This is a genomic window from Streptococcus sp. 339, from assembly GCF_013277285.1.
Classification (GTDB): Bacteria; Bacillota; Bacilli; order Lactobacillales; family Streptococcaceae; genus Streptococcus; species Streptococcus pseudopneumoniae.
In genome coordinates this window covers 1-49,093 of the sequence record NZ_VMMR01000049.1, presented here as the reverse complement: position 1 = coordinate 49,093, position 49,093 = coordinate 1, and the positions used below count along the sequence as shown (strand labels likewise).

Sequence of the window (49,093 nt, the reverse complement as noted above, 5' to 3'; positions counted from 1 at the left end):
TACCTACGGCAAGGCGACGTTGGCGTGATTTGAAGAGATTTTCAAAGAGTATAAACAGAAAGGTAGAGCGCGTGTTCTAATTTGAACATGAGCGGAAAAACTTAGAAAGGAAGGGGAGTTCGGGTTTGAATTGAATCCGATCTACTCTTCTCAATATTATCAAAATTAAGAAAGGAATTGAACCCATCATAAAAGCAGTGGGAAAAGATAGTTGGTCTAGCGAGCATCGCTCACTGCGCCCCACTCCTATTTTCCCTTTGGCTTTTTAACGAGTTTGGTATCTTTCTCAATATAAAATATAAAAAAGAAAGGTAGAGCATGTGTTTTGATTTGAACACGAGCGGAAAACTTTTCTAAAAACTCAGAAGAGAAGGGGAGTTCGGGTTTGAATTGAATCCGGTCTAATCTTCTCAATATCATCAAAGTTAAGAAAGAAAGGAATTGACCCCACCCTAAAAGCAGTGGGAAAAAGATAGTTGGTCTAGCGAGCATCGCTCACTGCACTCAACTCCTATTTTCCCTTTGCTTTTTGACGGGTTTGGTATCTTTCTCAATATAAAATAAAGAAAGGTAGAGCGTGTGTTCTGATTTGAACACGAGCGGAAAACTTGGAAAATAGATAATCTGACTGAAAAATCAGGATTTCTCGTCAGATTCCTAATTTTCAGTCGTTTTCTTGTCGCTCTTTGTATCATAAATTATGTCTATCCATATTGCTGCTCAGCAGGGTGAAATTGCTGATAAAATTCTTCTTCCTGGGGATCCTCTTCGTGCTAAGTTTATTGCGGAGAATTTCCTTGAAGATGCTGTTTGTTTTAACGAAGTGCGTAACATGTTTGGTTACACTGGTACTTACAAGGGCCACCGTGTATCTGTTATGGGAACTGGGATGGGAATGCCATCTATTTCGATTTATGCGCGTGAGTTGATTGTTGACTACGGTGTGAAAAAATTGATCCGTGTGGGAACAGCAGGTTCTTTGAATGAAGATGTTCACGTCCGTGAATTGGTTTTGGCTCAGGCAGCTGCAACTAACTCAAACATCGTCCGTAATGACTGGCCACAGTATGATTTCCCACAAATCGCTAGCTTTGATTTGCTTGATAAGGCTTATCATATTGCCAAAAATCTCGGTATGACAACCCACGTTGGGAACGTTTTGTCATCTGATGTCTTTTATTCAAACTACTTTGAAAAGAACATTGAGCTTGGTAAATGGGGGGTCAAGGCTGTGGAAATGGAAGCAGCAGCTCTTTACTATCTGGCTGCTCAGCACCATGTTGATGCGCTAGCTATTATGACAATCTCTGATAGCTTGGTTAATCCAGATGAGGACACGACTGCAGAAGAACGTCAAAATACCTTCACCGATATGATGAAGGTTGGATTAGAAACCTTGATTGCTGAATAAAAGAGAACACAAAAGGAAGACTTTCTGGATGAAAATCTTCCTTTTTTAGTCATTCAGTCCATACTGTGACCTTAATGAAATGTTGCTCTACCGTCTATTTTTTAAGAGATTGCAAAAAACAATCAATCTCTGCTTGAGAATGGAGAATACGCATCTTTTCTGGGTAAGTATTGTTTAAATATTGGTATCTATCCTTAGCATTTTTTGTTCGACCATCCCAGAGAATCCAACGAATAAATTCCCAGTTGAATTGCTCGGGGCATCCCTTAGCCATGCTTTCTCTCACTTTTCCTCTGTATTTTAAATAGCGCTTAAAGGCTCTTAGCAAACAATTCCAAGCAGAGAAGTTTAAAAAGATGATCTGGTTAGCTTCCTGCATTCTTTCTTCGTAATAACACCAAGAATAATTACCATCGATGACCCAAGCTTCATGCTTGGTGAGAAAATTTTTCATCTCGGTTAACATCCAATCACGGTCACTGTCTTGCCAACCAGGTTGAAATTGGAGTGTGTCCATATGAAGTTTTGGGATGGAGTAGTAGAGAGATAACTTTTCAGCTAGCGTTGACTTACCAGCACCAGAATATCCGATAATTGCGATTTTCATTTTCTACCTTTTCCAATTTGGAGACAAAAAAACAGCCTCTATGGACTGTTTCTTATTTAGCAAGTTTAGCTGAAAGACGAGCTTTATCGCGGCTTGCTTTGTTTTTGTGAATCAAACCTTTAGTTTCTGCTTTATCGATAGCTGAGCTAGCAGCACGGAAAAGTTCTTCAGATGGGTTTGCTTCGAAAGCTTTGATAGCAGTACGCATAGCTGATTTTTGAGCTGAGTTCTTTTCGTTTTGTTTAACGTTCAATTCAGCGCGTTTGATAGCTGATTTAATGTTTGCCAATGTTCTTACCTCCATATTTACTAACTATACCATTATATCTGAAAACTTACGTTTTGACAAGGGAAAATTACTTTTTTAAGTAAATTTCATCGATTTCATGGTTCTTGCTTTTATGAAGAATCACTTCCGCACGATTTCTGGTTGGTTCAATATAATTTTGTAGATTTGTGAGATTGATACTGGTCCAGACCTGATGGGCAAAGGATTCCACTTCCCCAATCGGCATTTGTGTAAAACGATAATAGTAGCTATTAGGGTCGTTTTGGGCTAGGCTCAGCATTTTCAAGAAACGGTCCAGATACCAACTCTCAATATCATCCACTCCAGCATCTACATAGATGGAAAAGTCAAAGAAGTCAGTGATATAGAGACGATCGTTTTGTGGATTTTGAAAGACATTGATTCCTTCAACAATCACAAAATCAGCAGCTTTGACACTTTGTTTCTCTTCAGGTACGATGTCGTAGATTTCATGAGAATAGACAGGAATATCCACATCTTGTCCATTTTTGATGCAGTCCAAGAAGTTGAGAAGAGCTTCCATATCATAGCTTTCAGGAAATCCCTTACGATTTAAAATCCCTTGTTCAATCAAGGTCTGGTTGGGATAGAGAAAGCCGTCAGTTGTTACCAACTCAACCGTAGCATCTGTAAGTGTACGGGACAGTAGGATTTGAAGTAGGCGACTGGTTGTGGATTTTCCAACGGCAACACTCCCAGAAACCCCAATGATAAAAGGCTGGGATTTGCTTTCACGTTGAAGGAAAATCCCTTTTGAAAAGGCCAAATCATCCTTGGTACGCTTGTAAATCTGGATGAGATGGGCTAGGGGGAGATAGACATCGGTAACATCCTGCAAGCTAATCTGGTCATTAAAACTCTTGATGGATTCTAATTCCTCTTCTGTCAAAGGAGGTGTCGTCTTTCGATGTAAAGATTGCCAAGTCTGGCGACTGATTTTTTCAAAATGTAAAAATTCGTTGGTCATTTGTTTTCCCCTAGATATTTTGTCTATCATACCATAAAAAGTTAAAAAAATAAAGCGGTTTCTTGAATGTGGTAAGTCAATAGTATATAATATAAGTAGATAGAGGATGAACAATTTATTGATGAAGTAGGAGCTGCTTTCTACTGACTTATCAGCTATAAAGGGGGCTTTGGGGTTTATAACTTATAGGAGGTGTACTATGAAAATCTTGAAACGTTACCTATTGGAACTCTGTTTTATTTTAAGTTTTGCCTTACCTTTTATAAAAGGAGTCAATGCGGATAATGGTAGACGCTTTGTGGAAATCTATTACGGTTTTACTTTTTTGATGGAACATGCCATTGTAACAGCTGTCTTTATCTGTTCGCTTTTGATTGCTTTCTTCCTAAAAAAACGGTGGACGAAATGGCTTGCTGCTGGTAGTTATTTCTTTTTAGTTCTATGGATTGCGACAGAGGGTTATTTCGCTAGAAGATCGCTAGAAGATTTGATACGATTTTGGACAAGTTTGGAAATCCTGACACAAACTTATCAGTTGGGCTTTTATCTAAACATTTTGTTGGGAATTTTGTTGATGATTAAGCAATAGTAATCAAAATGCGTCTGATGATAGACAATAAATCTTGTGTTATGTGTTTTATCATGGCAATGATAGCTGTAGTCCTAGATGAAATACAAGTTGCTTATAAAAGTTGAAAGAGATTGAAGGGGAGCTATTGTAACGCACCTTCCTTCAATCTTTTTGTTTTATTCTGGATATGTAAACGATTTACAATTCGATCCAAAATATGATAGAATAGGGTTATGAATAAAATGTACTATGCAGAAAATCCTGACGCTGCTCACGACATTCATGAGTTGAGAGTGGACTTGTTGGGAGAAAAAATGACCTTTTTAACGGATGCGGGTGTTTTTAGCAAGAAAATGATTGACTTTGGAAGTCAACTATTGCTCAAGTGTCTTGAGGTCAATCAAGGAGAAACTGTCCTTGATGTAGGCTGTGGTTACGGACCTTTGGGCTTGTCTTTAGCAAAGGCTTATGGAGTTCAGGCGACCATGGTCGATATCAACAATCGTGCTTTGGATTTGGCACGACAAAATGCTGAACGAAATAAAGTAGAAGCGACGATTTTCCAGTCCAACATCTATGAACAAGTTAAAGGGAAATTTGACCATGTCATTTCAAATCCCCCTATCCGTGCGGGTAAGCAAGTGGTTCATGAAATCATTGAGAAAAGCAAAGATTTTTTGGAAACTGGTGGAGATTTAACAATCGTTATCCAGAAAAAACAAGGGGCCCCAAGTGCTAAGTCCAAGATGGAAGATGTCTTTGGCAACTGTGAAGTCGTCAAAAAAGATAAGGGATACTATATCCTTAGAAGTGTGAAAGAATGAGAGCAGTTGATTTAATCCAAAAAAAACGAGATGGTCAAGAACTGACTTCGAGTGAAATTGAATGGCTAGTTGAAGGCTATGTGTCAGGAACTGTTCCTGATTATCAGATGTCTGCCTTTGCTATGGCTGTTTATTTCAAAGGAATGACGACACGAGAAATCTCAGATTTGACTATGAAGATGGTTAAGACTGGTCAAGAGTTTGATTTATCAGCTATTGATGGGGTTAAGGTAGACAAGCATTCTACGGGTGGTGTTGGTGATAAGGTGACCTTGATTTTGGCTCCCCTTGTTGTTAGCTTCGGTGTACCTGTGGCAAAAATGAGTGGTCGTGGTCTCGGCCATACTGGTGGAACAATTGATAAATTGGAGTCCATTAAGGGCTATCAAGTAGAACGCAGTCAAGAGGATTTTATTCGTCAGGTTCAGGATATTGGAGTATCTGTCATTGGGCAATCAGACCAGCTGGTTAAAGCTGACAAGCTTCTCTACGCCCTTCGTGATGTGACCGCAACTGTTGACACGATTCCTTTGATTGCTAGTTCGGTGATGAGCAAGAAAATCGCGGCAGGAGCGGATGCTATTTTGCTAGACGTGACTGTCGGTGAGGGTGCCTTCATGAAGACGGTTGATGAGGCGCGTGAATTGGCTCAAACCATGGTGGAACTTGGTAAGGCAGTTGGTCGAAAGACGGTAGCAGTGATTACGGATATGAGTCAGCCCTTGGGACGAGCGATTGGAAATCGTCTGGAGATCCTTGAAGCACTGGAGATTTTACAAGGGCAAGGCCGTCAGGATATTACTCACTTCATATGTGAGTTGGCTCAAATTATGCTTGGTTTGGCAAATGTAAATAAAACAGTTGAAGAAGTTCGCCAACATCTTGAAAATGGTCAAGCACTGGCTAAGTTTGAGGAGATGGTCCAAGCCCAAGGTGGAGACTTGGAAGACCTCTATCGTCCTGTCAATGTTACCCATGTGGTGGAAATCCCTGCTCAGGAAACGGGTGTCATTTCAGCTCTTCCAGCAATGGAATTTGGGCTTTATGCCATGAGACTGGGGGCAGGCCGTGCAGTCAAGTCTGATGCCTTGGACTATGAAACAGGAATTGTTTTTGAAAAGAAGGTGGGAGATTCCGTTCAAAAGGGAGAAATTGTTGCAAAAGTATACACAAATGGAAAAATTTCTCCTCAGCTAGTTACAGATTTTCAAAAATATGTTAAAATAAATGATAGGGTGCAAAGTTTACGAGAAATTATAGAAATTATCTCATAAACCGCAGGAGAATCCGAATATGAAATTAAATAAATATATCGATCATACGCTTTTAAAGCAAGATGCAAAGGAAAAACAAATTGATAGTTTGTTGTCTGAGGCTAGAGAGTATGATTTTGCCAGTGTTTGCGTTAATCCGACCTGGGTTGAACATGCCAAAAAAGGGCTTGAAGGCACAGATGTCAAGGTCTGCACAGTAGTAGGTTTCCCTTTGGGGGCAACAACTTCAACTGTGAAAGCTTTTGAGACAAAAGAAGCTATCCAAAATGGTGCAGATGAGATTGATATGGTGATCAATGTTGGGGCTCTCAAATCAGGTAATTTAGCCTTGGTTGAATCGGACATCCGTGCTGTTGTAGAAGCAAGTGGTGACAAGTTAGTGAAAGTCATTATTGAAGCGTGCCTTCTGACAGACCAAGAAAAAGTTGTGGCTTGCCAATTAGCCCAAAAAGCTGGAGCTGACTTTGTCAAAACATCTACTGGCTTTTCAACTGGTGGTGCTACGATAGCAGATGTTCAACTAATGCGTGAAACAGTTGGAACTGAGATGGGTGTCAAGGCTGCTGGTGGAGCTCGTTCTTATGCAGATGCTCTAGCCTTTGTAGAAGCAGGGGCGACCCGTATCGGAACGTCAGCTGGGGTAGCCATTCTAAAAGGAGAATTGGCAGATGGCGACTACTGAGTTGATTGAACTGGCAATTGAAACCAGCAAACATGCCTATGTCCCCTATTCTCACTTTCCTATCGGAGCAGTTTTAGTAGCCAAAGACGGAAGTGTTTACACGGGAGTGAATATCGAAAATGCTAGCTATCCTTTGACCAATTGCGGTGAGAGAACAGCCATTTTTAAGGCTGTATCTGAAGGGCAAAGAGAATTTTCAGAGCTGATTGTTTATGGTCAAACTGAAAAACCGATTTCACCATGTGGTGCTTGTCGCCAAGTAATGGTCGAATTTTTTGAACAAGATCTAAAAGTGACCTTAGTCGCAAAAGATAAATCGACGGTCGAGATGACGGTCGGGGAATTACTTCCATACTCTTTTACAGACTTAAATTAGTCTGAGTCGCTCTCTGAGTGGCACGGTCCTTGCGGCCAACCAATCCATACTTGCAACATCGTTGCACATCTTATTTAGGAGGTTCAGTAATGAACAAGAAACAATGGCTAGGTCTTGGCCTAGTAGCAGTGGCAGCAGTTGGACTTGCTGCATGTGGTAACCGCTCTTCTCGTAAGGCAGATTCATCTTCTGATGTGAAGACAAAAGCAGCAATCGTCACTGATACTGGTGGTGTTGATGACAAATCATTCAACCAATCAGCTTGGGAAGGTTTGCAGGCTTGGGGTAAAGAACACAATCTTTCAAAAGATAACGGTTTCACTTACTTCCAATCAACAAGTGAAGCTGACTACGCTAACAACTTGCAACAAGCGGCTGGAAGTTACAACCTAATCTTCGGTGTTGGTTTTGCCCTTCACAATGCGGTTGAAGAAGCAGCTAAAGAACATTCTGACTTGAACTATGTCTTGATTGATGATGTGATTAAAGATCAAAAGAATGTTGCGAGCGTAACTTTCGCTGATAATGAGTCAGGTTACCTTGCAGGTGTAGCTGCAGCAAAAACAACTAAAACAAAACAAGTTGGTTTTGTAGGTGGGCAGGAGTCAGAAGTTATCTCTCGTTTTGAAGCAGGATTCAAGGCTGGTGTTGCGTCAGTAGACCCATCTATCAAAGTACAAGTTGACTACGCTGGTTCATTTGGTGATGCTGCTAAAGGTAAAACAATTGCAGCCGCACAATACGCAGCCGGTGCAGATATTGTTTACCAAGTAGCTGGTGGTACAGGTGCTGGTGTCTTTGCAGAAGCAAAATCACTTAACGAAAGCCGTCCTGAAAATGAAAAAGTTTGGGTTATCGGTGTTGACCGTGACCAAGAAGCAGAAGGTAAATACACTTCTAAAGATGGTAAAGAATCAAACTTTGTTCTTGTATCTACTTTGAAACAAGTTGGTACAACTGTAAAAGATATTTCTAACAAAGCAGAAAAAGGTGAATTCCCTGGTGGTCAAGTAATCGTTTACTCATTGAAGGATAAAGGGGTTGACTTGGTAGTAACAAACCTTTCAGAAGAAGGTAAAAAAGCTGTCGAAGATGCTAAAGCTAAAATCCTTGATGGAAGCGTAAAAGTTCCTGCAAAATAATGGATGGAAGTCATTTCTTAGGAAGCGGCCCTCGGTCGCTTTTTTAAGAGTTGAGACAAAGTCATTTTGTCTCAGTAAAGCTTGCTACTAGACAAACTAGCAAGTTTTATTGAAATAAAATAAGACTCTGAAAGGAAGAGCACATGGCACACGAAAATGTCATAGAGATGCGTGATATTACCAAGGTGTTTGGCGAATTTGTTGCCAACGACAACATCAACCTGCACCTACGAAAGGGTGAAATTCATGCACTTTTAGGAGAAAATGGGGCTGGAAAGTCCACGCTCATGAACATGTTAGCAGGACTTCTTGAACCAACTAGTGGTGAAATCGCGGTCAACGGTCAAGTTGTCAACCTCGACTCCCCATCTAAAGCAGCTGGCTTGGGAATCGGAATGGTTCACCAGCACTTTATGTTGGTAGAAGCTTTCACGGTGGCTGAAAACATCATTTTAGGAAGTGAATTGACTAAAAATGGTGTACTAGATATTGCTGGAGCTAGCAAAGAAATCAAGGCTCTTTCTGAACGTTATGGCTTAGCTGTGGACCCTTCTGCCAAGGTGGCAGACATCTCAGTTGGAGCTCAACAACGTGTAGAAATTTTAAAAACCCTTTATCGGGGAGCTGATATTCTTATTTTTGACGAACCAACGGCTGTTTTGACTCCATCAGAAATTGATGAATTGATGGCTATTATGAAAAATCTTGTCAAAGAAGGAAAATCAATTATCTTGATTACCCACAAGTTGGACGAGATTCGCGCAGTTTCTGACCGCGTTACAGTTATCCGTCGTGGGAAATCAATTGAAACCGTCAAAATTGCAGGGGCTACTAATGCTGATTTGGCGGAAATGATGGTAGGACGTTCTGTTTCCTTTAAAACAGGGAAACAAGCATCTCAACCAAAAGAAGTGGTCTTGTCTATTAAAGACTTGGTGGTTAATGAAAACCGCGGTGTCCCGGCTGTGAAAAATCTATCCTTGGATGTTCGTGCTGGAGAGATTGTTGGGATTGCGGGGATTGATGGAAATGGTCAGTCTGAACTGATTCAAGCCATCACAGGTCTTCGCAAGGTTGAATCTGGGAGCATCGAGCTAAAAGGAAATTCAACTGTAGGCTTGCACTCACGACAAATTACAGAGTTGAGTGTTGGGCATGTTCCAGAAGACCGTCACCGTGATGGTTTGATTTTGGAAATGATGATTTCTGAAAATATTGCCCTTCAAACCTACTATAAAGAACCACATAGTAAAAATGGAATTTTGAACTATTCAAATATTACTTCTTATGCTAAAAAGCTAATGGAAGAGTTTGATGTTCGTGCTGCCAGTGAATTTGTTCCTGCAGCTGCACTCTCAGGAGGAAATCAACAAAAAGCAATTATTGCTCGTGAAATTGATCGAGATCCTGATCTCCTTATCGTCAGCCAGCCAACTCGTGGTTTGGATGTCGGTGCCATTGAATATATCCACAAACGCTTGATTGAAGAGCGTGATAATGGGAAGGCTGTCCTTGTTGTCAGCTTTGAATTGGATGAGATTTTAAACGTCTCAGACCGTATTGCCGTTATCCACGATGGTAAGATTCAAGGTATTGTATCACCAGAAACAACCAATAAACAAGAACTTGGTGTCTTGATGGCTGGTGGAAACTTGGGAAAGGAGAAGAGTGATGTCTAAAAAATTACAACAAATTTCGGTTCCCTTGATTTCTGTATTCCTAGGAATTTTACTTGGAGCCATTGTCATGTGGATCTTCGGTTATGATGCTATTTGGGGCTACGAAGAATTGTTCTACACAGCCTTTGGTAGCCTCCGTGGGATTGGGGAAATCTTCCGTGCAATGGGGCCTTTGGTCTTGATTGGTCTTGGTTTTGCCGTTGCCAGTCGTGCAGGTTTCTTTAACGTCGGACTTCCTGGTCAGGCTTTGGCAGGTTGGATTCTAAGCGGTTGGTTTGCCTTGTCGCATCCAGATATGCCCCGTCCCTTGATGATTCTGGCAACTATTGTGATTGCCTTGATTGCTGGTGGGATTGTCGGAGCGATTCCGGGTATTCTGAGAGCTTATCTAGGGACGTCAGAGGTTATCGTCACCATCATGATGAACTACATTGTCTTGTATGTAGGGAATGCCTTTATCCATGCCTTTCCTAAAGAATTCATGCAAAGTACAGATTCGACCATTCGTGTCGGGGCTAATGCAACCTATCAGACACCTTGGTTATCTGAATTGACTGGTAACTCACGGATGAATATTGGTATTTTCTTTGCTCTCATTGCCGTTGCAGTCATTTGGTTTATGCTCAAGAAAACAACCCTTGGTTTTGAAATTCGTGCGGTTGGTCTTAATCCACATGCTTCAGAATATGCTGGTATTTCTGCAAAAAGAACGATTATCCTCTCAATGATTATTTCAGGTGCCTTGGCTGGTCTTGGTGGAGCTGTTGAAGGACTTGGAACCTTCCAGAATGTCTATGTTCAGGGGGCGTCATTGGCTGTTGGATTTAACGGGATGGCGGTTAGTCTGCTTGCGGCCAACTCACCAATTGGTATTCTCTTTGCAGCCTTTCTGTTTGGTGTTCTCCAAGTTGGAGCTCCTGGTATGAATGCGGCGCAGGTACCGTCTGAGCTTGTTAGCATTGTAACAGCGTCTATTATCTTCTTTGTCAGTGTTCATTACCTTATCGAACGCTTTGTCAAACCGAAAAAACAAGTTAAAGGAGGTAAGTAAAGATGTCTATTACAACCTTGCTCACCCTCTTGGTGTCTTCTATGCTGATTTATTCAGCACCCCTCATCTTTACAAGTATTGGTGGTGTTTTCTCTGAACGTGGTGGTGTGGTAAACGTCGGTCTTGAAGGAATTATGGTTATGGGTGCCTTTTCTGGAGTTGTCTTTAACCTTGAATTTGCAGAACAATTTGGAGCAGCAACCCCATGGCTATCCTTGCTTGTAGCAGGATTGGTAGGGGGAATCTTTTCTATCATCCACGCAGCAGCAACGGTTCATTTCCGTGCAGACCATGTTGTCAGCGGTACTGTCTTGAACTTGATGGCGCCTGCCTTGGCTGTTTTCTTGGTGAAAGTTCTTTATAACAAAGGACAAACCGACAACCTAAGTCAGACTTTTGGACGCTTTGATTTCCCAGTCTTGGCAAATATCCCAGTGATTGGTGATATCTTCTTCAAGTCAACTAGTCTTCTTGGTTATCTGGCCATTGCCTTCTCATTCCTTGCTTGGTTTATCCTCTTCAAGACTCGATTTGGTCTTCGTCTCCGCTCTGTCGGTGAACATCCTCAAGCATCGGATACCTTGGGAATCAATGTCTACAAGATGAGATATTTTGGAGTTATTATTTCAGGTTTCCTAGGTGGAATTGGCGGAGCGATTTATGCTCAATCAATCTCAGTTAACTTTTCAGTGACAACTATTGTTGGACCTGGATTTATCGCTCTTGCTGCGATGATTTTCGGAAAATGGAATCCAATCGGAGCCATGCTATCTAGTCTCTTCTTTGGGCTTTCACAAAGTTTGGCTGTTATCGGTTCTCAATTGCCGTTCCTACAAGGAGTTCCTGCGGTTTACCTTCAAATCGCACCTTATGTTTTGACAATTCTAGTCTTGGCAGCTTTCTTTGGAAAAGCAGTCGCACCAAAAGCAGATGGTATCAACTATATCAAATCAAAATAAGCATACAAAAAACGTCAGTACATACAGAACTGGCGTTTTATTTTTTAGGATGTTGGTGGGTCAAGTTCAATCCCCAAGGGACCAAATTTTCAGTTTTATTTTTGATGCGTGTGATATTGTCCTTATGGCGAATGATAATCAAGCTAGCAAGAGCCAGGATAATAGCGATGAAGAGAGGGTCATAATTGCTCAGGATAAAACCAAAAAGTGGAAAGAGTAGAACTCCGATGACAGCCGCGATAGATGCTGTGACACTAGATAGCGAAATCATACTACCAAGATAGAGGGTTCCAAAGAAAATAACTGCAAGGTAGAGACAGAAGACAGGCGCAAATCCGAAAATCACTCCAGCGCTAGTTGCGACAGCCTTGCCACCCTTAAATCCTGCAAAGATAGGGAAGGTATGGCCAATAACAGCCAAAAGTCCAAAGATGAGAGGCGAAACACCTTGAAGATGAAACATAATTGGAAGAAGTGTTGCTAGGGTTCCTTTGAAAAAGTCAATCACAAAGGTCGCCATACCTGCTTTCTTACCTAAAATGCGGAAAGTATTGGTTGTTCCAGTATTTCCAGAACCATGCTCGCGCAGATTGATTTGAAAGAATACTTGTCCAATCCAGAGACCAGACGGAATCGAACCCAGCAGATAAGCTAGGATTAATAAAACTATTGTCATCATACTCCTATTATATCATGAAATGGAAAAGAAAGGCAGAGAATCACTTCTGAAATTGTCACATCGGAGAAAGAAAAATTTTGCAAAATCCTTGGAAAACCTGTAGAATAGTAAAGATGAACGAATAGGAGGTTCCTTGTGTCAAAAAAGGAAATCAATATTAACAATTATAATGATGATGCCATTCAGGTGCTAGAAGGGTTGGATGCAGTTCGAAAACGTCCAGGGATGTATATCGGATCGACCGATGGTGCTGGTCTCCACCACCTAGTCTGGGAAATTGTCGATAATGCAGTCGATGAAGCCCTGTCTGGGTTTGGCGATCGTATTGATGTGACCATCAATAAAGATGGGAGTTTAACGGTTCAAGACCATGGTCGTGGGATGCCGACGGGTATGCACGCTATGGGAATTCCAACTGTTGAGGTTATCTTTACCATCCTTCATGCCGGAGGAAAATTTGGTCAAGGTGGTTATAAGACATCAGGTGGACTTCACGGGGTGGGTTCTTCCGTTGTTAATGCCCTTTCTAGCTGGTTAGAAGTTGAAATTACTCGTGATGGCGCAGTTTACAAGCAACGTTTTGAAAATGGTGGAAAACCTGTCACGACCTTGAAGAAAATTGGTACAGCACCCAAGTCTAAAACAGGTACCAAGGTTACCTTCATGCCGGATGCGACTATCTTTTCTACGACAGACTTCAAGTACAATACCATTTCAGAACGTCTCAATGAATCAGCCTTTCTCTTGAAAAATGTGACCTTGTCTCTGACAGATAAGCGAACAGATGAAGCGATTGAGTTCCATTATGAAAATGGGGTGCAGGACTTTGTTTCTTATCTGAACGAAGATAAGGAAACCTTGACGCCAGTTCTTTACTTTGAAGGGGAAGACAATGGTTTTCAAGTGGAAGTTGCGCTTCAGTATAATGACGGATTTTCAGATAATATTTTGTCCTTTGTCAATAACGTTCGCACCAAGGACGGTGGAACGCACGAGACAGGACTCAAGTCCGCTATTACCAAGGTCATGAATGACTATGCGCGTAAGACGGGGCTTCTCAAGGAAAAAGATAAAAACCTTGAAGGTTCAGACTACCGTGAGGGACTTGCTGCCGTTCTTTCTATCTTGGTTCCTGAAGAACATTTGCAGTTTGAGGGACAGACCAAGGACAAGCTAGGAAGTCCTCTTGCTCGTCCCGTTGTGGATGGCATTGTGGCGGATAAGTTGACCTTCTTCCTTATGGAAAATGGGGAATTGGCTTCTAATCTCATTCGCAAGGCTATCAAGGCCCGTGATGCTCGTGAGGCAGCACGTAAGGCGCGTGATGAGAGCCGAAATGGGAAGAAAAATAAAAAAGACAAGGGTTTGTTGTCTGGGAAATTGACCCCAGCCCAGTCTAAGAATCCTGCTAAGAATGAACTCTATCTGGTTGAGGGTGACTCTGCCGGTGGCTCTGCCAAGCAAGGTCGTGACCGCAAGTTCCAGGCTATCTTGCCCCTTCGAGGTAAAGTTATCAATACAGCTAAGGCTAAGATGGCGGATATTCTCAAAAATGAGGAAATTAACACCATGATTTATACTATTGGTGCGGGTGTTGGGGCAGACTTCTCTATTGAAGATGCCAACTATGACAAGATCATTATCATGACCGATGCCGATACTGATGGAGCCCATATCCAGACCTTGCTCTTGACATTTTTCTACCGCTACATGCGTCCGCTAGTTGAGGCAGGACATGTTTATATCGCCCTCCCGCCTCTTTACAAGATGTCAAAAGGAAAAGGCAAGAAAGAAGAAGTGGCCTATGCTTGGACGGACGGAGAGCTAGAAGAACTCCGCAATCAGTTTGGCAAAGGCGCAACCCTCCAACGCTACAAGGGACTTGGTGAGATGAATGCGGATCAACTCTGGGAAACAACTATGAATCCAGAAACCCGTACACTCATCCGTGTCACCATTGAAGACCTAGCTCGCGCCGAACGCCGCGTCAATGTCCTCATGGGAGATAAAGTCGAACCACGCCGTAAATGGATTGAGGATAATGTCAAGTTTACGTTGGAAGAAGCGACAGTGTTTTAATGAAAGAAAATAATATGTTAGTAAACTGGAAATTAGAGTCGGATGTGAATGACTATGTGAAAAAGCAGTTTGAAAATCTTGGTTTGAAAAAATTGCAGGATTATAATGAAGAATCTGCTATGAGTGCTTATCTCAAAGAGGCGCTTAAGGGAGCGGCTAAGACGCAAACTAAGACTAATTTTGGAAAACCAGATTTTCATATTGAAAAATACAAACAAGTTCCTATCTTGATTGAAAACAAACTCAAATTATCTAAGCTAGTTGCTCAAACAAAGGACGGTATTAAGTTTGATGATAAATCAATTAGTGATTTTGCGGTGAATGGGGTTTTGCATTATGCGAGGGCAGTTATTGATAGTGGTAAATATCATGAAGCCGTCGCAGTTGGTGTTGCAGGTGATAACGAAGAAAATGTGACTATCAAAGTTTATTATGTCTTTGGTTCTGCTCCTAATGCCTATAAAGAGCTATCAAAGGTAACGACTTTTGATTTTTTGGAAAATGAGTCCACCTTTGAGATATTCTACAAAGATGCTGTTTTGAGCGAAGAAGAAAAACACCAAATTCTGATTGATAGTCAAGCGACCTTGCAAGGCTATGCTAAAAAGCTCAATAAATTGATGCACAACCATAATATCACAGCTCCTCAACGGGTGCTTTATGTGTCTGGTATGCTATTATCTATGCAGGATATCGTAGATTGTAAGGGCAAAAAGGTTGATGAGGGCTTAATACCTGACGATTTAAAAGGTGTGCAGTCTGAAACCAAGCGTGATGGTAAGAAAGTTGTTGATCAAATCAAGGCTTTCCTAGATGAACGTGAAATCAATGAAGATAAGAAAACTCTCATGTTGGCTTCTTTTGGAGAAATTTCCAAAGATAGCCAGCGTGACGAGTTGATTACCAATGACAAAGAAGTAGCACAACTTCTCCCTCAAAAGGAAAATTCTGTTACCAAGCAAATCTTCACTTTTATCTATGAGAATATTTTCAAGTCCATTGATGGTTTGGGTGGACATATCGATATTATGGGGGAGATGTACTCCGAATTTCTAAAGTATGCTTTGGGAGATGGAAAAGAAATTGGTATTGTTCTGACCCCTCCTTATGTTACCAAAATGATGGCGCAAATTCTGGGGATAACAAGTGAGAGCAAGGTTATGGATTTGGCGACTGGTTCAGCTGGTTTCCTCATTTCAGCGATGGAGTTGATGATAGATCATGCAAATATCAGTTTTGGGAAGGGGACTTCTCGAGCCAACGAGGAGATTGCGAAGCTCAAGAAAGATAACCTGCTAGGAATAGAACTTAATGCAGAGATGTATACCTTAGCGACAACCAATATGATTCTTCGTGGAGATGGATCTAGTCGAATTGAAAAAGGTTCTGCATTCAATCGTCCTGAGAGTCTGTTTACGGATTTTAAAGCTAATCGTGTCTTGCTGAATCCCCCTTTCTCTTATGAAGAAAATGGTCTTCCTTTTATAGCCTATGGTTTGGATAAGATGGAGCGTGGTGGCCTAGGTGCCATTATCATTCAAGATAGTGCTGGTTCTGGTAAGGCAACAAAGACAGCTAAAGCTATTTTGAAAAAGCATACCCTACTTGCTTCTATCAAAATGCCTGTTGACCTTTTTGTTCCCATGGCAGGAGTCCAGACTTCTATCTACATTTTTAAGGCTCATGAGGCACACGATTACGACCAGACGGTTAAATTTATTGACTTTAGAAATGACGGTTTTAAACGTGCTAAGCGAGGTATTTCAGAGGTTGATAATCCTATCCAGCGTTACCAAGATGTGATTAAAATTTATAAGGCTGGAAAGAGAGCGGAAGTGAGTAAAGAACTTTGGGATTTAGATGCTATCTTTATTGAGGACTTTATCACTGACAAGGGTAATGATTGGAATTTCGAACAGCACTAGATCATTGATACAAAACCAACCTTGGATGATTTTAAAAAGACTGTTACTGACTACTTAGCTTGGGAAGTGGAACAACTCCTGAAAAACAAGGGGGAAGATAGCTCAAAAAAAGCCTAAGCCCTCGCCTTCAAAAATTGGAAGAGGAATTTGAAGCAAGTGGGGGCGAGTGGAGAGAGTATCGGATAGGAGATTTATTTGGTAATATTGTTCAGGGTTCCCGTCTAACGAAAGCAGATCAGATAGATGGCCTTTTACCATTTGTGATGGCAGGAGTGACTAATACGGGTGTCGTTAGACATATTGGGAATAAGATGACTATTTTTCCAAAAAATTCTCTGACTATTGATATTTTTGGAAATGTTTTTTATCGAAATTATGAATTTAGCGCATCAGATGATGTGGGTGTCTACTGGAATGACGAAGAGTATAGTGAACACTCCATGTTATTTTTAGCATCTTCAATTCAAAAATCTTTAGTTGGTAAATTTGATTTTGGAAATAAGCTACGCTCTTCTAAATCTCATGACCTCCTAGTTAAACTTCCAACTCTCAATAACAAATTAGCATTTTCATACATGGAAAGCTACATCAAAGCGCTCGAGTCTGAACGCATCGAGACGCTCGAGTCTGAACGCATCGAGACGCTCGAGTCTTATCTAACTGTAACAAATCTTAGGGATTATCATCTTACAAAAAATGATGAAAAAGTACTTGACAAGTTTGCAAAACTTTCCGATACTAAGAGTAGAGTAGAGGAGTCGGAGGTATTCCAACTTTCTCAGGTCTTTAACTTATCCAGTAGTAAAAAGAAATTCAATGCAAATATGATTGAGTTTGGAGGAAAGTTTCCTTATGTAGCTCGTGGAGATAGTAACAATGGGATTCGAGGTTATATTACAGAGAGTGAAGAATTTCTCAATCCTGCCAACACAATTAGTTTTGGTCAAGATACGGCAACGATGTTTTATCAAAAAGAACCCTATTTCACAGGAGATAAAATTAAGGTATTGCGCACTAAAGAAGTAGAATTGGATAGGTATAAAGCTCTTTATTTAATTACTTCATTAAGAAAGAGTTTCTCTACATTTAGTTGGGGAAGTAGCTCTTTTAATGAAAAAGTATTAAAAGAGACAGATGTTAAGCTTCCTATCAAAAATAATCAAATCGACTATACATTTATGTCTGACTTTGTTCGAGCAGTGGAGAAATTAGTTATCAAGGATTTAGTCATCTGGGCTGACAAAAAAATTGCTGCGACTAAGGAAGTAGTAGCAAGATAGTTCAGTATATCTGTCCTTTTTAGGGAGTAGCTGTCCTAATTTTTAGGCAGTTTTTCCCTAAAAAGGACAAGTTGAGTTTTGATAATAGCTATTTATTTACACCTTACAAAAAGTTTACATTGAAAAAAGTAAGAAGGAGGATCCAGTAAATGGAGAATAAGAAACCTAAAGGAGCTGCAAAGATTAGATTGTTCAAAATAAGTCATGCAGAGTATGGGAAAGTACTTGATGTGTTGGATGCGAAAACATCTATTTTGGATGTAAGAAATATGATTTGTAATAGAGAGCCTGATTATGAGTATTTTATTCCAAAAGTGATATTTTCATTGGACAAAGAGGCTAAGGAAAATGGTTTCTATTTTAGCGGACTCAACGGAGATTTTGCTTACTTACCAAGGGTTACTACAGACATTGTAGAGTTTAAGTTGCCAGATGAACTGAAAGAACATATTGCTAAAGGGCACCCTGTTTTCTATACAAAATGGCGTTAATAAGGGGAAGATATGGTATTGGAAAATAAACTAGGCATTACAAACTCAGCCCAGCTGGCAGATGCAGAAGAAAAACTGACAAAAAAACAAGCCGCCCTGCTTTTTCAGACAGGAGACTTGTTCAAGATGGAAGTTGGGACATTTGCAGGGCTGTCAGCTATTCACCACTATCTTTTTTCAGGTATCTATGATTTCGCTGGAAAAATCCGTGATGTCAATATTGCAAAGGATAACTTTCAATTTGCCCCCCGTATTTTTTTAGAGCAATCCTTGCAGTATATTGACAAACTTCCTCATGATAATTTTGATCAAGTAGTTGATAAGTATGCGGATATGAATATTGCCCATCCTTTCCGTGAGGGGAATGGACGCGCAATGCGGATTTGGCTAGATTGTATGCTTCGTCAGAAACTGGGCAAAGTGGTAGACTGGAATGCTATAGATAAGGATGAATACCTGAATGCCATGAAGCGTAGTGCAGTATCGACTGGAGAACTCAAGTATTTGCTCCTCAATAACTTGACGGATGACCTTACTCAGACCAGTTTCTTTAAGAGAGTAGATGCTTCATACTACTACGAAGGATACAGTCTTTACAAGACAGGGGAATTATAGTATAAAAACTATCCAGTAAGAAGAATCAGACGCTTGGTAACCTATAAAATGAGAAGGTGCTGACATGAGAATTGAAACAGAAATGCTAGATCTGATTTTACAAACTGCCAAAACTTTACAAGTTAAAGCTATCGCCATGTCTGGTTCACGGACAAACCAAAAGGTTCAAACAGATGAATTTCAAGACTATGACGTGGTCTATATCGTGGATGATTTAGATAATCTGACGAGTGACCTTTCTTGGCTAGATCAGTTTGGCAAACGCCTGATTGAACAGCATGTCCAGCTTGACCATCGTCGTCTCTACCTCATGCTCTTTGAAGATGGCAATCGTATCGATTTGACTCTTTGTCCTAAAGAACACATTCAAGAATGGGTGGACAGTGAAGCAGGATTCACTGTTTTAGAAGATAAGAAGGGCTTGTTTGAGTCCTATTCTCCCAGTCCAAAGCGTTTCTGGATACATCCAGCTACTGAGACAGATTTTAAAAATTCCTGCAATGAATTTTGGTGGGTGTCATCTTACGTGGTTAAAGGGATTTGTCGGAATCAGCTCATCTACGCGATTGACCATCTTTACGGCATTTGTCAGCAAGAATTCTTGAAAATTTTGGCTTGGCAGGTAGCAAGTGATAGGGGGAAAGTAGACGTCGGCAAGAATTATAAGCATCTTTTTAACTATTTACCTGCTGAGCAAAAGAAGGAATTCTCAGATTTGCTTGATTTTTCAAGTATAGATAAAATCACTCAGTCTTTATTGACTACGATGCAACTTTTCCATAGAGAAGCTCAAAGACTTGCTCAAAAGCTGGGCTTTGACTACGATAAAGAAGTGGCTGAGAAGATGATTGAGTATGCTGAGGAAAGAGTGAAGAAGTTTGGGAATAACTGGAAAAATGAAAAAGCGAGAGGAGAAGACTCATGATTGAAAAAGTGGAACGCCTCATTACAGAGATTAATCGTATTCATCGAGAATATTCTAAAGATTATTTTGAAACGGGTAAGGTGGAAAAAATAAATCTCAAGCATACCTTTTCAAAAGTTCCGACTAAAGCGATTTTGTCCTACCGTCTGAATTTACATGAGTCAATTAATGATTATCTGATGAAAGCGGATGTCCAAGATATTGCCTATGTTTATCGTGTCAAAACTTCTGAGTCTATTTTAGATAAAATTACACGTTTTTCAGAGCGTCAAGAGGGCTATCCTGTGAATTCAATTCTTAATGATATTTTTGGTGCTCGTATGATTTTAAGTTCCAAAGAGATAGCTCAAGTCATGGATAAATTAGATGATTGGCAAGAGATTTACGGACTAAAAAACTGGTATTTACGTGATAAAGATGGCTATGTCGGTATTCATATCTATTTTAAAAATAAAAGTAATTTTTACTATCCATGGGAACTTCAACTTTGGGATAGGAAAGATGTAGATAGCAATATCGCCAGTCATATCAAGTATAAACGAGGATTTGTGAAGTAGACATTTTAAGTGGAAATGACGATACAGGAATTGGATGGAAGTGACTTACTCTATATTTTTTCTTTTTCCATAGTATTTACTCTACATTCTTCGAAAGGAGTTAAACGCGCCCTGAATGCTATGTGAAATTTCTTATTAACTGAAGCAACGCATTTTAAACACATTAAACTACAGAAAGGGTCGTTTGGTTATTTGTAGTAACTGAACACGGGACTAATTTCCGTAAAATATCCTTTATTCTACAAAACCTACTCTACATTCTTTGAAAGGAGTTGAACACGCCCTAGATACTGTGTGAAAAAGATAAATTCTCTTGTGAGCATCGCTAACTGCAAGAATTTTCTATTTTCAATTGGTATTTTACGGGCTTTATATCCTATGTCTAACATTCAAAACATGTCCCTGGAGGACATCATGGGAGAGCGCTTTGGTCGCTACTCCAAGTATATTATTCAAGACCGGGCTTTGCCAGATATTCGTGATGGGTTGAAGCCGGTTCAGCGCCGTATTCTTTATTCTATGAATAAGGATAGCAATACTTTTGACAAGAGCTACCGTAAGTCGGCCAAGTCAGTCGGGAACATCATGGGGAATTTCCACCCACACGGGGATTCTTCTATCTATGATGCCATGGTTCGTATGTCACAGAACTGGAAAAATCGTGAGATTCTAGTTGAAATGCACGGTAATAACGGTTCTATGGACGGAGATCCTCCTGCGGCTATGCGTTATACTGAGGCACGTTTGTCTGAAATTGCAGGCTACCTTCTTCAGGATATCGAGAAAAAGACAGTTCCTTTTGCATGGAACTTTGACGATACGGAGAAAGAACCAACGGTCTTGCCAGCAGCCTTTCCAAACCTCTTGGTCAATGGTTCGACTGGGATTTCGGCTGGTTATGCCACAGACATTCCTCCCCATAATTTAGCTGAGGTCATAGATGTTGCAGTTTACATGATTGACCACCCAACTGCAAAGATTGATAAACTCATGGAATTCTTGCCTGGACCAGACTTCCCTACAGGGGCTATTATTCAGGGTCGTGATGAAATCAAGAAAGCTTATGAGACTGGGAAAGGGCGCGTGGTTGTTCGTTCCAAGACTGAAATTGAAAAGCTAAAAGGTGGTAAGGAACAAATCGTTATTACTGAGATTCCTTATGAAATCAATAAGGCCAATCTAGTCAAGAAAATCGATGATGTTCGTGTTAATAACAAGGTAGCTGGGATTGCTGAGGTTCGTGATGAGTCTGACCGTGATGGTCTTCGTATCGCTATCGAACTTAAGAAAGACGCTAATACTGAGCTTGTTCTCAACTACTTATTTAAGTACACCGACCTACAAATCAACTACAACTTTAATATGGTGGCGATTGACAATTTCACACCTCGTCAGGTTGGGATTGTTCCAATCTTGTCTAGCTACATCGCCCACCGTCGTGAAGTGATTTTGGCGCGTTCACGCTTTGACAAAGAAAAGGCTGAGAAACGTCTCCATATCGTCGAAGGTTTGATTCGTGTGATTTCGATTTTGGATGAAGTCATTGCTCTTATCCGTGCTTCTGAGAATAAGGCGGACGCCAAGGAAAACCTCAAAGTTAGCTATGATTTTACGGAAGAACAGGCTGAGGCTATCGTAACTTTGCAACTGTACCGTTTGACCAATACCGATGTGGTTGTCTTGCAGGAAGAAGAAGCAGAGCTTCGTGAGAAGATTGCTATGCTGGCGGCTATTATCGGTGATGAAAGGACTATGTACAATCTCATGAAGAAAGAACTTCGTGAGGTCAAGAAGAAATTTGCAACTCCTCGTTTGAGTTCTTTAGAAGATACTGCGAAAGCAATTGAGATTGATACAGCTAGTCTTATCGCTGAGGAAGATACCTACGTCAGCGTGACCAAGGCAGGTTACATCAAGCGTACCAGTCCACGTTCCTTTGCGGCTTCCACCTTGGAAGAAATTGGCAAGCGTGATGATGACCGTTTGATTTTTGTTCAATCTGCCAAGACAACCCAGCACCTCTTGATGTTCACAAGTCTTGGAAATGTCATCTACAGACCAATCCATGAGTTGGCAGATATTCGTTGGAAGGACATCGGAGAGCATCTGAGCCAAACCATCACAAACTTTGAAACGAATGAAGAAATACTTTATGTGGAAGTACTGGATCAGTTTGACGATGCGACAACCTACTTTGCAGCGACTCGCCTTGGTCAAATCAAACGGGTAGAGCGAAAAGAATTTACTCCATGGCGGACCTATAGATCTAAGTCTGTCAAGTATGCTAAGCTCAAAGACGATACAGATCAGATTGTAGCAGTGGCTCCGATTAAACTAGATGATGTTGTCTTGGTTAGTCAAAATGGTTATGCACTGCGTTTCAATATTGAAGAGGTTCCGGTTGTTGGTGCCAAGGCAGCAGGTGTCAAGGCTATGAACCTGAAAGAAGATGATGTCCTCCAATCGGCCTTTATCTGTAATACCTCGTCCTTCTACCTCTTGACCCAGCGTGGAAGTTTGAAACGTGTTTCCATTGAGGAAATTCCAGCAACCAGCCGTGCCAAACGAGGATTACAAGTCTTGCGTGAATTGAAAAACAAACCGCATCGTGTCTTCTTGGCTGGTGCAGTTGCAGAGCAAGAATTTGTAGGTGATCTCTTCAGTACAGAGGTAGAAGAGAACGACCAAACTCTGCTTGTTCAATCCAACAAAGGAACAATCTATGAAATCCGATTGCAAGACTTGAATCTGTCAGAACGAACCAGCAACGGTAGCTTCATATCCGATACCATTTCAGATGAAGAAGTTTTTGACGCTTATCTTCAGGAAGTAGTTACTGAAGATAAATAAGTGAAATGAAGAATCAGTTCTAAGATGGTTTTTATTGGAGGAATTTTCTGAAAATTACAAAATATACTTGCTATTTTAGAAAAATAGTGTAGAATATAAGAAATAGGTTTTTAGAATAAGGAGTGGAATATGACAGTAACGATTGATTGGGAAAACCTCGGTTTTTCCTATATGAAATTACCTTATCGCTATCTTGCTCATTTCAAAAATGGACAATGGGATCAAGGAGAGCTTACAGAGGATGCAACTTTGCATATTTCAGAGTCTTCTCCAAGTCTTCACTATGGACAACAAGCATTTGAAGGTTTGAAAGCTTATCGTACTAAGGATGGCAGTGTTCAACTGTTCCGTCCTGATGAAAATGCTAAACGCCTGCAACGGACATGTGACCGTCTCTTGATGCCACAAGTTCCGACAGACATGTTTGTAGAAGCTTGTAAAGCAGTTGTCCGTGCGAATGAAGAATACGTACCACCATACGGAATAGGTGGAACCTTATATCTTCGCCCTCTTTTGATTGGTGTCGGAGATATTATCGGGGTAAAACCGGCAGAAGAGTACATTTTCACCATCTTTGCTATGCCAGTTGGAAATTACTTTAAAGGTGGTTTGGTCCCAACCAACTTCTTGATTCAGGATGAGTACGACCGTGCAGCACCAAATGGTACAGGTGCGGCTAAGGTTGGTGGAAACTATGCTGCAAGTCTCTTACCAGGAAAAATGGCCAAGTCACGCCATTTCTCAGATGTTATCTATCTGGACCCATCAACTCATACAAAGATTGAAGAAGTCGGATCAGCTAATTTCTTTGGAATTACAGCTGATAATGAATTTGTAACACCATTGAGTCCATCTATCTTGCCATCTATTACCAAGTATTCCTTGCTTTATTTGGCAGAACATCGCTTGGGATTAACTCCTATTGAGGGTGATGTTCCAATTGATAATCTTGACCGTTTTGTAGAGGCAGGTGCCTGTGGTACAGCAGCGGTTATTTCTCCAATTGGAGGTATTCAACATGGTGATGATTTCCATGTATTCTATAGTGAAACAGAAGTAGGTCCTGTGACGCGTAAATTATATAATGAATTGACGGGTATTCAGTTTGGCGATATTGAAGCGCCAGAAGGTTGGATTGTAAAAGTAGATTAAAATAAACCAAAGGAGATTTTTTATGAAATAGAAAAAGTGGCTCTTAACAGCAGGAGTGGTCCTGAGCACGTCAGCTATTTTAGTGGCTTGTGGAAAAACTGATAAAGAAGCAGATGCACCGACAACATTTTCTTATGTATATGCAGTGGATCCAGCATCATTGGGCTACAGTATAGCGACTCGAACATCGAGGACAGACGTTATTGGAAATGTTATTGATGGTTTGATGGAAAATGATAAATACGGCAATGTTGCTCCTTCTCAAAAAGACTATGATTTGAACAGTACAGGATGGGCTCCGAGTTATCAAGATCCAGCATCTTACTTGAATATTATGGATCCAAAATCTGGTTCTGCCATGAAACACCTTGGTATTACGAAAGGAAAAGATAAGGATGTCGTAGCTAAACTTGGTTTGGATCAATATAAGAAATTGTTAGAAGATGCTGTTTCTGAGACCACTGACTTAGAAAAGAGATATGAAAAATATGCCAAAGCTCAAGCTTGGTTGACAGATAGTTCGTTATTGATGCCAACAGCTTCATCTGGTGGTTCTCCAGTTGTAAGTAACGTAGTACCATTCTCAAAACCATACTCACAAGTTGGTATTAAGGGGGATCCATATATCTTTAAAGGAATGAAATTGCAAAAAGATATTGTTACAACAAAAGAATATGACGAAGCTCTTAAAAAATGGCAAAAAGAAAAATTGGAATCCAATAGCAAATACCAAAAAGAACTAGAAAAGCATATTAAATAAGGAATGGTATTGCTCTTGATAAAATTTTAAAAATACTGTCATTTTGGATATAAAGGAGTTTGATATGGAGTGGATTAAGCTAATAGGAATAGCAATCATTGTTGTGGGTTTTATTTTAAAGTTTGATACAATTGCAACAGTAGTCTTAGCTGGTTTGGTTACAGCTTTAGTTTCAGGTGTTTCTCTTGTTGAATTTTTGGAGATTTTGGGAAAAGAATTTAGCAATCAGCGAGTACTCACGATTTTTATGGTTACCTTGCCTCTTGTGGGGCTGTCAGAAACCTTTGGACTCAAGCAACGATCAATTGATTTGATTCGAAAGATTAAAGGTCTGACAGTTGGAAACTTCTATACAGTTTATTTCTTTATTCGAGAGTTAGCTGGTTTCTTTTCAATTCGTCTAGGAGGACACCCTCAGTTTGTCAGACCTTTGGTTCAACCTATGGGAGAAGCAGCAGCAGAGTCTCAATTAGGTAGAAAGTTAACAGAGGTTGAAGATGAGACAATAAAAGCGCGTGCAGCTGCGAATGAAAATTTTGGAAATTTCTTTGCTCAAAATACGTTTGTAGGTGCTGGTGGAGTCCTCTTGATAGGGGGAACATTAGATCAGTTAGGCTATGAAAGCAATTATGCAGGGATTGCTTCTGCATCTATTATTGTTGCTGTTATAACACTTATTGTAGTGGGGATTTATAATTATTTATTTGATAAAAAATTGACATCAGAAAAGACTAGGGGAGGAGAACAAAAATGACAGAGTTGGCAAAGCAACTATTAGAGTTGACCTATATTGTGATTGGTTGTCAATTTCTCCATACAGCCTATTGTAGTTATAAAGATAAAACAAACCCAGTTCGATTTGGAACATCTGCATTTTGGACTCTATTGGCTATTACGTTTATAGGTGGTTCCTATATGCCAAATATGAGTATTGGTATTATTGTAATCCTATTATCGCTGCTAACATTGTTTAAGCAAGTCCGTATCGGAACCTTGCCATCCTTAGATGAAATGAAAGCCAATATTGAATCTAACAGATTGAAAAATAAAATTTTTATTCCAGTTATGCTGATGGCAATACTTGCGTTGGTCTTAGCGCAAATGATTCCAGAATTTAGCAAGATTTCGATTAGCCTTGCCGCCTTGTTTGCTACAATTTCTGTTCTTGTGATTACCAATAGTCACCCTAAGAGTCTGTTATCAGAAAACAATCGAATGACTCAGCAAGTTTCAACAAGTGGGATTGTTCCCCAATTATTAGGGGCTTTGGGGGCTATTTTTACTGTAGCAGGTGTTGGTGATGTTATCTCTCATCTGATTAGCGGTATTGTTCCTTCAGATAGTCGCTTTATAGGAGTTTTGGCCTATGTTCTTGGAATGGTTCTATTCACAATGATTATGGGAAATGCTTTTGCAGCATTCACCGTTATTACAGCAGGTGTTGGAGTTCCCTTTGTATTTGCTCTGGGAGCTAATCCAATTGTGGCTGGTGCTCTTGCCATGACAGCAGGTTATTGTGGGACCTTATTGACCCCAATGGCTGCTAATTTTAACGCTCTACCAGCAGCATTGATGGATATGAAAGATCAGAATGGCGTTATAAAGGCTCAAGCAGGTGTTGCTCTAGTAATGATTGTTATTCACATATTCTTAATGTACTTTCTCGCATTTTAGTAAAGGAAAATAAAATGAAAATATTGGTTACAGGTTTTAATCCTTTTGGAGGTGAAAAGATTAATCCAGCTTTGGAGGCTGTAAAATTATTACCATCTGAGATTAATGGGGCCGAAGTTCGCTGGGTAGAAATTCCAACGGTTTTTTATAAGTCGTCAGAAGTTTTAGAGGCAGAAATATTACGATATCAACCAGATGCTGTACTTTGTATTGGACAAGCAGGCGGCAGGACCGGCTTAACACCTGAACGAGTGGCTATTAATCAAGATGATGCTCGCATACCTGATAACGAAGGCAATCAACCAATTGATACACCGATTCGTATTGATGGAGCATCGGCCTATTTTAGTAGTTTACCTATCAAAGCGATGGTACAAGCTATTAAAAAACAGGGACTTCCAGCAGTTGTGTCCAATAGTGCAGGAACCTTTGTTTGCAATCATTTGATGTACCAAGCTCTTTATTTAGTGGATAAAAAATTCCCTAATATGAGAGCAGGTTTCATGCATATTCCATATATGATGGAACAAGTAGTAAATAAGCCGAATACTGCAGGAATGAGTCTATGCGATATTGTAAGAGGCATAGAGGTAGCTATTGAAGCTATTGTAGACTACAAAGATAAGGATTTGCAGTTAGTAGGTGGTGAGACTCACTGATAACCTAAAAAGGATAGTCAATTATGCTTGTTTACTAACTATTAGCTATGCTAAATCGATTGAGGTTGTTTACATAAAACTCTATATCAGACAAGCCTGATATAGAGTTTTTTCTTGCTAGTTTTAGGATTTTCTTGTACAATAGAAAAAGTGAAGAGAGGTATGAAATGAGTAAGAAAGATAAAAAAATCGAAATTCAAGTAGCAGATGCCAAAGTTAATGTAGGAAAAGACAGTTTTGAAGGCTATACCTTGATCATTGGTAAAAAAGTTATCGGAGAAATTGCCGAATTAGAGGGACAATTTGCCATCATAAAGAATGGGAATGTCGATAGTTTTTATAAAAAATTGGAAAAAGCTGTGGAAATTTTGATTGAAAATTATAATTTAGCAAAATAAGTCTTGTTTTTTTGAAATTTTCATGATATAATAGTCCATGTTGATTGTAGGAGAGATAGCGAAGAGGCTAAACGCGGCGGACTGTAAATCCGCTCCTTCGGGTTCGGGGGTTCGAATCCCTCTCTCTCCATTTCATCAATGGGGTATAGCCAAGCGGTAAGGCAAGGGACTTTGACTCCCTCATGCGTTGGTTCGAATCCAGCTACCCCAGTTCTTAGGTAATAATCAAGATAAAAAGCAAAATATCTTAGGGTATTTTATTTTTATAATTGAAAGACGTGAACGATATGAACATGTCCTTGCGAGTGCTTAGGAAAAAAATTATAAGTATGTCAAGTTTAAGAAAAAACTTGATTGTTGGAGGATTTTTTAGATGAACGAATTTGAAGATTTGCTAAATAGCGTTAGCCAAGTTGAGACTGGTGATGTTGTTAGTGCTGAAGTATTGACAGTTGATGCGACTCAAGCTAACGTTGCAATCTCTGGAACTGGTGTTGAAGGTGTCTTGACTCTTCGCGAATTGACAAACGATCGCGATGCAGATATCAATGACTTTGTTAAAGTAGGAGAAGTATTGGATGTTCTTGTACTTCGTCAAGTAGTTGGTAAAGATACTGATACAGTTACATACCTTGTATCTAAAAAACGCCTTGAAGCTCGCAAAGCATGGGACAAACTTGTTGGTCGCGAAGAAGAAGTTGTTACTGTTAAAGGAACTCGTGCCGTTAAAGGTGGACTTTCAGTAGAATTTGAAGGTGTTCGTGGATTTATCCCAGCTTCAATGTTGGATACTCGTTTCGTACGTAACACTGAGCGTTTTGTAGGTCAAGAATTTGACGCTAAAATCAAAGAAGTTGATGCTAAAGAAAACCGCTTCATCCTTTCACGTCGTGAAGTTGTTGAAGCAGCTACAGCAGCAGCTCGCGCTGAAGTATTTGGTAAATTTGCTGTTGGTGATATTGTAACTGGTAAAGTTGCTCGTATCACAAGTTTCGGTGCTTTCATCGACCTTGGTGGTGTTGACGGATTGGTTCACTTGACTGAATTGTCACATGAACGTAACGTTTCACCAAAATCAGTTGTAACTGTTGGTGAAGAAATTGAAGTGAAAATCCTTGATCTTAACGAAGAAGAAGGACGTGTATCACTTTCACTTAAAGCAACAGTACCAGGACCATGGGATGGTGTTGAGCAAAAATTGGCTAAAGGTGATGTAGTAGAAGGAACAGTTAAACGTTTGACTGACTTCGGTGCATTTGTTGAAGTATTGCCAGGTATCGATGGACTTGTTCACGTATCACAAATTTCACACAAACGTATTGAAAATCCAAAAGAAGCTCTTAAAGTTGGTCAAGAAGTTCAAGTTAAAGTTCTTGAAGTTAACGCAGATGCAGAGCGTGTATCACTTTCTATTAAAGCTCTTGAAGAACGTCCAGCTCAAGAAGAAGGACAAAAAGAAGAAAAACGTGCTGCTCGTCCACGTCGTCCAAGACGTCAAGAGAAGCGTGATTTCGAACTTCCAGAAACACAAACAGGATTTTCAATGGCTGATTTGTTTGGTGATATCGAACTTTAATCAAATTGAAAATTCACAAAATCCTTTGTTTACTAAACAAGGGATTTTTTCTTTTGTCTCTGCTCCTTTTTTGATATAATAGTTCTATGTTAAAATCAGAAAAACAATCACGTTATCAAATGTTAAATGAAGAATTGTCCTTCCTATTGGAAGGCGAAACCAATGTTTTGGCTAATCTTTCCAACGCCAGTGCTCTCATAAAATCACGTTTTCCTAATACCGTATTTGCAGGCTTTTATCTGTTCGATGGAAAGGAATTGGTTTTAGGTCCCTTCCAAGGAGGTGTTTCCTGCATCCGTATTGCACTAGGTAAGGGTGTTTGTGGTGAGGCAGCTCACTTTCAGGAAACAGTCCTGGTTGGTGATGTAAGGACCTATCCCAACTATATTTCTTGTGATAGTCTAGCTAAAAGTGAAATTGTGGTGCCGATGATGAAGAATGGCCAACTACTTGGAGTTCTGGATCTGGATTCTTCAGAGATTGAGGATTACGATGCAATGGATCGAGATTATTTGGAACAATTTGTCGCTATTTTGCTTGAAAAGACAGCATGGGACTTTACAATGTTTGGGGAAAAATCTTAATGTATCAAGCACTTTATCGAAAATATAGAAGTCAAAACTTCTCCCAGTTGGTTGGTCAAGAAGTTGTGGCTAAGACTCTTAAACAAGCAGTAGAACAAGAGAAAATAAGTCATGCCTATCTTTTTTCTGGTCCACGTGGAACGGGAAAAACCAGTGTAGCTAAGATTTTTGCCAAAGCTATGAACTGTCCCAATCAAGTGGGTGGTGAACCTTGTAATAACTGCTATATTTGTCAGGCAGTGACGGACGGTAGTTTAGAAGATGTCATTGAAATGGATGCAGCCTCTAATAATGGGGTGGATGAAATTCGCGAAATTCGTGATAAATCTACCTATGCGCCTAGCCTTGCTCGTTATAAGGTTTACATCATAGATGAGGTTCACATGCTGTCTACAGGGGCTTTTAATGCCCTTCTAAAGACGTTGGAAGAGCCAACACAGAATGTGGTCTTTATTTTGGCTACTACTGAATTGCACAAGATTCCTGCGACTATTCTATCCCGTGTCCAACGTTTTGAATTTAAATCGATTAAAACACAGGATATTAAGGAACATATCCGCTATATCTTAGAAAAAGAAAATATCAGTTCTGAGCCAGAGGCTGTGGAAATCATTGCCAGACGGGCTGAAGGTGGAATGCGAGACGCCTTGTCTATTTTGGATCAAGCCCTGAGTTTGACACAGGGAAATGAGCTGACGACTGCCATCTCTGAAGAAATTACTGGCACCATTAGCCTATCAGCCTTGGATGATTATGTGGCTGCCTTGTCTCAACAGGATGTTCCCAAGGCCTTGTCTTGCTTAAGTCTTCTTTTTGACAATGGTAAGAGCATGACTCGTTTTGTGACCGATCTTTTGCACTATTTAAGAGACTTGTTAATTGTTCAAACAGGGGGAGAAAATACTCATCATAGTCCAGTCTTTGTAGAAAATTTGGCACTTCCTCAAGAAAATCTGTTTGAAATGATTCGCTTAGCGACAGTGAGTTTAGCAGATATTAAGTCTAGTTTGCAGCCCAAGATTTATGCTGAAATGATGACCATCCGTTTGGCGGAAATCAAGCCCGAACCAGCTCTTTCTGGTGCAGTTGAAAGTGAAATTTCTGCACTGAGACAGGAAATTGCACGTCTCAAACAAGAGCTTTCTAATGTAGGTGCGGTTCCTAAACAAGTTGCACCGGCTCCTAGTCGACCAGCTACGGGCAAAACAGTCTATCGTGTTGATCGCAATAAAGTGCAATCTATCTTACAAGAGGCCGTCGAAAATCCTGATTTAGCACGTCAAAATCTGATTCGTTTGCAGAATGCCTGGGGAGAGGTGATTGAAAGTCTAGGAGGCCCTGATAAGGCTCTGCTGATTGGTTCTCAACCGGTTGCGGCCAATGAACACCATGCTATTCTTGCTTTTGAGTCTAACTTCAATGCTGGTCAAACTATGAAACGAGATAATCTCAACACCATGTTTGGTAACATCCTCAGTCAGGCAGCAGGTTTTTCACCTGAGATTTTAGCCATTTCCATGGAGGAATGGAAAGAAGTTCGCGCAGCCTTTTCAGCCAAAGCCAAATCTTCTCAAACTGAAAAAGAAGCAGAAGAAAGCCTGATTCCAGAAGGATTTGAATTTTTGGCTGATAAAGTGAAGGTAGAGGAAGACTAAAGAAAGAATTCATGATACAATAAGTTTATGAATAAACAACAATTTATTATTATGGCGCTGTTTACAGCTGCTGAGACCTATTTTTTCAATGAAGCTTGGATGACTGGTCGCTATATTATGGCAGCCTTTTGGGCAATTTTACTCTTCAGAAATTTCCGAGTCAGTTATGTGATGGGCAAAATCGTTGATGTCATCGATCAGCATTTTAATAGGAAAGACTAGCCCTCAGCTTCCAGACAAAATCAAAGCCTTTTAGGCTTTTTTTTGTTATACTATAAAAGTATATTTATAGACCTTTTATACTCTTCGAAAATCTCTTCAAACCACGTCAGCTTTATCTGCAACCTCAAAGCGGTGCTTTGAGCAACCTGCGGCTAGCCTCCTAGTTTGCTCTTTGATTTTCATTGAGTATTACCGTACTTTCTAGGGAAATCAAGTATGTTTCTAGTAAGTACTGTAAAGGCCTTGAAAAAGAAAGGAACTATCATGTCAGTATTAGAAATCAAAGATCTTCACGTTGAGATTGAAGGAAAAGAAATTTTAAAAGGGGTGAACCTGACCCTGAAAACAGGAGAAATTGCCGCTATCATGGGACCAAATGGTACAGGTAAATCGACTCTTTCTGCCGCTATCATGGGAAATCCAAACTATGAAGTAACCAAAGGTGAAGTTTTGTTTGATGGCGTAAACATCCTTGAGTTGGAAGTAGATGAGCGTGCGCGTATGGGACTTTTCCTTGCTATGCAATACCCATCAGAAATTCCTGGTATTACTAACGCTGAGTTTCTTCGTGCCGCTATGAATGCTGGTAAAGAAGATGATGAGAAGATTTCAGTTCGTGAGTTTATCACTAAGTTGGACGAGAAAATGGAATTGCTCAACATGAAAGAAGAAATGGCAGAGCGTTACCTCAACGAAGGCTTCTCTGGTGGTGAGAAAAAACGTAATGAAATTCTTCAACTTTTGATGTTGGAACCAACTTTTGCCCTTTTGGATGAGATTGACTCTGGTCTTGATATTGACGCTCTTAAAGTTGTTTCTAAAGGTGTGAATGCCATGCGTGGTGAAGGTTTTGGTGCTATGATCATCACTCACTACCAACGTCTTTTGAACTATATCACACCAGACGTGGTACACGTGATGATGGAAGGTCGTGTTGTCCTTTCTGGTGGTCCAGAATTGGCTGCGCGTTTGGAACGTGAAGGATACGCAAAACTAGCTGAAGAACTTGGCTACGACTACAAGGAAGAATTGTAATTCCCTCGTATCTTTTAGGAGAAGTAAATGACTAAAGAAAATATTAAACTTTTTTCAGAAATGCACGCTGAACCAAGCTGGTTGGCTGACCTCCGTCAAAAAGCTTTTGATAAGATTGAGAGTCTAGAATTACCAGTTATTGAGCGTGTCAAATTCCACCGTTGGAATCTGGGGGATGGGACGATTACAGAAAGCGAGCCATCAGCAAATGTTCCAGATTTCACTGCACTAGATAACCACTTGAAGTTGGTGCAAGTAGGAACGCAAACTGTTTTTGAGCAAATTCCAGTTGAGTTGGCTGAACAGGGTATCATCTTTACAGACTTCCACTCAGCTTTAGAAGAAATTCCAGAGCTTGTTGAGGAATTCTTCATGTCATCTGTCAAGTATGACGATGATAAGTTGGCAGCCTACCATACAGCTTATTTCAATAGTGGTGCTGTTCTCTATATTCCTGATAACGTGGAAATTGCTGAACCAATCGAAGGGATTTTCTATCAAGACAGCGATAGCGATGTGCCGTTTAACAAGCATATTATGATTATCGCTGGTAAAAATTCTAAGATTAGTTATCTGGAGCGTTTAGAGTCACGCGGTGAAGGAAGTGCCAAAGCAACTGCTAATATCACAGTAGAAGTCATTGCACGTTCTGGTGCTCAAGTCAAGTTTGCGGCTATCGACCGTCTAGGTGAAAACGTTACTGCCTATATTAGCCGTCGTGGTAAATTAGGCAACGATGCAAGTATTGACTGGGCAATCGGTGTCATGAACGAAGGAAGTGTCGTTGCAGACTTTGATAGTGACTTGCTTGGTAACGGTAGCCATGCTGACCTGAAAGTTGTAGCTCTTTCAAGTGGTCGTCAGGTACAAGGGATTGATACCCGAGTAACGAACTATGGCTGCAACTCAATCGGAAATATCCTCCAACATGGGGTTATCCTTGAAAAAGCCACTTTGACTTTCAATGGTATCGGCCACATCATCAAGGGTGCTAAGGGAGCAGATGCCCAACAAGAGAGCCGTGTGCTCATGCTTTCAGACCAAGCGCGTTCAGATGCCAATCCAATTCTTTTGATTGATGAAAATGACGTAACTGCAGGACACGCAGCCTCTATTGGTCAGGTAGATCCAGAAGACATGTACTACCTCATGAGCCGAGGCTTGGACAAGGCAACTGCAGAACGCTTGGTTGTCCGTGGTTTCCTTGGATCTGTTATCGTGGAGATTCCAGTCAAGGAAGTTCGTGATGAAATGATTGCGACTATCGAAGAAAAATTGTCAAAACGCTAAGGGGTAGCCTATGTTAGATGTAGAAGCGATTCGCAAGGATTTTCCAATTTTAGACCAGATTGTCAACGATGAACCGTTGGTCTATCTGGACAATGCTGCGACGACACAAAAACCACTAGCAGTACTGGAAACAATCAACCGCTACTATGAGAACGACAATGCCAATGTTCACCGTGGTGTTCATACCTTGGCAGAAAGGGCGACAGCTTCTTATGAGGTGGCTCGTGAAACCATTCGTAAGTTTATCAATGCAGACTCTACAAAGGAAGTTCTCTTTACCAGAGGAACGACAACCAGTCTGAACTGGGTAGCGCGTTATGCTGAGGAAGTCTTGACTGAGGGAGACCAGGTCTTGATTTCAGTAATGGAACACCATTCTAATATCATTCCATGGCAGGAAGCTTGTCGAAAGACTGGGGCAGAGCTTGTCTATGTCTATCTTAAAGATGGTGCCTTGGATATGGAGGATTTGCGAGCTAAATTGACTGATAAGGTTAAATTTGTTTCCCTAGCTCATGCCTCCAATGTTCTTGGTGTGGTCAATCCGATAAAGGAAATCACTCAATTAGCCCACCAAATTGGGGCAATCATGGTAGTGGATGGTGCTCAATCTACACCTCATATGAAGATTGATGTCCAGGACTTGGATGTGGACTTCTTCTCCTTTTCGGGTCACAAGATGGCTGGTCCGACTGGTATCGGTGTCCTTTACGGCAAAGAAAAGTATCTTGAGCAAATGTCTCCAATAGAATTTGGCGGCGAGATGATTGATTTCGTCTACGAACAATCGGCTAGTTGGAAGGAATTGCCTTGGAAATTCGAGGCTGGAACTCCTAACATGGCAGGTGCTATCGGACTGGCAGCAGCAGTGGATTATCTGGAAAAGATTGGTATGGATGCCATCGAAGCCCATGAACAGGAACTGATTGCATATGTCTATCCAAAATTACAGGCGATTGAAGGATTGACCATTTACGGTTCGCAGGACTTGGCTCAACGTTCAGGTGTCATTGCCTTTAACCTAGGCGACCTTCATCCGCACGACATCGCGACGGCTCTGGATTATGAAGGAGTTGCTGTTCGAGCAGGTCACCATTGTGCGCAACCCTTGCTCCAGTATTTGGAAGTTTCAGCAACAGCTCGTGCAAGTTTTTATATCTACAATACCAAGGCAGATTGCGACAAGCTAGTCGATGCCTTACAAAAGACAAAGGAGTTTTTCAATGGCACTTTCTAAACTAGATAGCCTCTATATGGCAGTGGTAGCGGATCATTCGAAAAATCCACATCACCAAGGGAAGTTAGAAGACGTTGAACAAATCAGTCTCAACAATCCGACCTGTGGGGATGTTATCAACCTCTCTGTCAAGTTTGACTCAGAGGACTGTTTGGAAGATATTGCTTTTCTAAACTCAGGTTGTACCATCTCAACTGCCTCTGCTAGTATGATGACAGATGCCGTTTTAGGAAAAACCAAACAAGAAATTTTAGAACTTGCGACTATTTTTTCTGAAATGGTTCAAGGGCAAAAAGATGAACGCCAAGACCAACTAGGCGATGCAGCTTTCTTGTCAGGTGTTGCCAAATTCCCGCAACGAATTAAGTGTGCAACCCTAGCTTGGAATGCCCTTAAGAAAACAATTGAAAATCAAGAAAACAAATAAGACAAGTTTCTTTTGTCTTATGAATCAGTAGAAATGAAGAATGAAAGAAAGGATATTATGGCTGAAGAAAGAGTAGAACCAAAACCAATTGATCTTGGTGAATATAAATTTGGTTTCCATGATGATGTAGAGCCTGTCCTATCGACAGGAAAAGGATTGAATGAGGATGTCATTCGTGAACTATCAGCTGCCAAGGGAGAACCTGAGTGGATGTTAGAATTCCGTTTGAAGTCTTATGAAACCTTCAAAAAAATGCCCATGCAAACTTGGGGAGCAGACTTGTCAGAGATTGATTTTGATGACTTAATCTACTACCAAAAACCATCTGATAAACCAGCTCGTTCCTGGGATGAGGTTCCTGAAAAAATTAAAGAAACCTTTGAACGTATTGGGATTCCAGAAGCTGAACGTGCTTATCTTGCTGGAGCTTCTGCTCAGTATGAGTCCGAAGTAGTTTACCATAACATGAAGGAAGAATTTGAGAAGTTAGGTATTATCTTTACAGATACGGATTCTGCTCTCAAGGAATACCCAGATTTGTTTAAACAATACTTTGCTAAGTTGGTACCACCAACAGATAATAAGTTGGCTGCCCTCAATTCGGCAGTATGGTCAGGTGGAACCTTTATCTATGTACCAAAAGGGGTCAAAGTGGATATTCCACTTCAAACTTACTTCCGTATCAACAACGAAAATACAGGTCAGTTTGAACGTACCTTGATTATCGTTGATGAGGGAGCAAGTGTCCACTACGTTGAAGGGTGTACAGCGCCAACATATTCAAGTAACAGCTTGCATGCTGCCATTGTAGAAATCTTTTCCTTAAAAGGAGCTTATATGCGTTATACAACCATTCAAAACTGGTCTGACAACGTCTATAACTTGGTAACGAAACGTGCCAAAGCCTTGAAAGATGCGACTGTTGAGTGGATTGATGGAAACTTGGGTGCCAAAACAACCATGAAATACCCATCTGTTTGCCTAGATGGAGAAGGGGCGCGTGGTACTATGCTTTCTATTGCCTTTGCTAATGCAGGGCAACACCAGGACACTGGTGCCAAGATGATTCACAATGCTCCACATACCAGTTCGTCTATCGTGTCTAAATCCATCGCTAAAGGCGGAGGAAAGGTTGACTACCGTGGTCAAGTAACCTTTAACAAGAACTCTAAGAAATCTGTTTCTCACATTGAATGTGATACCATTATCATGGATGACTTGTCGGCATCAGATACTATTCCATTTAATGAAATCCACAATTCGCAAGTTGCTTTGGAACACGAAGCTAAGGTTTCTAAGATTTCAGAAGAACAACTCTATTACCTCATGAGTCGTGGATTGTCAGAATCAGAAGCGACAGAAATGATTGTTATGGGATTTGTGGAGCCCTTCACAAAAGAGCTTCCAATGGAGTATGCTGTTGAGCTGAACCGTTTGATTAGCTATGAGATGGAAGGGTCAGTTGGGTAAAATTTGATTTTAGATATACTCAAAATCAAGGACTTTGATACTATTCGAAAATCAAAGTGTAAACCACGTCAGCTTTATCTACAACCTCAAAGCGGTGCTTTGAGCAACCTACGGCTAGCTTCCTAGTTTACTCTTTGATTTTCATTGAGCATTAGATCTACTCAAAATCAAGAACTTTGAAGATGAATTTGTAATAAAAAAAATCGCGGTTTAAATCGCGATTTTTTTATAATTTCTCGTTAACAAAGCGGACAAACTGATTCCACCAAACTTTTAAGAAGAAGGCTTTTTCCATTTTCTTGTCTGCAACCATTTCGAAACTAGGGTGCTCTGTGGTGATGTAACCTTGACCAATCAAGTCCTTGTCTTCATAAGTTAAATGGCCAACCACTGTTCCAGCTTCAAGTGGTGCTGGGATTGCTTTGGAATCAGGTGTGAATTGAATAGATTGAGAAGATTGATTCCCGACACGTTCAATTAGATAGATATCCTCTGGAGCCACTGCAGTGACCGTATCTTCTTTTCCATCTTGTACAGGGGCTTTGCTATCTTGATAGGCATCGCCTTGCTGAACGATTTTGCGAAGTGTAAATGTAGAAGAAATATAATCCATTAGGGAAGATGTAGCTGTAAATCGAGCGTAAGGATTATTGTCTTGATGGTCTGCATTTAAAACAACTGTGATAACCCTCATCCCTTTTTCGACAGTAGTACCAACAAAAGATTCTCCAGCCTTATCTGTTGTTCCTGTTTTCAGTCCATCAAAACCACCACGGTAAGCAGGCATACCTTCTAACATGTAGTTGGTCGAAGTGATTGTCATTCCAGCAAAAGTAGAAGAAGGTTTTTTGGTGATTTCCAAGACTTGTGGGTATTTTTTGATGAGGTTACGAGCAACAATAGCAACATCATAAGCACTGAGCTTGTTTTCATCATCTTTTTTTGAGCCCGGGTAAATATTATCTCCTAGAGTCTCGTTGTTCAGACCAGTTGTATTGACAACAGTAGCATCTTTGATTCCCCATTCCAAGAGTTTGGCACGCATCATATCGACGAAGTCTTTCTCTGAGCCAGCAATTTTCTCAGCTAGGGCAATAGCGGCGCTGTTGGCACTAGATACCAGAGTTGCTTCAAGTAACTCTTCGACAGTATAATTACGGGCCTCCATAGGAACATTACTGGCTTCAGAATTTGTCGTCAATTGATAAGGATAGTCAGAAATATCTACAGGAGTGGAGAGGGTAATACTTCCCTTTTCCAGAGCTTCATAGACTAGATAAACCGTAATCAATTTTGTTATAGAAGCAATTTCGACTGGTTGAGTCGCATCCTTCTCATAGAGAATTTTACCAGTATTTGCCTCAACAGCAATGGCATGTTTTGCAGCAATGGTAAAATCTTGAGCAGCAACAGTAGAAGCACCTCCTAAAAGGGAGACAGTTAATAAAGTTAAAAATATTTTTTTCATAGTAGTCTTATTCTATCATAAAGAAAAAAAATATTCTTGCTTTAATAATTCATCCGTTAAGCTTTTTGAAAATATGGTAAAATAGAGTGAGGGAGGTAACTCATGTTTCGTAGAAATAAATTATTTTTTTGGACCACAGAAATTTTACTCTTAACCATCATCTTTTACCTATGGAGACAGATGGGGTCTTTGATTAACCCTTTTGTTAGCGTGCTTAATACAATTATGATTCCATTTTTATTAGGGGGCTTTCTTTATTATTTGACAAACCCTATTGTTACTTTCTTAAATAAAGTCTGTAAACTCAATCGTTTACTTGGTATTTTAATTACCTTGTGTGCTTTGGTCTGGGGAATGGTCATAGGTGTTGTCTATCTCTTACCTATTTTGATTAATCAGTTATCTAGCTTGATTATATCTAGTCAAACTATTTATAGTCGAGTACAAGACTTACTCATAGACTTATCTAATTATCCTGCGCTCCAGAATTTGGATGTAGAAGCTACAATTCAGCAGTTAAACTTATCCTATGTTGATATTCTTCAAAAGATCCTAAATAGCGTATCAAATAGTGTGGGGAGCGTCTTGTCAGCTCTTATCAGTACTGTTTTGATTTTGATTATGACTCCAGTTTTTTTGGTTTATTTCTTACTAGATGGACATAAATTCTTGCCCATGCTTGAAAGAACGATTCTAAAGAGGGATCGTTTGCATATTGCAGGCCTCTTAAAGAATTTGAATGCGACGATTGCTCGCTATATTAGTGGAGTTTCGATTGACGCAATCATTATAGGTTGTTTAGCTTATATTGGCTATAGTATTATTGGTTTAAAATATGCTTTAGTTTTTGCTATTTTTTCTGGTGTAGCCAATTTAATTCCTTATGTGGGGCCAAGTATTGGTTTGATTCCTATGATTATTGCAAATATATTCACTGATCCCCATAGAATGCTGATTGCAGTGATTTATATGCTTGTTGTTCAGCAGGTAGATGGCAATATCTTATATCCTCGAATCGTAGGAAGTGTTATGAAGGTTCATCCAATCACGATTTTAGTTTTACTTTTGTTGTCAAGCAATATCTATGGTGTAGTTGGAATGATTGTCGCAGTGCCAACCTATTCTATCTTAAAAGAAATTTCTAAGTTCTTATCCCGTTTGTATGAAAATCATAAAATAATGAAAGAACGAGAAAGAGAATTAGCTAAGTAAAAGTCAGGAGACCCCTGATTTTTCTTTACTGGAAGTGGCCTTTAGATTAGAAGATTGAAAATAAGTTAAAGTCCTAAACTAATTTTCACAGCTAAGAATAGTAGAAGTTAATCTGATAAAAATCGAAAAACCAGTGGAATTCCGTGTCAGGGTAAGTTCCACTGGTTTTCATAGTCTATTAAAGTTTGAATGAAATTTATTTATTTTAGCACAACAAGTAAAACGTAGTCCGAATAATATAAGGATTGATTTTATAGTTTTTAAACTCAAATGAATTGAAATAAAGAGAGTAGGAAAATTCTCATCTGAAAGTATTTTAGAATAATTTTCTTAGTGAATTTCTTCAAAACAGATAGCTTTATCTTAGGTATGTGTTAATTGGATTTCGTAAGTTCTATTCACAATCGTAAAGTTATGCACTGAGAAAGTTGTAGTTAGTCTCCCAGTTTGCTAAATTTCTCGAATAGTATCTTTTTTAGGTAAGTGATTTCCTTTTTGCATTTTTGAGTTAGATAAGGTATAATGGTTTTATTGTCTTTTGGGGTCGTTACGGATTCGACAGGCATTATGAGGCATATTTTGCGACTCGTGTGGCGACGTAAACGCTCAGTTAAATATAACTGCAAAAAATAACACTTCTTACGCTCTAGCTGCCTAAAAACCAGCAGGCGTGACCCGATTTGGATTGCTCGTGTTCAATGACAGGTCTTATTATTAGCGAGATACGATTAAGTCTTGTCTAGCGGCTTGATAAGAGATTGATAGACTCGCAGTTTCTAGGCTTGAGTTATGTGTCGAGGGATTGTTAAAATAATACATAACCTATGGTTGTAGACAAATATGTTGGCAGGTGTTTGGACGTGGGTTCGACTCCCACCGGCTCCATTATTCCTTTGCATTCTTTTGCATTCCTTGGTAAAACGTTGTTAAATCAACGTTTTTTATTTTTATCTTTGGTATTCCTTGGTATTCTTTTGCAAAAAAAGATACAACATTTTGTTGTATCCTAAATATTAAATCAAGTCCTGAATTTTCTTAAGTTTTTATCATATTTTCTGTTATAATTAAGGTGCCTTAAGAAAAATAATGAAAAAACTAAATGTTTTTCATATAGTTTTCATTGTTTTAATAGTTTAAAGTCAATCTTATTTTTCTCTAATAGAAAATAATGAAAAAGTAGGTTTAGAAAGAGGTAAGTATCTATGTCTTCTCATAAAAAAGTGTCACTCTCTGAGATTAATCAATCTATCGATACTCCAAATAACAATCATTTCTGGCAAAATTTAAAGGCCTTTTTAGGTCCGGGTGCTCTTGTCGCAGTTGGTTATATGGATCCAGGAAACTGGATTACCAGTGTAGTCGGTGGTGCTTCCTATAAGTATAGTCTCTTGTTTGTTATCTTGATTTCATCTCTCATTGCCATGCAACTTCAGCAGATGGCAGGAAAGCTTGGTATTGTAACCCAGATGGACCTGGCTCAAGCAACGGCTCATCATTCACCTAAATGGCTTCGTTATAGTCTATGGGTGATTTTAGAATTAGCCTTGATGGCGACAGATCTGGCAGAAGTTCTAGGTTCAGCGATTGCTCTCAATCTTCTCTTTAAGATTCCGATTATGATAGCCATCCTCTTGACCGTGTTGGATGTTTTTCTCTTATTGCTTCTGATGAAATTTGGCTTTAAGAAGATTGAAGCTATTGTGACAACACTGATTTTAACCATTCTAGCAATTTTTACCTATCTTGTAGCCTTGTCACATCCAAGCTTCCAAGGAATCGTTGAGGGTTATCTACCGAATGCAACCTTATTTGAAAGTCCTTTGCCAGGGCATGAAAGTCAATTAACCTTGGCACTAGGGATCGTGGGAGCAACTGTTATGCCTCATAACCTCTATTTGCATTCATCCTTGTCACAGACTCGTAAAATCAATCACAAGGACAAAAATGATGTTCGAAAAGCCGTACGCTTTATGACCTGGGATTCTAATCTCGAGTTATCCTTGGCCTTTGTCGTTAACTCCCTTCTTTTGATCTTAGGAGCGGCTCTCTTTTTCGGCCATGCATCCGAGATTTCTGCCTTCTCTCAAATGTATAATGCCTTGCAGGATTCTACTATTGCAGGAGCTATAGCTAGCTCGACCTTATCAACCTTGTTTGCCTTGGCTTTATTAGCCAGTGGTCAGAATTCGACAATTACGGGTACCTTGACTGGACAAATCGTTATGGAAGGTTTCTTGCATATGAGATTGCCTCAATGGTTCATTCGTTTGGCGACTCGCCTCTTTGCCTTGCTACCTGTCATGATAGTTGCAGTTCTGTTTGGTCATCAGGAAAAAACCTTGGATCAGTTATTGGTCTATTCACAGGTCTTTCTTTCAATCGCTCTTCCGTTTTCAATCTTCCCTTTGATTTATTTAACTTCTAAGAAATCACTGATGGGAGAATTTACCAATGCCAAATGGAATACCATCCTTGGCTATATCGTTTCCATTATCTTAACAATTCTCAATGTGAAATTGTTATTTGATATTTTCTAAGAAATTCACCCGAGTTATAAAACAAGCATATAAGAAAAAAGATACCCAAGATTTCTTGGGTATCTTTTTTAAAATAAACGGAAGACATGGGATTCGAACCCACGCACGCTGTTACACGCCTACCGCGTTTCCAACACGGCCTCTTAAGCCTCTTGAGTAATCTTCCAATACTTACTCAAATAGTCTACCATAAAGATACTTATCTTGCAATAAAAATTCTGTAAATAAGAAAAATGATAGAATTTGAAAGAAAATGATAAAAAATGCTTGACTTTAAAAGAAAGTGTGATAGAATGAATAGTGTAAATGATAACAGGAGGTGATTCGGTGTTAAAAACAGAGCGGAAGCAACTGATTTTAGAGGAGTTAAATCAACATCATGTAGTTTCTCTAGAGAAATTAGTTAGTTTGTTAGAAACGTCAGAATCAACGGTTCGAAGAGACTTGGATGAGTTGGAAGCAGAAAACAAGCTTCGTCGTGTGCATGGTGGAGCAGAATTGCCCCATTCCTTGCAGGAAGAAGAAACCATTCAAGAAAAATCTGTCAAAAACCTTCAGGAAAAGAAGTTGCTGGCTCAGAAAGCAGCCTCTCTCATCAAGGAAAAAGATGTCATCTTTATCGATGCTGGAACAACAACTGCCTTTTTGATTCATGAATTGGTCAATAAGAATGTTACAGTCGTGACCAACTCCATTCACCATGCTGCTCAGTTGGTTGAAAAGCAGATTCCAACGGTCATGGTTGGAGGAAGTGTTAAGATGGCAACAGATGCTAGCATCGGGGGCGTGGCTCTTAACCAGATTAACCAATTGCACTTTGACCGTGCCTTTATCGGGATGAATGGTGTTGACGATGGTTATTATACGACTCCTGATATGGAGGAGGGAGCTGTGAAGCGAGCTATTTTAGAGAATGCCAAACAGACCTATGTCTTGGTTGATTCGTCTAAAATTGGACAAACTTGCTTTGCCAAGGTAGCACCACTCAAACGAGCTATTGTTATCACAAGTCAAGGGCATGAGCTCTTGCAGACTATTAAGGAGAAAACGGAGGTAATAGAAGTATGATTTATACAGTCACACTTAATCCATCCATTGACTATATCGTTCGTTTGGACCAAGTCCAAGTCGGTAGTGTCAATCGAATGGATAGTGATGATAAGTTTGCTGGTGGGAAAGGAATCAATGTCAGTCGTGTCTTGAAACGCTTAGATGTTCCCAATACAGCAACTGGATTTATCGGTGGTTTTACTGGTAAATTTATCACAGATACTCTGGCAGAGGAAGAAATCGAGACACGTTTTGTCCAAGTAGCAGAAGATACTCGCATCAATGTCAAGATTAAAGCAGACCAAGAAACAGAAATCAACGGAACGGGTCCAACTGTTGAACCAGCTCAGTTAGAAGAATTGAAAGCTATTTTATCTAGTCTGACAACAGAAGATACGGTTGTGTTTGCAGGTTCAAGTTCTAAAAACCTAGGTAATGTCATCTACAAGGATTTAATTGCCTTGACGCGCCAGACTGGTGCGCAAGTGGTTTGTGACTTTGAAGGACAGACCTTGATTGATAGTTTGGAATACCAACCGCTCTTGGTCAAACCAAATAATCATGAACTTGGAGCAATTTTTGGGGTTAAACTCGAAAGTTTAGATGAAATTGAGAAATATGCTCGTGAGTTACTGGCTAAAGGTGCTCAAAACGTCATTATCTCTATGGCTGGGGACGGTGCCCTTCTTGTCACATCTGAGGGAGCTTACTTCGCTAAACCAATCAAAGGAACAGTCAAAAATTCTGTCGGAGCTGGCGATTCTATGGTCGCTGGATTTACAGGTGAATTTGTCAAAGCAAAAGACGCAGTAGAAGCCTTCAAATGGGGAGTAGCTTGCGGAACGGCAACCACCTTCTCGGATGACTTGGCAACGGCAGAATTTATTAAAGAAACATATGAAAAAGTTGAGGTAGAAAAACGATGAAAATTCAAGACCTATTGAGAAAAGATGTCATGTTGCTGGATTTGCAGGCAACTGAAAAAACAGCTGTCATCGACGAGATGATTAAAAGTTTGACAGACCACGGTTATGTAATAGATTTTGAAACATTTAAAGAAGGAATTTTAGCGCGTGAAGCCTTGACTTCTACAGGTTTGGGTGAGGGGATTGCTATGCCTCACAGCAAGAACTCTGCTGTCAAAGAAGCAACAGTTCTCTTTGCTAAGTCAAACAAGGGTGTTGACTACAAGAGCTTGGACGGGCAACCAACTGATCTCTTCTTCATGATTGCTGCTCCAGAAGGTGCCAATGACACCCACTTGGCAGCCTTGGCAGAATTGTCTCAATACTTGATGAAAGACGGTTTTGCAGACAAACTTCGTCAAGTAACATCAGCTGACCAAGTCATTGAACTCTTTGACCAAGCTTCAGAAAAAACTGAGGAACCTGTTCAAGCGCCTGCCAATGAATCTGGTGACTTTATCGTTGCTGTTACAGCTTGTACAACAGGTATTGCCCACACTTACATGGCCCAAGAAGCTCTTCAAAAAGTGGCTGCTGAAATGGGTGTTGGAATTAAGGTCGAAACCAACGGTGCCAGTGGTGTTGGTAACCAACTAACTGCTGAAGATATCCGTAAGGCTAAAGCTGTTATCATTGCAGCAGACAAGGCCGTTGAAATGGATCGTTTCGATGGCAAACCATTGATCAATCGTCCGGTTGCTGACGGTATCCGTAAGACAGAAGAATTGATCAACTTGGCTATTTCAGGAGATGCTGAAGTCTACCGTGCTGCTAATGGAGCCAAAGCTGCAACAGCCTCTAACGAAAAACAAAGCCTTGGTGGCGCCTTCTACAAACACTTGATGAGTGGTGTCTCTCAAATGTTGCCATTCGTTATAGGTGGTGGTATCATGATTGCCCTTGCCTTCTTGATTGACGGTGCTTTGGGTGTTCCAAATGAAAATCTTGGTAGTCTTGGTTCCTACCATGAACTAGCTTCTATGTTCATGAAAATTGGTGGTGCAGCCTTTGGCTTGATGCTTCCAGTCTTTGCAGGTTATGTTGCCTACTCTATCGCTGAAAAACCAGGTTTGGTAGCAGGTTTCGTGGCTGGTGCTATTGCCAAAGAAGGTTTTGCATTTGGTAAAATTCCTTATGCTGCAGGTGGTGAAGCAACTTCAACTCTTGCAGGTGTCTCATCTGGTTTCCTAGGTGCCCTTGTGGGTGGATTTATCGCAGGTGCTTTGGTTCTTGCTATCAAGAAATACGTTAAAGTTCCTCGTTCACTTGAAGGTGCTAAGTCAATCCTTCTCTTGCCACTTCTTGGAACAATCTTGACAGGATTTGTCATGCTAGCTGTTAATATCCCAATGGCAGCAATCAACACTGCTATGAATGACTTCCTAGGCGGTCTTGGAGGCGGTTCAGCTGTCCTTCTCGGTATCGTCCTTGGTGGAATGATGGCTGTCGATATGGGTGGACCAGTTAACAAAGCTGCCTATGTCTTTGGTACAGGTACGCTTGCAGCAACTGTTTCTTCAGGTGGTTCTGTGGCTATGGCAGCAGTTATGGCTGGAGGAATGGTGCCACCACTTGCAATCTTTGTCGCAACTCTTCTTTTCAAAGATAAATTTACTAAGGAAGAACGCAACTCTGGTTTGACAAACATCATCATGGGCTTGTCATTTATCACTGAGGGAGCAATTCCATTTGGTGCCGCTGACCCAGCTCGTGCGATTCCAAGCTTCATCCTTGGTTCAGCAGTAGCAGGTGGCCTCGTTGGTCTTACTGGTATCAAACTCATGGCGCCACATGGAGGAATCTTCGTTATCGCGCTTACTTCAAATGCTCTTCTTTACCTCGTTTCTGTCTTGGTAGGAGCAATTGTAAGTGGTGTGGTCTATGGTTACCTACGCAAACCTCAAGCAGTGAAATAAAAGGGAACTATATACCAGTTTAAACTAACCACAAACTGTAGTATTTCAACAATATCGAAAAAGACGATTTCCGTTTGGAAATCGTCTTCTCACTATTTCAATAGTTCATACTCAAATAATTTACTTTCAAGTTCATTTTCGTAGTATTCAGCTAACCTTGTTTTAAGTTCTTTTAGTTTAGTGTTAACTTTTTCATTGTTGAATATCTTTTTATCATTACCATCTTTGTATGATGTATTTATGTCCAATTCAATTTGATAAGTACCATAATTGTATTTTGGATTATATTCTTGAGTATTTTTAGCTAGTTCAAGTAATTCATCGAAGACACCTAGCAACATTAAGTCAGTTCTATCAAGTTTTCCATATTTTTCTTGTTGGACCAATTCTTTACGAACTAGAGAGTTCTCATCTAGGCACATTTCGTTATTATAAAACTTTCCATCAGAACCATCAAAGCTCAAACAATGGTTTTTTTGAGAGATACAAGTCCATAATGTAGCTTTTCTAAGAAAATCTGTATCCTCTGTATACAAATCCCCTTTATCAGCAGTTGTATAGTAAACATCCCTTTCATACCAGTTTTTTTGAGGGTATTGCTTGGCAACAAACAAAGCAGTTTGCTCTGCGTAATTATTTGTTCTAACTTGACTACCTCGTCCATGATAAATAGCAATTCTAGTCATTCTTATGTCCTGCGGAGTAGTACCAAAACCACTGGCTTCTATAACCGCTAAAATATTGTCATTATAAACAGGTTTTCCATAGCTTTTTAATGGCACTTCTTTACCATCGTAGCCAGTAGCAATTTTAGATAACACATCTGTTTTTAACTTTTTAGAATAGTATTCTCCTAGCGTTTTGTATACTTTTTTTATAGTGACATGCTTCACATCTTTAAGAATAGCATCCTCAGGTACATCAATGACTGTCGCTCCTTTCCCAGTTCCCCATTTTTTATTATCTCTCCATATTTCTTTAGCAGTTACAGTAATACTTTCAGTTTCGTTATCTTGATCGTTTTTCCAAAGTGCTACCAAAACGGAACTTTCTTGTGCTTTAAAGTTCCCTCTGTTTGCTAGAAAACCATCAATAAAGATTTTTTGCATCAGACCAACTGATTTCCAATACTTAACAGGAGCAAATAAAATATAATAGTCGTTTTCATCTCTCATAAAGTATTTTTCAAAAGACCAAACGAATTGATTTAGCAAATCTTTTGCATGGTTACTATCACCAACAAATTCATCGGACATCAATTTCCTTATATGGCTAGATTTATCTATCGATTTAACATTTCCTTCTTGAGCACGAGCTAATTCGCTAGAATAAGGGGGATTTTCAAAACCAATAATCGCAACATTTTTGTCATCTATGACTTCTTGTAATGTATTATGTTTTCCATCTGTTTCCATTGGAATTGATAAAAACTCTTGTGCTAAGGCATCCCCACCTGTTACTAAGTTTCCCTTGTTTGCTTGTACCATTGAAAGTGGTGGTATGATAGCTCGTACCTTCCCAATATATTTGTTATACAAAACAAGCCATTCTTTTATTTCATAAGTATTCAAGATAACATGGCTTAACTCTTCTTCAGTTAAATAGTACTCTAATGCTCCTGTACCAGCACATCTATCTAAAATAACATAGTCCATACCTTTAGGAAGACTGCTAATAGCTTGACGAACAAGTTTAGTTGCTTCTTTAACATAAGGTAATGGTGTATAAAAGGCTCCTAAATCTTTTCTATTTGCAGGGTCATTTAATGCGTCCATCACGGTGTCAAAATCGCTTTCGTCTCCACACCAAGGTAAGATATAGTTTTCGACTATTGAATTAGATGGTTGTTTGAGCATCTCAAACATTTGAGATTTTGTTGTTGTTTTATCGTGGCGGTATATGTAGTTAGCCCACCCTAAAATGTTTGGAAAATCAATTTCAAACTTTTGATACTTGTCTATTTGGAATAATTCACGCAATTCACGATTTTTAGGGCTATTTGGTTGAAAAACATCAAATTCAATTACTTTTTCAGGATTAGTAGCATCTTTTAAAGTCTTCTGATTGACATTTTTTGATGCACTATTTGTATAATTTTGTAAAATTTCTAAACGATATTGAGTTGCATCATAAACACTAGCACGATTTTTATTAATATCAACTAAAACGATTTTGCTTGGTATAGGAATACCACCTTTAATTCTTAATTTAGACAGATAGTGGATAGCTTGAACAAGCACAGCATTAAGATCAGCAATGCTATTTTTAAATTCAAACAGAGCTCCGTTAATGATACCATCAGTATTTTCGATTAAAATATCTTTTTCATCAAAACCGAAATTTCTCCAGAAAAATAAATTGTCAGCTCTTTCATTTCCAGATTGCCAACTTCTATCAATAGCTAGAGGTGTCATTTTACACCTCCAACAATCAGCTCATGGAGTTGATAAATAACAGAAAAGACTTCCTCACAAAAATGTGAAAAAGCCTGTTTTAGTGCTTGACAAAAAACACGTCCGATTACATAATCAGCGTGAGCTGTGAGCTGTGAG

43 protein-coding genes, 3 tRNA genes, 1 other RNA gene and 1 pseudogene are annotated in these 49,093 nt (G+C 39.9%); 41 read left to right on the top strand and 7 right to left on the bottom strand.

Annotated features, from left to right (window positions below):
* Nucleotides 1–700: 700 nt before the first annotated feature.
* A complete protein-coding gene (gene deoD / locus HT736_RS06595) occupies nucleotides 701–1,411 on the top strand; it encodes a purine-nucleoside phosphorylase (protein WP_031243322.1) in 711 nt (236 codons plus the stop codon).
* 94 nt (nucleotides 1,412–1,505) lie between these two features.
* Here the strand turns inward: deoD and HT736_RS06590 are convergent, their stop codons facing one another.
* The 3 genes from HT736_RS06590 to coaA form a co-directional block, all read right to left on the bottom strand.
* Nucleotides 1,506–2,018, bottom strand: a complete 513-nt coding sequence (locus HT736_RS06590) for a DNA topology modulation protein (protein WP_000684199.1) — start codon at nucleotides 2,016–2,018, stop codon at nucleotides 1,506–1,508.
* Between the two features lie 52 nt (nucleotides 2,019–2,070).
* Nucleotides 2,071–2,307, bottom strand: coding sequence for a 30S ribosomal protein S20 (rpsT, locus tag HT736_RS06585; protein ID WP_001274000.1), 237 nt, complete (start codon nucleotides 2,305–2,307; stop codon nucleotides 2,071–2,073).
* Nucleotides 2,308–2,374: 67 nt separating this feature from the next.
* Complete coding sequence (gene coaA / locus HT736_RS06580; RefSeq protein ID WP_119943135.1) at nucleotides 2,375–3,295, bottom strand: type I pantothenate kinase; 921 nt, start codon at nucleotides 3,293–3,295, stop codon at nucleotides 2,375–2,377.
* A 199-nt stretch (nucleotides 3,296–3,494) separates the two neighbouring features.
* On the opposite strand from coaA, the gene HT736_RS06575 reads away from it, so the two are divergent.
* The 9 genes from HT736_RS06575 to HT736_RS06535 all read left to right on the top strand — a co-directional run bounded on the left by HT736_RS06575 (nucleotide 3,495) and on the right by HT736_RS06535 (nucleotide 11,853).
* Nucleotides 3,495–3,884 (top strand): hypothetical protein, encoded by a 390-nt coding sequence (locus HT736_RS06575; RefSeq protein ID WP_119919808.1) that lies wholly within the window; start codon nucleotides 3,495–3,497, stop codon nucleotides 3,882–3,884.
* 215 nt (nucleotides 3,885–4,099) lie between these two features.
* Complete coding sequence (locus HT736_RS06570) at nucleotides 4,100–4,690, top strand: class I SAM-dependent methyltransferase (RefSeq protein ID WP_119943137.1); 591 nt, start codon at nucleotides 4,100–4,102, stop codon at nucleotides 4,688–4,690.
* Nucleotides 4,687–5,964, top strand: a complete 1,278-nt coding sequence (locus tag HT736_RS06565) for a pyrimidine-nucleoside phosphorylase (RefSeq protein ID WP_119943139.1) — start codon at nucleotides 4,687–4,689, stop codon at nucleotides 5,962–5,964. Before HT736_RS06570 ends, HT736_RS06565 begins: the two co-directional genes overlap by 4 nt.
* Nucleotides 5,965–5,983: 19 nt before the next feature.
* Nucleotides 5,984–6,646: a deoxyribose-phosphate aldolase gene (deoC, locus tag HT736_RS06560; protein WP_119943141.1), complete on the top strand. Its 663-nt coding sequence runs from the start codon at nucleotides 5,984–5,986 to the stop codon at nucleotides 6,644–6,646.
* Entirely contained in the window at nucleotides 6,633–7,022 is a 390-nt protein-coding gene (locus HT736_RS06555; protein ID WP_000246089.1) for a cytidine deaminase, read from the top strand. Before deoC ends, HT736_RS06555 begins: the two co-directional genes overlap by 14 nt.
* Before the next feature lie 89 nt (nucleotides 7,023–7,111).
* Nucleotides 7,112–8,164 (top strand): BMP family protein, encoded by a 1,053-nt coding sequence (locus HT736_RS06550; protein WP_001036123.1) that lies wholly within the window; start codon nucleotides 7,112–7,114, stop codon nucleotides 8,162–8,164.
* A gap of 143 nt (nucleotides 8,165–8,307) precedes the next feature.
* Entirely contained in the window at nucleotides 8,308–9,843 is a 1,536-nt protein-coding gene (locus HT736_RS06545) for an ABC transporter ATP-binding protein (protein ID WP_119946968.1), read from the top strand.
* Nucleotides 9,836–10,894: an ABC transporter permease gene (locus HT736_RS06540; protein ID WP_054388252.1), complete on the top strand. Its 1,059-nt coding sequence runs from the start codon at nucleotides 9,836–9,838 to the stop codon at nucleotides 10,892–10,894. Before HT736_RS06545 ends, HT736_RS06540 begins: the two co-directional genes overlap by 8 nt.
* A 2-nt stretch (nucleotides 10,895–10,896) precedes the next feature.
* Nucleotides 10,897–11,853 carry an ABC transporter permease gene (locus HT736_RS06535; protein ID WP_000029121.1) on the top strand — a complete coding sequence of 319 codons (957 nt, stop codon included), beginning with the start codon at nucleotides 10,897–10,899 and terminating at the stop codon, nucleotides 11,851–11,853.
* 37 nt (nucleotides 11,854–11,890) lie between these two features.
* Here the strand turns inward: HT736_RS06535 and plsY are convergent, their stop codons facing one another.
* Nucleotides 11,891–12,532: a glycerol-3-phosphate 1-O-acyltransferase PlsY gene (plsY, locus tag HT736_RS06530; RefSeq protein ID WP_172930863.1), complete on the bottom strand. Its 642-nt coding sequence runs from the start codon at nucleotides 12,530–12,532 to the stop codon at nucleotides 11,891–11,893.
* Nucleotides 12,533–12,667: 135 nt separating this feature from the next.
* Between plsY and parE the strand changes: the two genes are divergently transcribed.
* From parE to sufB, 25 genes and pseudogenes are all read left to right on the top strand, one after another.
* Nucleotides 12,668–14,611 carry a DNA topoisomerase IV subunit B gene (parE, locus tag HT736_RS06525; RefSeq protein WP_172930862.1) on the top strand — a complete coding sequence of 648 codons (1,944 nt, stop codon included), beginning with the start codon at nucleotides 12,668–12,670 and terminating at the stop codon, nucleotides 14,609–14,611.
* A gap of 14 nt (nucleotides 14,612–14,625) precedes the next feature.
* Nucleotides 14,626–16,653, top strand: a pseudogene (locus tag HT736_RS06520) (N-6 DNA methylase).
* 17 nt (nucleotides 16,654–16,670) lie between these two features.
* Nucleotides 16,671–17,816 (top strand): restriction endonuclease subunit S, encoded by a 1,146-nt coding sequence (locus tag HT736_RS11740; protein WP_172930861.1) that lies wholly within the window; start codon nucleotides 16,671–16,673, stop codon nucleotides 17,814–17,816.
* Nucleotides 17,817–17,965: 149 nt separating this feature from the next.
* Nucleotides 17,966–18,307: a hypothetical protein gene (locus tag HT736_RS06510; RefSeq protein ID WP_000428283.1), complete on the top strand. Its 342-nt coding sequence runs from the start codon at nucleotides 17,966–17,968 to the stop codon at nucleotides 18,305–18,307.
* A 12-nt stretch (nucleotides 18,308–18,319) separates the two neighbouring features.
* Nucleotides 18,320–18,922 (top strand): Fic family protein, encoded by a 603-nt coding sequence (locus HT736_RS06505; RefSeq protein WP_050261457.1) that lies wholly within the window; start codon nucleotides 18,320–18,322, stop codon nucleotides 18,920–18,922.
* A 64-nt stretch (nucleotides 18,923–18,986) separates the two neighbouring features.
* Nucleotides 18,987–19,847, top strand: coding sequence for an aminoglycoside 6-adenylyltransferase (locus HT736_RS06500; RefSeq protein ID WP_138704868.1), 861 nt, complete (start codon nucleotides 18,987–18,989; stop codon nucleotides 19,845–19,847).
* Complete coding sequence (locus HT736_RS06495) at nucleotides 19,844–20,404, top strand: GTP pyrophosphokinase (protein WP_138704867.1); 561 nt, start codon at nucleotides 19,844–19,846, stop codon at nucleotides 20,402–20,404. Before HT736_RS06500 ends, HT736_RS06495 begins: the two co-directional genes overlap by 4 nt.
* A gap of 378 nt (nucleotides 20,405–20,782) precedes the next feature.
* On the top strand, nucleotides 20,783–23,254 hold the full coding sequence (gene parC, locus HT736_RS06490) for a DNA topoisomerase IV subunit A (protein ID WP_138704866.1): 2,472 nt from the start codon (nucleotides 20,783–20,785) through the stop codon (nucleotides 23,252–23,254).
* Between the two features lie 129 nt (nucleotides 23,255–23,383).
* Entirely contained in the window at nucleotides 23,384–24,406 is a 1,023-nt protein-coding gene (locus HT736_RS06485) for a branched-chain amino acid aminotransferase (RefSeq protein WP_000219014.1), read from the top strand.
* A gap of 55 nt (nucleotides 24,407–24,461) precedes the next feature.
* Entirely contained in the window at nucleotides 24,462–25,166 is a 705-nt protein-coding gene (locus HT736_RS06480; protein WP_050197944.1) for a peptide ABC transporter substrate-binding protein, read from the top strand.
* A 64-nt stretch (nucleotides 25,167–25,230) separates the two neighbouring features.
* Entirely contained in the window at nucleotides 25,231–25,920 is a 690-nt protein-coding gene (locus tag HT736_RS06475) for a DUF969 domain-containing protein (RefSeq protein WP_000454773.1), read from the top strand.
* Nucleotides 25,917–26,840, top strand: coding sequence for a DUF979 domain-containing protein (locus tag HT736_RS06470; RefSeq protein WP_000137263.1), 924 nt, complete (start codon nucleotides 25,917–25,919; stop codon nucleotides 26,838–26,840). The genes HT736_RS06475 and HT736_RS06470 overlap by 4 nt, the downstream gene beginning before the upstream one ends.
* 14 nt (nucleotides 26,841–26,854) lie before the next feature.
* A complete protein-coding gene (gene pcp / locus HT736_RS06465) occupies nucleotides 26,855–27,499 on the top strand; it encodes a pyroglutamyl-peptidase I (RefSeq protein ID WP_000699369.1) in 645 nt (214 codons plus the stop codon).
* 167 nt (nucleotides 27,500–27,666) lie between these two features.
* Entirely contained in the window at nucleotides 27,667–27,897 is a 231-nt protein-coding gene (locus tag HT736_RS06460; RefSeq protein WP_000037111.1) for a DUF2969 domain-containing protein, read from the top strand.
* Between the two features lie 49 nt (nucleotides 27,898–27,946).
* Nucleotides 27,947–28,027 (top strand) — tRNA-Tyr (locus HT736_RS06455).
* Nucleotides 28,028–28,036: 9 nt separating this feature from the next.
* Nucleotides 28,037–28,108, top strand: a tRNA-Gln gene (locus tag HT736_RS06450).
* A gap of 162 nt (nucleotides 28,109–28,270) precedes the next feature.
* Nucleotides 28,271–29,473: a 30S ribosomal protein S1 gene (rpsA, locus tag HT736_RS06445; protein ID WP_138706120.1), complete on the top strand. Its 1,203-nt coding sequence runs from the start codon at nucleotides 28,271–28,273 to the stop codon at nucleotides 29,471–29,473.
* A gap of 86 nt (nucleotides 29,474–29,559) precedes the next feature.
* Nucleotides 29,560–30,057, top strand: a complete 498-nt coding sequence (locus HT736_RS06440) for a GAF domain-containing protein (protein WP_023940982.1) — start codon at nucleotides 29,560–29,562, stop codon at nucleotides 30,055–30,057.
* Nucleotides 30,057–31,712 (top strand): DNA polymerase III subunit gamma/tau, encoded by a 1,656-nt coding sequence (gene dnaX, locus HT736_RS06435; protein ID WP_138706119.1) that lies wholly within the window; start codon nucleotides 30,057–30,059, stop codon nucleotides 31,710–31,712. Before HT736_RS06440 ends, dnaX begins: the two co-directional genes overlap by 1 nt.
* 27 nt (nucleotides 31,713–31,739) lie before the next feature.
* Nucleotides 31,740–31,934: a DUF3272 domain-containing protein gene (locus HT736_RS06430; protein ID WP_001041547.1), complete on the top strand. Its 195-nt coding sequence runs from the start codon at nucleotides 31,740–31,742 to the stop codon at nucleotides 31,932–31,934.
* A 264-nt stretch (nucleotides 31,935–32,198) separates the two neighbouring features.
* Entirely contained in the window at nucleotides 32,199–32,969 is a 771-nt protein-coding gene (gene sufC / locus HT736_RS06425) for a Fe-S cluster assembly ATPase SufC (protein ID WP_000114489.1), read from the top strand.
* Nucleotides 32,970–32,996: 27 nt separating this feature from the next.
* Nucleotides 32,997–34,259 (top strand): Fe-S cluster assembly protein SufD, encoded by a 1,263-nt coding sequence (gene sufD, locus HT736_RS06420; protein ID WP_100104063.1) that lies wholly within the window; start codon nucleotides 32,997–32,999, stop codon nucleotides 34,257–34,259.
* Between the two features lie 10 nt (nucleotides 34,260–34,269).
* Nucleotides 34,270–35,496 carry a cysteine desulfurase gene (locus HT736_RS06415; protein WP_172930860.1) on the top strand — a complete coding sequence of 409 codons (1,227 nt, stop codon included), beginning with the start codon at nucleotides 34,270–34,272 and terminating at the stop codon, nucleotides 35,494–35,496.
* On the top strand, nucleotides 35,483–35,923 hold the full coding sequence (gene sufU, locus HT736_RS06410) for a Fe-S cluster assembly sulfur transfer protein SufU (protein WP_119948105.1): 441 nt from the start codon (nucleotides 35,483–35,485) through the stop codon (nucleotides 35,921–35,923). The genes HT736_RS06415 and sufU overlap by 14 nt, the downstream gene beginning before the upstream one ends.
* A gap of 57 nt (nucleotides 35,924–35,980) precedes the next feature.
* Nucleotides 35,981–37,393: a Fe-S cluster assembly protein SufB gene (sufB, locus tag HT736_RS06405; protein ID WP_000797052.1), complete on the top strand. Its 1,413-nt coding sequence runs from the start codon at nucleotides 35,981–35,983 to the stop codon at nucleotides 37,391–37,393.
* A 226-nt stretch (nucleotides 37,394–37,619) separates the two neighbouring features.
* Here the strand turns inward: sufB and pbp3 are convergent, their stop codons facing one another.
* Nucleotides 37,620–38,861 carry a D-alanyl-D-alanine carboxypeptidase PBP3 gene (pbp3, locus tag HT736_RS06400; RefSeq protein ID WP_172930859.1) on the bottom strand — a complete coding sequence of 414 codons (1,242 nt, stop codon included), beginning with the start codon at nucleotides 38,859–38,861 and terminating at the stop codon, nucleotides 37,620–37,622.
* A gap of 102 nt (nucleotides 38,862–38,963) precedes the next feature.
* Here pbp3 and cozE point away from each other — a divergent pair, with 102 nt between their 5' ends.
* The 3 genes from cozE to HT736_RS06385 all read left to right on the top strand — a co-directional run bounded on the left by cozE (nucleotide 38,964) and on the right by HT736_RS06385 (nucleotide 42,610).
* Nucleotides 38,964–40,073, top strand: a complete 1,110-nt coding sequence (gene cozE, locus HT736_RS06395; protein ID WP_172930858.1) for a cell elongation protein CozE — start codon at nucleotides 38,964–38,966, stop codon at nucleotides 40,071–40,073.
* Nucleotides 40,074–40,613: 540 nt separating this feature from the next.
* Nucleotides 40,614–40,961, top strand: a transfer-messenger RNA (tmRNA) gene (gene ssrA / locus HT736_RS06390).
* A gap of 314 nt (nucleotides 40,962–41,275) precedes the next feature.
* On the top strand, nucleotides 41,276–42,610 hold the full coding sequence (locus tag HT736_RS06385) for an Nramp family divalent metal transporter (RefSeq protein ID WP_000094595.1): 1,335 nt from the start codon (nucleotides 41,276–41,278) through the stop codon (nucleotides 42,608–42,610).
* Nucleotides 42,611–42,688: 78 nt separating this feature from the next.
* Here HT736_RS06385 and HT736_RS06380 read toward each other — a convergent pair.
* A tRNA-Ser gene (locus HT736_RS06380) sits at nucleotides 42,689–42,776 on the bottom strand.
* 161 nt (nucleotides 42,777–42,937) lie between these two features.
* Between HT736_RS06380 and HT736_RS06375 the strand changes: the two genes are divergently transcribed.
* From HT736_RS06375 to HT736_RS06365, 3 genes are read left to right on the top strand one after another with little or no spacing between them, the layout of a single operon-like run.
* On the top strand, nucleotides 42,938–43,678 hold the full coding sequence (locus tag HT736_RS06375; protein ID WP_172930857.1) for a DeoR/GlpR family DNA-binding transcription regulator: 741 nt from the start codon (nucleotides 42,938–42,940) through the stop codon (nucleotides 43,676–43,678).
* A complete protein-coding gene (gene pfkB / locus HT736_RS06370; protein WP_172930856.1) occupies nucleotides 43,675–44,586 on the top strand; it encodes a 1-phosphofructokinase in 912 nt (303 codons plus the stop codon). Before HT736_RS06375 ends, pfkB begins: the two co-directional genes overlap by 4 nt.
* Nucleotides 44,583–46,541 carry a fructose-specific PTS transporter subunit EIIC gene (locus HT736_RS06365; protein ID WP_172930855.1) on the top strand — a complete coding sequence of 653 codons (1,959 nt, stop codon included), beginning with the start codon at nucleotides 44,583–44,585 and terminating at the stop codon, nucleotides 46,539–46,541. The genes pfkB and HT736_RS06365 overlap by 4 nt, the downstream gene beginning before the upstream one ends.
* 92 nt (nucleotides 46,542–46,633) lie before the next feature.
* Here HT736_RS06365 and HT736_RS06360 read toward each other — a convergent pair whose 3' ends face one another.
* Entirely contained in the window at nucleotides 46,634–48,955 is a 2,322-nt protein-coding gene (locus tag HT736_RS06360) for a hypothetical protein (RefSeq protein WP_000188013.1), read from the bottom strand.
* Nucleotides 48,956–49,093: the final 138 nt, after the last annotated feature.

What these genes read in the sequence shown, in the direction of transcription:
- plsY (WP_172930863.1), bottom strand. Translation starts at nt 12,532, where the DNA reads ATGATGACAATAGTTTTATTAATCCTAGCTTATCTGCTGGGTTCGATT.
- HT736_RS06500 (WP_138704868.1), top strand. Translation starts at nt 18,987, where the DNA reads ATGAGAATTGAAACAGAAATGCTAGATCTGATTTTACAAACTGCCAAA.
- HT736_RS06485 (WP_000219014.1), top strand. Translation starts at nt 23,384, where the DNA reads ATGACAGTAACGATTGATTGGGAAAACCTCGGTTTTTCCTATATGAAA.
- HT736_RS06385 (WP_000094595.1), top strand. Translation starts at nt 41,276, where the DNA reads ATGTCTTCTCATAAAAAAGTGTCACTCTCTGAGATTAATCAATCTATC.
- deoD (WP_031243322.1), top strand. Translation starts at nt 701, where the DNA reads ATGTCTATCCATATTGCTGCTCAGCAGGGTGAAATTGCTGATAAAATT.
- HT736_RS06550 (WP_001036123.1), top strand. Translation starts at nt 7,112, where the DNA reads ATGAACAAGAAACAATGGCTAGGTCTTGGCCTAGTAGCAGTGGCAGCA.
- HT736_RS06430 (WP_001041547.1), top strand. Translation starts at nt 31,740, where the DNA reads ATGAATAAACAACAATTTATTATTATGGCGCTGTTTACAGCTGCTGAG.
- sufB (WP_000797052.1), top strand. Translation starts at nt 35,981, where the DNA reads ATGGCTGAAGAAAGAGTAGAACCAAAACCAATTGATCTTGGTGAATAT.
- sufU (WP_119948105.1), top strand. Translation starts at nt 35,483, where the DNA reads ATGGCACTTTCTAAACTAGATAGCCTCTATATGGCAGTGGTAGCGGAT.
- sufC (WP_000114489.1), top strand. Translation starts at nt 32,199, where the DNA reads ATGTCAGTATTAGAAATCAAAGATCTTCACGTTGAGATTGAAGGAAAA.
- HT736_RS06470 (WP_000137263.1), top strand. Translation starts at nt 25,917, where the DNA reads ATGACAGAGTTGGCAAAGCAACTATTAGAGTTGACCTATATTGTGATT.
- HT736_RS06510 (WP_000428283.1), top strand. Translation starts at nt 17,966, where the DNA reads ATGGAGAATAAGAAACCTAAAGGAGCTGCAAAGATTAGATTGTTCAAA.
- sufD (WP_100104063.1), top strand. Translation starts at nt 32,997, where the DNA reads ATGACTAAAGAAAATATTAAACTTTTTTCAGAAATGCACGCTGAACCA.
- HT736_RS06440 (WP_023940982.1), top strand. Translation starts at nt 29,560, where the DNA reads ATGTTAAAATCAGAAAAACAATCACGTTATCAAATGTTAAATGAAGAA.
- HT736_RS06475 (WP_000454773.1), top strand. Translation starts at nt 25,231, where the DNA reads ATGGAGTGGATTAAGCTAATAGGAATAGCAATCATTGTTGTGGGTTTT.
- HT736_RS06505 (WP_050261457.1), top strand. Translation starts at nt 18,320, where the DNA reads ATGGTATTGGAAAATAAACTAGGCATTACAAACTCAGCCCAGCTGGCA.
- coaA (WP_119943135.1), bottom strand. Translation starts at nt 3,295, where the DNA reads ATGACCAACGAATTTTTACATTTTGAAAAAATCAGTCGCCAGACTTGG.
- cozE (WP_172930858.1), top strand. Translation starts at nt 38,964, where the DNA reads ATGTTTCGTAGAAATAAATTATTTTTTTGGACCACAGAAATTTTACTC.
- HT736_RS06415 (WP_172930860.1), top strand. Translation starts at nt 34,270, where the DNA reads ATGTTAGATGTAGAAGCGATTCGCAAGGATTTTCCAATTTTAGACCAG.
- HT736_RS06365 (WP_172930855.1), top strand. Translation starts at nt 44,583, where the DNA reads ATGAAAATTCAAGACCTATTGAGAAAAGATGTCATGTTGCTGGATTTG.
- pcp (WP_000699369.1), top strand. Translation starts at nt 26,855, where the DNA reads ATGAAAATATTGGTTACAGGTTTTAATCCTTTTGGAGGTGAAAAGATT.
- deoC (WP_119943141.1), top strand. Translation starts at nt 5,984, where the DNA reads ATGAAATTAAATAAATATATCGATCATACGCTTTTAAAGCAAGATGCA.
- HT736_RS06360 (WP_000188013.1), bottom strand. Translation starts at nt 48,955, where the DNA reads ATGACACCTCTAGCTATTGATAGAAGTTGGCAATCTGGAAATGAAAGA.
- HT736_RS06495 (WP_138704867.1), top strand. Translation starts at nt 19,844, where the DNA reads ATGATTGAAAAAGTGGAACGCCTCATTACAGAGATTAATCGTATTCAT.
- HT736_RS06545 (WP_119946968.1), top strand. Translation starts at nt 8,308, where the DNA reads ATGGCACACGAAAATGTCATAGAGATGCGTGATATTACCAAGGTGTTT.
- HT736_RS06570 (WP_119943137.1), top strand. Translation starts at nt 4,100, where the DNA reads ATGAATAAAATGTACTATGCAGAAAATCCTGACGCTGCTCACGACATT.
- dnaX (WP_138706119.1), top strand. Translation starts at nt 30,057, where the DNA reads ATGTATCAAGCACTTTATCGAAAATATAGAAGTCAAAACTTCTCCCAG.
- HT736_RS06535 (WP_000029121.1), top strand. Translation starts at nt 10,897, where the DNA reads ATGTCTATTACAACCTTGCTCACCCTCTTGGTGTCTTCTATGCTGATT.
- HT736_RS06540 (WP_054388252.1), top strand. Translation starts at nt 9,836, where the DNA reads ATGTCTAAAAAATTACAACAAATTTCGGTTCCCTTGATTTCTGTATTC.
- rpsA (WP_138706120.1), top strand. Translation starts at nt 28,271, where the DNA reads ATGAACGAATTTGAAGATTTGCTAAATAGCGTTAGCCAAGTTGAGACT.
- pfkB (WP_172930856.1), top strand. Translation starts at nt 43,675, where the DNA reads ATGATTTATACAGTCACACTTAATCCATCCATTGACTATATCGTTCGT.
- HT736_RS06555 (WP_000246089.1), top strand. Translation starts at nt 6,633, where the DNA reads ATGGCGACTACTGAGTTGATTGAACTGGCAATTGAAACCAGCAAACAT.
- HT736_RS06575 (WP_119919808.1), top strand. Translation starts at nt 3,495, where the DNA reads ATGAAAATCTTGAAACGTTACCTATTGGAACTCTGTTTTATTTTAAGT.
- pbp3 (WP_172930859.1), bottom strand. Translation starts at nt 38,861, where the DNA reads ATGAAAAAAATATTTTTAACTTTATTAACTGTCTCCCTTTTAGGAGGT.
- parC (WP_138704866.1), top strand. Translation starts at nt 20,783, where the DNA reads ATGTCTAACATTCAAAACATGTCCCTGGAGGACATCATGGGAGAGCGC.
- HT736_RS06460 (WP_000037111.1), top strand. Translation starts at nt 27,667, where the DNA reads ATGAGTAAGAAAGATAAAAAAATCGAAATTCAAGTAGCAGATGCCAAA.
- HT736_RS06565 (WP_119943139.1), top strand. Translation starts at nt 4,687, where the DNA reads ATGAGAGCAGTTGATTTAATCCAAAAAAAACGAGATGGTCAAGAACTG.
- HT736_RS06590 (WP_000684199.1), bottom strand. Translation starts at nt 2,018, where the DNA reads ATGAAAATCGCAATTATCGGATATTCTGGTGCTGGTAAGTCAACGCTA.